Origin of the sequence: Campylobacter sp. FOBRC14 (assembly GCF_000287855.1) — a bacterium.
In the GTDB taxonomy this organism is placed as follows: Bacteria; Campylobacterota; Campylobacteria; order Campylobacterales; family Campylobacteraceae; genus Campylobacter_A; species Campylobacter_A curvus.
On sequence record NZ_ALJJ01000016.1, the window covers coordinates 1 to 57,671 of the forward strand.

58 protein-coding genes and 1 pseudogene (1 of these 59 running past the window's edge) are annotated in these 57,671 nt (G+C 45.5%); 18 read left to right on the plus strand and 41 right to left on the minus strand.

Features of this window, described 5'->3' with window-relative positions; all coding sequences use genetic code 11:
* Positions 1-666, minus strand: a pseudogene (locus tag HMPREF1139_RS07330) (ATP-binding cassette domain-containing protein); the annotation flags it as partial.
* A 168-nt stretch (positions 667-834) separates the two neighbouring features.
* Between HMPREF1139_RS07330 and HMPREF1139_RS07335 the strand changes: the two are divergent.
* The 14 genes from HMPREF1139_RS07335 to HMPREF1139_RS07400 all read left to right on the plus strand — a co-directional run bounded on the left by HMPREF1139_RS07335 (position 835) and on the right by HMPREF1139_RS07400 (position 13,078).
* Complete coding sequence (locus HMPREF1139_RS07335; RefSeq protein WP_009650870.1) at positions 835-1,119, plus strand: NADH-quinone oxidoreductase subunit I; 285 nt, start codon at positions 835-837, stop codon at positions 1,117-1,119.
* A 97-nt stretch (positions 1,120-1,216) separates the two neighbouring features.
* Positions 1,217-1,630, plus strand: coding sequence for a nucleoside-diphosphate kinase (ndk, locus tag HMPREF1139_RS07340; RefSeq protein WP_009650810.1), 414 nt, complete (start codon positions 1,217-1,219; stop codon positions 1,628-1,630).
* A 13-nt stretch (positions 1,631-1,643) separates the two neighbouring features.
* The gene (locus HMPREF1139_RS07345; RefSeq protein WP_009650890.1) at positions 1,644-2,000 is read left to right on the plus strand and encodes a hypothetical protein; all 357 of its coding nucleotides are present in this window, start codon (positions 1,644-1,646) and stop codon (positions 1,998-2,000) included.
* Positions 2,001-2,012: 12 nt separating this feature from the next.
* Entirely contained in the window at positions 2,013-2,159 is a 147-nt protein-coding gene (gene rpmF, locus HMPREF1139_RS07350; protein ID WP_002942540.1) for a 50S ribosomal protein L32, read from the plus strand.
* 3 nt (positions 2,160-2,162) lie between these two features.
* Complete coding sequence (gene plsX / locus HMPREF1139_RS07355; RefSeq protein ID WP_034966348.1) at positions 2,163-3,152, plus strand: phosphate acyltransferase PlsX; 990 nt, start codon at positions 2,163-2,165, stop codon at positions 3,150-3,152.
* A gap of 3 nt (positions 3,153-3,155) precedes the next feature.
* Positions 3,156-4,160: a beta-ketoacyl-ACP synthase III gene (locus HMPREF1139_RS07360; protein ID WP_009650960.1), complete on the plus strand. Its 1,005-nt coding sequence runs from the start codon at positions 3,156-3,158 to the stop codon at positions 4,158-4,160.
* Between the two features lie 348 nt (positions 4,161-4,508).
* The gene (locus HMPREF1139_RS07365) at positions 4,509-5,108 is read left to right on the plus strand and encodes a peroxiredoxin (protein WP_009650849.1); all 600 of its coding nucleotides are present in this window, start codon (positions 4,509-4,511) and stop codon (positions 5,106-5,108) included.
* A gap of 107 nt (positions 5,109-5,215) precedes the next feature.
* Positions 5,216-6,298 (plus strand): PilZ domain-containing protein, encoded by a 1,083-nt coding sequence (locus HMPREF1139_RS07370; protein ID WP_009650967.1) that lies wholly within the window; start codon positions 5,216-5,218, stop codon positions 6,296-6,298.
* A gap of 9 nt (positions 6,299-6,307) precedes the next feature.
* Positions 6,308-8,602 (plus strand): ATP-binding protein, encoded by a 2,295-nt coding sequence (locus tag HMPREF1139_RS07375; RefSeq protein ID WP_009650915.1) that lies wholly within the window; start codon positions 6,308-6,310, stop codon positions 8,600-8,602.
* 62 nt (positions 8,603-8,664) lie between these two features.
* Entirely contained in the window at positions 8,665-9,279 is a 615-nt protein-coding gene (plsY, locus tag HMPREF1139_RS07380) for a glycerol-3-phosphate 1-O-acyltransferase PlsY (RefSeq protein WP_009650775.1), read from the plus strand.
* Entirely contained in the window at positions 9,276-9,602 is a 327-nt protein-coding gene (locus HMPREF1139_RS07385) for a dihydroneopterin aldolase (RefSeq protein WP_009650878.1), read from the plus strand. Before plsY ends, HMPREF1139_RS07385 begins: the two co-directional genes overlap by 4 nt.
* Positions 9,603-9,678: 76 nt before the next feature.
* Entirely contained in the window at positions 9,679-10,350 is a 672-nt protein-coding gene (gene hsrA, locus HMPREF1139_RS07390) for a homeostatic response regulator transcription factor HsrA (protein WP_009650782.1), read from the plus strand.
* Between the two features lie 38 nt (positions 10,351-10,388).
* Positions 10,389-11,621 (plus strand): HAMP domain-containing sensor histidine kinase, encoded by a 1,233-nt coding sequence (locus HMPREF1139_RS07395; RefSeq protein WP_050998745.1) that lies wholly within the window; start codon positions 10,389-10,391, stop codon positions 11,619-11,621.
* An 8-nt stretch (positions 11,622-11,629) separates the two neighbouring features.
* Positions 11,630-13,078, plus strand: coding sequence for a Ppx/GppA phosphatase family protein (locus tag HMPREF1139_RS07400; RefSeq protein WP_009650801.1), 1,449 nt, complete (start codon positions 11,630-11,632; stop codon positions 13,076-13,078).
* 26 nt (positions 13,079-13,104) lie between these two features.
* On the opposite strand, the gene HMPREF1139_RS07405 is transcribed toward HMPREF1139_RS07400, so the two are convergent.
* The 8 genes from HMPREF1139_RS07405 to HMPREF1139_RS07445 all read right to left on the minus strand — a co-directional run bounded on the left by HMPREF1139_RS07405 (position 13,105) and on the right by HMPREF1139_RS07445 (position 20,484).
* Entirely contained in the window at positions 13,105-13,974 is an 870-nt protein-coding gene (locus tag HMPREF1139_RS07405; RefSeq protein ID WP_009650786.1) for a hypothetical protein, read from the minus strand.
* On the minus strand, positions 13,971-14,288 hold the full coding sequence (gene fliN / locus HMPREF1139_RS07410; protein ID WP_009650886.1) for a flagellar motor switch protein FliN: 318 nt from the start codon (positions 14,286-14,288) through the stop codon (positions 13,971-13,973). Before fliN ends, HMPREF1139_RS07405 begins: the two co-directional genes overlap by 4 nt.
* A complete protein-coding gene (locus HMPREF1139_RS07415) occupies positions 14,285-14,704 on the minus strand; it encodes a chemotaxis protein CheX (RefSeq protein ID WP_009650834.1) in 420 nt (139 codons plus the stop codon). The genes fliN and HMPREF1139_RS07415 overlap by 4 nt, the downstream gene beginning before the upstream one ends.
* A 77-nt stretch (positions 14,705-14,781) precedes the next feature.
* On the minus strand, positions 14,782-15,531 hold the full coding sequence (gene trpA / locus HMPREF1139_RS07420; RefSeq protein WP_009650963.1) for a tryptophan synthase subunit alpha: 750 nt from the start codon (positions 15,529-15,531) through the stop codon (positions 14,782-14,784).
* Positions 15,524-16,705 carry a tryptophan synthase subunit beta gene (trpB, locus tag HMPREF1139_RS07425; RefSeq protein WP_009650904.1) on the minus strand — a complete coding sequence of 394 codons (1,182 nt, stop codon included), beginning with the start codon at positions 16,703-16,705 and terminating at the stop codon, positions 15,524-15,526. The genes trpA and trpB overlap by 8 nt, the downstream gene beginning before the upstream one ends.
* A gap of 183 nt (positions 16,706-16,888) precedes the next feature.
* Positions 16,889-17,503 carry a phosphoribosylanthranilate isomerase gene (locus tag HMPREF1139_RS07435; RefSeq protein WP_009650894.1) on the minus strand — a complete coding sequence of 205 codons (615 nt, stop codon included), beginning with the start codon at positions 17,501-17,503 and terminating at the stop codon, positions 16,889-16,891.
* Between the two features lie 2 nt (positions 17,504-17,505).
* Positions 17,506-19,113, minus strand: coding sequence for an anthranilate phosphoribosyltransferase (gene trpD, locus HMPREF1139_RS07440; RefSeq protein ID WP_009650926.1), 1,608 nt, complete (start codon positions 19,111-19,113; stop codon positions 17,506-17,508).
* 81 nt (positions 19,114-19,194) lie between these two features.
* Positions 19,195-20,484, minus strand: a complete 1,290-nt coding sequence (locus HMPREF1139_RS07445; RefSeq protein ID WP_009650867.1) for an anthranilate synthase component I family protein — start codon at positions 20,482-20,484, stop codon at positions 19,195-19,197.
* A gap of 133 nt (positions 20,485-20,617) precedes the next feature.
* On the opposite strand from HMPREF1139_RS07445, the gene HMPREF1139_RS07450 reads away from it, so the two are divergent.
* Positions 20,618-21,358: a sulfite exporter TauE/SafE family protein gene (locus HMPREF1139_RS07450; protein WP_009650941.1), complete on the plus strand. Its 741-nt coding sequence runs from the start codon at positions 20,618-20,620 to the stop codon at positions 21,356-21,358.
* A gap of 14 nt (positions 21,359-21,372) precedes the next feature.
* On the opposite strand, the gene dsbI is transcribed toward HMPREF1139_RS07450, so the two are convergent.
* Both dsbI and dba read right to left on the minus strand, forming a co-directional pair.
* Positions 21,373-22,887, minus strand: a complete 1,515-nt coding sequence (dsbI, locus tag HMPREF1139_RS07455; RefSeq protein ID WP_009650805.1) for a disulfide bond formation protein DsbI — start codon at positions 22,885-22,887, stop codon at positions 21,373-21,375.
* A 9-nt stretch (positions 22,888-22,896) separates the two neighbouring features.
* Positions 22,897-23,064, minus strand: a complete 168-nt coding sequence (dba, locus tag HMPREF1139_RS07460; protein WP_009650864.1) for a disulfide bond formation protein Dba — start codon at positions 23,062-23,064, stop codon at positions 22,897-22,899.
* A 318-nt stretch (positions 23,065-23,382) separates the two neighbouring features.
* On the opposite strand from dba, the gene HMPREF1139_RS11750 reads away from it, so the two are divergent.
* The gene (locus HMPREF1139_RS11750) at positions 23,383-23,544 is read left to right on the plus strand and encodes a hypothetical protein (RefSeq protein WP_009650815.1); all 162 of its coding nucleotides are present in this window, start codon (positions 23,383-23,385) and stop codon (positions 23,542-23,544) included.
* Between the two features lie 109 nt (positions 23,545-23,653).
* Here HMPREF1139_RS11750 and HMPREF1139_RS07465 read toward each other — a convergent pair whose 3' ends face one another.
* The 28 genes from HMPREF1139_RS07465 to HMPREF1139_RS07600 all read right to left on the minus strand — a co-directional run bounded on the left by HMPREF1139_RS07465 (position 23,654) and on the right by HMPREF1139_RS07600 (position 52,999).
* Positions 23,654-25,180, minus strand: a complete 1,527-nt coding sequence (locus tag HMPREF1139_RS07465; RefSeq protein ID WP_009650826.1) for a class I SAM-dependent methyltransferase — start codon at positions 25,178-25,180, stop codon at positions 23,654-23,656.
* Positions 25,177-26,277 carry a DNA adenine methylase gene (locus HMPREF1139_RS07470; protein ID WP_009650798.1) on the minus strand — a complete coding sequence of 367 codons (1,101 nt, stop codon included), beginning with the start codon at positions 26,275-26,277 and terminating at the stop codon, positions 25,177-25,179. The genes HMPREF1139_RS07465 and HMPREF1139_RS07470 overlap by 4 nt, the downstream gene beginning before the upstream one ends.
* A gap of 1 nt (position 26,278) precedes the next feature.
* Positions 26,279-27,358, minus strand: coding sequence for a phosphoserine transaminase (gene serC, locus HMPREF1139_RS07475; RefSeq protein WP_009650830.1), 1,080 nt, complete (start codon positions 27,356-27,358; stop codon positions 26,279-26,281).
* Positions 27,359-27,369: 11 nt separating this feature from the next.
* Positions 27,370-28,533, minus strand: a complete 1,164-nt coding sequence (gene xseA, locus HMPREF1139_RS07480; protein WP_009650816.1) for an exodeoxyribonuclease VII large subunit — start codon at positions 28,531-28,533, stop codon at positions 27,370-27,372.
* 34 nt (positions 28,534-28,567) lie between these two features.
* Positions 28,568-29,311 (minus strand): bifunctional demethylmenaquinone methyltransferase/2-methoxy-6-polyprenyl-1,4-benzoquinol methylase UbiE, encoded by a 744-nt coding sequence (ubiE, locus tag HMPREF1139_RS07485; protein ID WP_009650863.1) that lies wholly within the window; start codon positions 29,309-29,311, stop codon positions 28,568-28,570.
* Between the two features lie 15 nt (positions 29,312-29,326).
* Positions 29,327-30,742 (minus strand): CYTH and CHAD domain-containing protein, encoded by a 1,416-nt coding sequence (locus HMPREF1139_RS07490; protein WP_232209612.1) that lies wholly within the window; start codon positions 30,740-30,742, stop codon positions 29,327-29,329.
* A 219-nt stretch (positions 30,743-30,961) separates the two neighbouring features.
* Positions 30,962-31,372 (minus strand): Fur family transcriptional regulator, encoded by a 411-nt coding sequence (locus HMPREF1139_RS07495; RefSeq protein ID WP_034966351.1) that lies wholly within the window; start codon positions 31,370-31,372, stop codon positions 30,962-30,964.
* Between the two features lie 65 nt (positions 31,373-31,437).
* Entirely contained in the window at positions 31,438-33,267 is a 1,830-nt protein-coding gene (gene dxs, locus HMPREF1139_RS07500) for a 1-deoxy-D-xylulose-5-phosphate synthase (protein ID WP_009650799.1), read from the minus strand.
* A complete protein-coding gene (gene fliH, locus HMPREF1139_RS07505; RefSeq protein WP_009650874.1) occupies positions 33,267-34,094 on the minus strand; it encodes a flagellar assembly protein FliH in 828 nt (275 codons plus the stop codon). Before fliH ends, dxs begins: the two co-directional genes overlap by 1 nt.
* Positions 34,091-35,122 (minus strand): flagellar motor switch protein FliG, encoded by a 1,032-nt coding sequence (fliG, locus tag HMPREF1139_RS07510; protein ID WP_009650944.1) that lies wholly within the window; start codon positions 35,120-35,122, stop codon positions 34,091-34,093. The genes fliH and fliG overlap by 4 nt, the downstream gene beginning before the upstream one ends.
* Positions 35,122-36,825 (minus strand): flagellar basal-body MS-ring/collar protein FliF, encoded by a 1,704-nt coding sequence (gene fliF / locus HMPREF1139_RS07515; RefSeq protein ID WP_009650868.1) that lies wholly within the window; start codon positions 36,823-36,825, stop codon positions 35,122-35,124. The genes fliG and fliF overlap by 1 nt, the downstream gene beginning before the upstream one ends.
* A gap of 4 nt (positions 36,826-36,829) precedes the next feature.
* The gene (gene hisC, locus HMPREF1139_RS07520) at positions 36,830-37,927 is read right to left on the minus strand and encodes a histidinol-phosphate transaminase (RefSeq protein WP_009650783.1); all 1,098 of its coding nucleotides are present in this window, start codon (positions 37,925-37,927) and stop codon (positions 36,830-36,832) included.
* Entirely contained in the window at positions 37,927-39,006 is a 1,080-nt protein-coding gene (pheA, locus tag HMPREF1139_RS07525; protein WP_009650891.1) for a prephenate dehydratase, read from the minus strand. The genes hisC and pheA overlap by 1 nt, the downstream gene beginning before the upstream one ends.
* A gap of 8 nt (positions 39,007-39,014) precedes the next feature.
* Positions 39,015-40,214 (minus strand): diaminopimelate decarboxylase, encoded by a 1,200-nt coding sequence (lysA, locus tag HMPREF1139_RS07530; protein ID WP_009650951.1) that lies wholly within the window; start codon positions 40,212-40,214, stop codon positions 39,015-39,017.
* Between the two features lie 56 nt (positions 40,215-40,270).
* Entirely contained in the window at positions 40,271-41,341 is a 1,071-nt protein-coding gene (locus HMPREF1139_RS07535; protein WP_009650809.1) for an LptF/LptG family permease, read from the minus strand.
* Positions 41,338-41,883 (minus strand): aminoacyl-tRNA hydrolase, encoded by a 546-nt coding sequence (pth, locus tag HMPREF1139_RS07540; RefSeq protein WP_009650877.1) that lies wholly within the window; start codon positions 41,881-41,883, stop codon positions 41,338-41,340. The genes HMPREF1139_RS07535 and pth overlap by 4 nt, the downstream gene beginning before the upstream one ends.
* A gap of 10 nt (positions 41,884-41,893) precedes the next feature.
* Positions 41,894-42,430 (minus strand): 50S ribosomal protein L25/general stress protein Ctc, encoded by a 537-nt coding sequence (locus tag HMPREF1139_RS07545; protein ID WP_009650836.1) that lies wholly within the window; start codon positions 42,428-42,430, stop codon positions 41,894-41,896.
* Positions 42,431-42,495: 65 nt separating this feature from the next.
* Positions 42,496-43,704 carry a type IV pilus twitching motility protein PilT gene (locus HMPREF1139_RS07550; RefSeq protein ID WP_009650929.1) on the minus strand — a complete coding sequence of 403 codons (1,209 nt, stop codon included), beginning with the start codon at positions 43,702-43,704 and terminating at the stop codon, positions 42,496-42,498.
* Entirely contained in the window at positions 43,701-44,699 is a 999-nt protein-coding gene (locus HMPREF1139_RS07555) for a transaldolase (RefSeq protein ID WP_009650796.1), read from the minus strand. The genes HMPREF1139_RS07550 and HMPREF1139_RS07555 overlap by 4 nt, the downstream gene beginning before the upstream one ends.
* 4 nt (positions 44,700-44,703) lie before the next feature.
* Positions 44,704-45,330 (minus strand): phosphoserine phosphatase SerB, encoded by a 627-nt coding sequence (serB, locus tag HMPREF1139_RS07560; protein WP_009650866.1) that lies wholly within the window; start codon positions 45,328-45,330, stop codon positions 44,704-44,706.
* Between the two features lie 9 nt (positions 45,331-45,339).
* Positions 45,340-45,837, minus strand: coding sequence for a chemotaxis protein CheW (locus HMPREF1139_RS07565; protein WP_009650897.1), 498 nt, complete (start codon positions 45,835-45,837; stop codon positions 45,340-45,342).
* 9 nt (positions 45,838-45,846) lie between these two features.
* Positions 45,847-48,204 (minus strand): hybrid sensor histidine kinase/response regulator, encoded by a 2,358-nt coding sequence (locus HMPREF1139_RS07570; RefSeq protein WP_009650824.1) that lies wholly within the window; start codon positions 48,202-48,204, stop codon positions 45,847-45,849.
* 9 nt (positions 48,205-48,213) lie between these two features.
* A complete protein-coding gene (locus tag HMPREF1139_RS07575) occupies positions 48,214-49,167 on the minus strand; it encodes a chemotaxis protein (RefSeq protein ID WP_009650808.1) in 954 nt (317 codons plus the stop codon).
* The gene (locus HMPREF1139_RS07580) at positions 49,167-49,928 is read right to left on the minus strand and encodes a UDP-2,3-diacylglucosamine diphosphatase (RefSeq protein ID WP_009650958.1); all 762 of its coding nucleotides are present in this window, start codon (positions 49,926-49,928) and stop codon (positions 49,167-49,169) included. The genes HMPREF1139_RS07575 and HMPREF1139_RS07580 overlap by 1 nt, the downstream gene beginning before the upstream one ends.
* An 8-nt stretch (positions 49,929-49,936) precedes the next feature.
* Positions 49,937-50,947 carry an N-acetyl-gamma-glutamyl-phosphate reductase gene (gene argC / locus HMPREF1139_RS07585; protein ID WP_009650927.1) on the minus strand — a complete coding sequence of 337 codons (1,011 nt, stop codon included), beginning with the start codon at positions 50,945-50,947 and terminating at the stop codon, positions 49,937-49,939.
* Position 50,948: 1 nt separating this feature from the next.
* Positions 50,949-51,437, minus strand: coding sequence for a transcription elongation factor GreA (gene greA / locus HMPREF1139_RS07590; RefSeq protein WP_009650940.1), 489 nt, complete (start codon positions 51,435-51,437; stop codon positions 50,949-50,951).
* A gap of 3 nt (positions 51,438-51,440) precedes the next feature.
* Entirely contained in the window at positions 51,441-52,484 is a 1,044-nt protein-coding gene (lpxB, locus tag HMPREF1139_RS07595) for a lipid-A-disaccharide synthase (protein ID WP_009650905.1), read from the minus strand.
* Positions 52,484-52,999 (minus strand): thioredoxin family protein, encoded by a 516-nt coding sequence (locus HMPREF1139_RS07600; protein WP_009650777.1) that lies wholly within the window; start codon positions 52,997-52,999, stop codon positions 52,484-52,486. Before HMPREF1139_RS07600 ends, lpxB begins: the two co-directional genes overlap by 1 nt.
* A 371-nt stretch (positions 53,000-53,370) precedes the next feature.
* On the opposite strand from HMPREF1139_RS07600, the gene surE reads away from it, so the two are divergent.
* Complete coding sequence (gene surE, locus HMPREF1139_RS07605) at positions 53,371-54,141, plus strand: 5'/3'-nucleotidase SurE (protein ID WP_009650911.1); 771 nt, start codon at positions 53,371-53,373, stop codon at positions 54,139-54,141.
* Entirely contained in the window at positions 54,138-54,797 is a 660-nt protein-coding gene (locus HMPREF1139_RS07610; protein WP_009650788.1) for a tRNA threonylcarbamoyladenosine dehydratase, read from the plus strand. The genes surE and HMPREF1139_RS07610 overlap by 4 nt, the downstream gene beginning before the upstream one ends.
* Before the next feature lie 23 nt (positions 54,798-54,820).
* Here HMPREF1139_RS07610 and HMPREF1139_RS07615 read toward each other — a convergent pair whose 3' ends face one another.
* Complete coding sequence (locus HMPREF1139_RS07615) at positions 54,821-56,377, minus strand: flavocytochrome c (protein WP_009650884.1); 1,557 nt, start codon at positions 56,375-56,377, stop codon at positions 54,821-54,823.
* 209 nt (positions 56,378-56,586) lie between these two features.
* Positions 56,587-57,671, minus strand: partial view of a flavocytochrome c gene (locus tag HMPREF1139_RS07620; RefSeq protein ID WP_009650854.1) — the 3' portion only. Its footprint extends 442 nt past the window's final position; the window shows 1,085 of its 1,527 coding nt (coding positions 443-1,527); its start codon lies off the right edge, out of view; it ends in the stop codon at positions 56,587-56,589.

Genomic DNA, 57,671 nt, shown 5'->3' on the forward strand with positions numbered 1-57,671 from the left:
CACGTCTTGGGCGAGGCGGGCGGAGTTTTCGGGGCTGACCTCTAAGCGGTCAATGACGACTTTGATCGTGTGCTTTTTGGTCTTGCTTAGCTCGATCTCTTCATCAAGCCGTACCATGACGCCATCGATCTGCGCGCGCACGAAGCCTTTATTTCTTAAATTTTCGATTAGATCCGCCCACGTGCCCTTTTTCTCTCGCACGAGCGGGGCGTAGAGCACGACCTTTGCGCCAGCTGGGAGTTTTGAAATTTGCGCGATGATGTCGGCTGCGCTCATTTTGGAGATCGGTTTGCCGCATTTGTGGCAGTGCTGGATGCCTACGCGTGCGTAGAGCAGGCGCAGATAATCGTAAATTTCAGTTATCGTGCCAACTGTCGAGCGTGGATTTTTAGACGTCGTTTTTTGATCTATGGCGATTGCTGGCGTTAGACCCTCGATCTTATCGACATCGGGCTTTCCGACGCGGTCGAGAAACTGCCGTGCGTAGCTGCTTAGGCTCTCGATATATCTGCGCTGCCCCTCGGCATAAAGCGTATCAAAGGCAAGCGTGCTCTTGCCGCTACCGCTAAGCCCCGTGAAAACCACGAGCTTATTTTTTGGAATTTGCAAATTTATATTTTTTAGATTGTGCTCACGCGCACCCGTTATCTTAATAATGTCATTCATTTTTAGCCTTTTTGATATGCAAAATTTAATTTTTGCAATCTTTGATTTTAGCCAAAAAGGTGTAAAATTTTCATAAATTTAAGAGCTAAAATTTTATATTAAGAAGGTACATTTATATCATTTTCAGCTTTTTTTGATATTCTACGCAAAATTTTCAAAGGAGAAACCATGTCAGTAAAGATCACAGACATTTGCATAAGCTGCGGCTCTTGCATAGACGAATGTCCAGTAGAAGCTATCGTTGATGATAGCGACAACCCAACAGGAGAGGATACATACTACGTGTATGCAAACAAATGCGTAGAGTGCGTCGGCTATAACGATGAACCGGCCTGTGCCTCAGCCTGTCCGACCGACGGCTGCATCGTATGGGACAGCGTAGTAGCGGGACAACCATCTCGTGAACAAATCAGCGCAGACCAACGCTTAGGCACGACAGCCGTCATTGCTTAAAATTTTAGGCTCAAGTTTTGGGCCTATTTGATTTTTAAACTTTTTTTGATATAATTGCCAACTTCATTAAAAACACTTTAACGTTAAGGGAAATTTTATGCAAAGAACACTTTCTATCATCAAACCTGATGCCGTTAAGAAAAATGTCGTCGGAAAAATCATAGATAGATTTGAAAGCAACGGGCTAAGGATCGCTGCTGCAAAGAAAGTAAAACTAAGCAAATGCGATGCAAAAGCGTTTTACGCCGTTCATAGCGAGAGACCGTTTTTCAACGATTTAGTCGAGTTCATGACGAGCGGACCAGTCGTGGTCATGGTGCTTGAGGGCGAAAATGCAGTAGCTAAAAACCGCGAGCTAATGGGCGCGACAAATCCTAAAGAAGCTGCCGCTGGCACTATCAGAGCGGACTTTGCAGAGAGTATCGACGCAAATGCAGTCCATGGAAGCGATAGCCTAGAAAACGCTATAAACGAGATAAATTTTTTCTTTGCAGCAAGAGAAATTTGCTGATTAGGGCCAAATTTTGAAAATAGCGTTTGCGAAAGTCGCAAATAAAAATATTGATTTTGAATTAAAAGATAAAAATTTAAATTTTAGTGGAATTTTAAAGAGGCTTGATCCCAAGCTTGTCGAATGCCTCGGCAAAATGAAAGGTGAAATTTCATATATCTGCGATAGATGTGGATGCGAAATGACGCTACCAGTCGATCAAGACGTCAAGCTTATTTTAAGCGAGGGTATTTATGTCGATAAAGAGAACGAACTTAGCGATACGATGGAATTTTTTGACGGAGATATCGATTTAAACGAAGTTTTTAAAAGTGAATTAGAAGCTTTTAAGAGCGATTATTTTTATTGTGAAAATTGTAGAAATTTATAAAAGGAGAACAAAATGGCAGTACCAAAGCGAAGAGTGAGTCATTCTCGTGCAGCAAAACGCAGAACGCACTACAAAGTTACACTTCCAGTGCCCGTAAAAGATAAAGACGGCTCATGGAAAATGCCTCATCGCATAAACAAAACAACCGGTGAATATTAAAAAATGATTCGCATTGCTATTGACGCTATGGGTGGGGACTTCGGCCCCGAGCCTATAATCGCGGGCGTGGTAGAAGCGCTAAAAGATACTAAATTTTCGGCCGTCCTCGTCGGAGATAGCAATGCCATAAAGCCGCTCATACCTGAAATGTATCTAAAAAATATCGCTTTTTTAGAAGCGGCCGAAGTCATTTCTATGGCTGAGGGTGCTACGGACGCTTTAAAACGTAAAGAAAGCAGCATCTATAAAGCAATAGAGCTTTTGAAAAACAAAGAGGTCGACGCAGTAGTTTCTGCCGGACATAGCGGCGCAACGATGAGCCTAGCTACACTAAGGGTAGGCAGACTAAAAAATGTCGCACGTCCTGCGATAGCTACCTTGATGCCAAATTCTAAAGAGTCCACGACCCTTGTTCTTGATGTCGGGGCGAATGTGGATTGTAGGAGCGAGCATCTATTCCAGTTTGCAGTGATGGGCGAAGCCTATGCTAAAGAAATTTTAAATCGCAAACTCCCTCGCGTAGGTCTTTTGTCAAACGGCGAAGAGGCCTGCAAAGGCAACGAAGTGAGTAAAGAGGCTTTCGAGCTTGTCTCAAGGCTTGACAGCTTCGTAGGCAATGCCGAAGGAAATCAAGTCTTTGACGGAAGCGTAGATGTCATAGTCTGCGACGGATTTATAGGCAACATCCTTTTAAAAACTAGCGAGGGCGTAGCCGATGCGATAGGCAAGATCATCAAAAAACAAGTCAAAAAATCGCCTCTTGCGATCGCTGGCTCAGTTTTGATGAAAAAGGTCTTTAGAACACTGAAAAAACAAGTCAGCTACGATGAATACGGCGGCGCACCACTACTTGGCATAAACGGCTGTGTCATCATAAGTCACGGCAAAAGTAACTCCAAAGCCATAAAAAATGCGATATTCCAAGCGATAAATTTTGCGAATTCAAACATCAATAAAGTTATCGAAGAAGAACTCTCGCATTTTGCAAGATAAAATATGCTAAAAGCTTCGCTGATATCCATAGCTTCATACGTTCCTGAAAAAATTTTAACGAATTTCGATCTTGAAAAGATGGTCGACACAAGTGATGAATGGATCGTAAAACGCACAGGTATAAAAGAGCGCTATATCGCAGAAGGCGAGATAACGAGCGATCTTGGTACCAAAGCCGCCAAACTAGCCATAAAACGGGCAGGATTAGAAAAGTCCCAAATAGATGCGATCATCTGTGCTACGATGTCACCGGATCATCTTTGTATGCCGTCCACCGCTTGTAAGATCGCCGCAAATTTAGGCCTGGACTACGGCATAACGGCATTTGACATAAGTGCGGCTTGCACGGGGTTCATCTATCTTTTACAGCTTGCAAATTCATTGATTAAAAGCGGAGCGAAAAAAAATGTTTTGATCGTGGGAGCCGAGAAGCTTAGCTCGGTAGTCGATTACACCGATAGAAGCACCTGCATACTTTTTGGAGACGGTGCCGGTGCGGCGATCATCAGCGCAAGTGATGAAAACGAGATAATCGATATCCACACCGCAAGCGACGGGACACAGTCGCATCTTTTGATAACTCCTGGCTGTGGCAGTGCATATCCGGCCAGCGATGAAACGCTGGCAAAAAGGCTAAATTTCATACATATGTCCGGCAACGAGGTCTTTAAGATCGCCGTTCAAACGCTGACAAAAAGCGTCATCGAAATTTTAGAACGAAACAATATGACAAGCCGCGATATAGACTTTTTCGTGCCTCATCAGGCAAATATCCGTATCATCGAAGCAGTCAAACAACGCCTTGATTTTAAAGACGAGCAGTGCGTATTGACGATAGCAAAATATGGCAACACGAGCTCCGCATCGATACCGATGGCGATAAACGACGCCTATGAAAGCGGCCGCATCAAAAACGGCTCGACCTTACTGCTTGACGCCTTTGGAGGCGGTTTCACTTGGGGCTCGGCTATACTAAAATTTGGCGGCAAAAATTTCTATCAAATTTGAAATTTAGCTAAAATATAAAACCTCACCAAATCCGGTCATCAAAATTTCAAAACAAACTAGGATTATCTAAAATTTTAGGTTCTGTTACAATAAATCATTGATACTTGCTTCGCAAACCCTGCTCGCTCCGCAAAGCGCCGAACATATAGCACGATTTACGCGGTCAGCTACCGCTTCCCTGTAAATCGGCGGCGATAGCGTCGCTTCACAAGGTTTGGCTTCGCTTTTGAAAGCTGAAAATCAATGAAATATTTTAATAGAGCAAAATTTTATAATATTTTTATCTTATTTTAAAGTTTTAGCGATATAATTTTGCAATTAATAAATTTTATTATAAGGAGAACAGAAATGTTAGTAACAAAAAAAGCACCTGATTTCACAGCTGCGGCAGTTTTAGGCAACAATCAAATCGTAAATGATTTCAACCTATATAAAAATATCGGCGAGAAGGGCGCAGTCGTATTTTTCTACCCGATGGACTTTACCTTCGTTTGCCCAAGCGAGATCATCGCGTTTGACAAAAGATATGACGAATTTAAGGCTCGCGGTATCGAGGTAATCGGCGTTTCATGCGACAATCAATTCTCACACTTTGCGTGGAAAGAAACTCCGGTAAATAAAGGCGGCATCGGCAAAGTGCGCTTCCCGATAGTTGCCGATATGACAAAGTCTATCGCTCGCGGCTTTGACGTGCTTCTTGAGGATGCCGGCGTCGCGCTTCGCGGCTCATTTTTACTAGACAAAGACGGCACTGTCCGCCACGCAGTCATCAACGACCTTCCGCTAGGTAGAAACATCGACGAGATGATCCGTATGGTCGATACGATGCTATTTACGAACGAGCACGGCGAGGTTTGCCCTGCAGGCTGGCACAAAGGTGATGAGGGCATGAAGCCAAGCACCGAGGGCGTAGCCGACTATCTTTCACACAACGAAAACAAACTTTAATCAAAAAGGCGGAGCTCTCCGCCTTTTAAACCAAAATTCACCAAATAAATCTTTAATATAAATTTCAATATGATACCATTTCATGAATAATCGATTTGGAGAAATTTATGGAATTCAAAGGACGACAAGAGCTTGCTACAAGCTGCACGGAGATCATCTCAAATTTTAAAAGCGACTTTATAAATGACGGCGTGATTTTTTGCAAAAGGGCGAATTTAGACGTTTCAAACGGGCAACTAAAAGCAGTACTTGAAAATATATTCGACTCGCTTTTACTGCAAGATCCAAACGCACAGTCGCTTCATAAAGGGCTCGAAAATGCGGTCAAAGGGGAGCTGGAGCGTAGCGATCTTTTAAATTTCATATTTTTAAATTTGATCTTAAAATTTAACGACAATCATCAAAACCCCGCACACCTAAGCTACTTCATCTACGCCGTAGAGCGTCTAACAGACACCCTAAATCACGCCTCACCAAAGGATGAAACGAGCGACGTAGTGATGGGGCAGACAAATTCATTTTTATTTGAAGATCCTATAAACACATTTTCGCGGATGAAAACAGCCAAGGCAAAGCCTGAATTTCTAAATTTATACGACGGAGTCAATATAAAACACGAGGCGCAAATTTTAGATGTGCAAGAAGACAGCGTCGTCTTTGGCGTCGATATCATGCAAATTTTAGCCATGAAGCAAGAGGGCAACGGCTTCATACTGCCAAACGAGTATTTCCCCAAGCATCTAAAATCGGACATCTCGGACTTTAGCATAGCAGATAAAAGTGTGACGCTTTCAAATTTCTCCCGCATATCCAAAATGAACGCGAATCTGCGAAAATTCCAACGCGTCCATCCGAATAAATTTACAAAGGTCCTGTTAAAAAACGATAGAGCCGAGCTTCACGGCAACCTCTACGATATCTCGGACGGCGGACTTAGCGTGCTTAGCTCCGAGTCGGCGGACTTCAAAGACGGCGAAGATATAGAGGCGTTTTTCGAGCTTATGATACCTCAAACTGCGCCGCAAAATGTCCATCTGAAGCTACGCCTCATCACCGAGCTGGCATACAAAGGCTACATAAGATACTGCATGCAAATAATCGGCGAGAGTCAAATAGTGCAGGAATTTACGAGCGCACGCGTCCAAGAGACGCTAGACGAGCTACGAGCGCGCATCAGCCTCTATCAATAAGGACGCCAAATGAAAAGCATACAAGAAAATTTAAAGCTCTTTTACATCGGTCTAAAAGACGAAGAGCCGTTTTTTTATAAAAACAAAGACCTCACGACTCACGCAGCCATCATCGGTATGACCGGCAGCGGTAAGACCGGGCTTGGCATCACTTTACTAGAAGAGGCCTGCATAGACAACATCCCCTCCATCATCATCGATCCTAAGGGAGATATGACGAATTTAGCCCTCACCTTCCCTGATATGAGTGCTGATGATTTTCGGCCTTATATAGATGAGAACGAGGCGGCAAATAAGGGACTAAGCGTAGATGAGTGCGCCAAAAAAGAGAGTGAAATTTGGAGCGAGGGCATAGAGGCGAGCTATCAAAATTTAGAACGCGTGAAGCTTTTAAAAGACAGCGTCGATCTCACCATCTATACACCAAAAAGCTCCGCCGGTGTGGGCGTAGCCTTGCTTAGCGACTTTGCCCGCCCAAATTTAAGCGACGAGGAGAGCTTTAGCAACTATATAAATTCGCTCGCCGCTTCGGTGCTGTCTTTGATCGGCATAAACGACGAAGATATGAGCTCAAAAGAGCAGCTTTTAGTAGCTAGCATATTTGATGCGAAATTTAAAGAGGGTCGCGACGTCACGCTAGAGGAGCTCATCGGCTTCATCGCTAATCCTCCGTTTAAAAAGATCGGTGTATTTGACGTAGATACGTTTTATCCCGGCGATCAGCGCATAAAGCTTGCAATGAAGATAAACACGCTCATAGCAAGCCCTAGTTTCAAGGGCTGGAGCGAGGGCGTGAAGCTTGATATCTCAAAGATGTTCTTTGATGAAAACGGTAAGGCAAAATGCAATATCTTCACCATCTCGCACCTAAGCGACAGCGAGCGGATGTTTTTCGTGACGCTTCTTTTAAACGAGATCATCGCCTGGATGCGAACGACAGAGGGTACGGGCTCGCTAAGAGCGATCCTTTACATGGATGAAATTTTCGGCTTTTTCCCGCCAAATGGCAATCCGCCGTCCAAAACGCCGATGCTAACGCTCTTAAAACAAGCTCGCGCTTTTGGCATAGGCTGCGTTTTGAGCACTCAAAACCCGGTCGATCTTGACTACAAAGGCCTTAGCAACATCGGCACATGGTTCATCGGTAGGCTCCAAACCGCACAGGACAAGGCTCGCGTGATAGACGGCCTTACCGGCATCTCAGGCTCAGCGGCGAACAAGACGCAGCTTGAAAATATGATCTCAAATTTAGCCAAGCGAAGCTTTTTGCTCAAAAACATCAACGAAGACGGTCTAAACATCATCAGCACGCGCTGGGCGTTGAGCTATCTAAAAGGCCCTTTAAGCCGCGAGCAAATTTCAAATTTGATGCGAGATAAAAAAGACGGCCTGCAAGCCATAAAAGCTAAAAAAGCAGATCTAAAAAGCGCGCCAAAGCCGATACTATCAAACGAGATCGAGCAAATTTACAGCGCCCAGGCAAGCGAAATTTTGACTCCGAATTTACTGGCAACCGCCAAAGTGCGCTTTTACGACACAAAAAAAGGCATCGATGCGGTGAAGCAAATTTCATATCTTTACGCACTGGACGAAAATGACAAGAGCGCGGACTGGACGCAAGCTAGCGAAGATACCGAGCTAAATTTAAGGACTGACGCCAAGGAGGACGCCAGCTATGAAATTTTGCCTGGCTTTGTAGCAAACGCTAAAAATTTCAACGATATAAAACGCGATTTTAAGGAATTCGTATTTAGAAATTATAAACTTGAAATTTTCGAGGCGATGGGCATCAGCTCAAAACCGACAGAGGATAAAGAGCAGTTTTTCGTGCGTCTACAAGATCGCTGCAATGAAATTTTGGAGGAAAAAACTGCTGAGCTTACGGCAAAATTTGAAAAAGAAAAGGCCAAGCTCGAAGAAAAGCTGAACAAAGCCCTAGCCAAGCTTGATAAAGAGCAAAAAGATATGACCGCAAGCGGGCTGAATGCGGCGATAAATATCGGCGCTAGCATCATAGGTGCGCTTTTTGGCAACAAACTGCTTTCACGCTCGAATGCCACCAAGATCGCCTCGAGCGCAAGGAGCGCCAACCGCGTGCTAAAAGAGCGAAGCGACGTGAAGCTCAGCGAGCAAAGCGTAAATGAGATAAACGCGCAAATAGACGAGCTGGCAGGCTCTTTTGAGCAGCAAGCGCAGGCACTAAAAGAGGCTAACGACATCAAAAATATCACGCTAAACGAGGTGCAAATTTCACCCAAAAAGAGCGATATTTATGACGAAAAAGTCGTGCTTTTGTGGAGATGATTTATAAAAACGTCAGTGAAATTTTACTATCATCACGATTTTTAAACGCATAAAGGTAAAAAATGAATGAAAATTTGATGCTTTATTTGATAGCTTATTTGCTCGGCGGAGTGCCGTTTGGGCTGATATTTGGTAAAATTTTCGCCAAAGTGGATATAACTACCGAGGGTAGCGGCAGTATCGGCGCGACGAACGTTTTGCGCGTATTAAAACAGCACGATCCAAAACTCGCCAAAAAAATAGCCATCTTGACTGTCGTTTTTGACGTCCTAAAGGGCGTAGCGCCTATCTTGATCGCTCGCGCTTTCGATGTGAGTCAAAGCGTGCTTTGGGGCATGGCGGTGCTTAGTGTAGTCGGGCACTGCTTTTCGCCATTTTTGAAATTCGAAGGAGGCAAAGGTGTAGCGACGGGTGCTGGCGTCATAGCCTGCTTTTTGCCTCTCGAGATCGCGATAGCCCTTCTGGCGTGGTTTTTGATCGGTAAAATTTTAAAGATAAGCTCCCTGGCCTCACTTGGCGCACTTGCGGCGCTCATCATCACTAGCTTCATCTTGTATCCTGAGATGAACGGCATTCATAGCCATGCACCGCTTTTGATCATCGCATTTTTGGTAGTTTATAAGCACCTGCCAAACATCAAGCGTCTACTAAGCGGGACGGAACAAAAAGTGATATGAGCCAAAAAATCACGACGCTCATCAAAGATCATGAGTTTGAAACGATCATCGGGATGATTGACTTTGAGCGCATCACGCCTCAAAAAGTGCGTATGAACGCTAGTTTTTGCAGTAGCGGATTCATCGACTATGTCAGCGTGATAGAATTTATAGAAAAATTTTATAACGAGCGAAAATTTAAAAGTGTCGAAGAGTCGCTTGAAGCTACTTCAAAGGCTTTAAAAGAAAATTTTAAGGATCTGATTTCCTTAAATTTAGAAATTTTAAAAATCGAAATCCTGAAAAATGCGACGGTCGGTGCGAAAATAGAATCCGTTTATTAAAAATTTATTAAAGTATCTTGAAGTCCTGCTTAATTTATGATATAATCCCCTACAAATTTTAGTTTAAGGAAAAAAAATGCGTATCTTGATAGTAGAAGACGAAGTGACGCTAAACAAGACGATTGCAGAAGGACTGCAAGAATTCGGCTACCAGACGGATAGCTCGGAGAATTTCAAGGATGCCGAATACTACATCGGCATAAGAAATTACGATCTGGTTTTGACAGACTGGATGCTCCCAGACGGCGACGGAGTCGATCTCATAAATGTCATAAAACATAAATCTCCACGCACATCAGTAGTCGTGATCTCTGCAAAAGACGACAAAGACAGCGAGATAAAAGCGCTTCGCGCCGGAGCTGACGACTACATTAGAAAACCGTTTGACTTTGATGTTTTGGTAGCGCGCCTAGAGGCAAGACTACGATTTGGCGGCACTAACATAATAAAAATCGACGATCTTATAATCAACCCTGACGAGGAAAAGATCACGTATCTTGGCCGTGACATCGAGCTAAAAGGCAAGCCGTTCGAGGTCTTGACACACCTTGCTCGCCACTCCGATCAGATCGTCTCTAAAGAGCAACTCCTTGACGCCATCTGGGAAGAGCCTGAGCTAGTCACTCCAAACGTGATCGAAGTAGCGATCAATCAAATCCGCCAAAAAATGGACAAACCGCTAAATATCTCAACTATCGAAACAGTAAGAAGACGCGGATATAGATTTTGCTTTCCCAAAAAAGCTTAAGAAATAGATTTATACTGCAATTAGCCTCCGCATCGATGATGCTGATTGCAGTTATTTCAGTAATGTTATATTACTACATCAGGGTCACCGTCTTTGAGACGGTCATCCAAGAACTCAGCCACGAAGCTAACCAAATAATAACCAACCCTCAAAAATACAATCCTTTAAATTTGCAAAATTTCATCATACAAGAGCCAAATCAAACCGAAACCTTAGTGCAAATAAAGCAAGGTCAGCTTACTCAGAAAAAGCCCTATTTCTCGCTATTTCAAAATGGAGAGCAAAGCTTTACCACGCTAGCGGTTCCATACATCAACGATGATTCTTATATGATACTTAAAAAAGAGACGACATTGCAAAGCAAGATCGTCGAGCAAATTTTCGTAGACATCATCATCGTAAATGCCACGGCGATACTGCTCGTGCTTTTTTACGCACTGTTTTTATCAAGGATGCTGCTACTACCTATAAGGACGCTGTCTGCGAAGCTGACAAAGCTTGACGAGAAATTTTTAAAAGAGATAGACATCAAAAGTCTGCCTGATGAATTTTATCCGCTTGGCAACAGCATAAATAAGCTCATTTCGCGTATCCAAACGTTCGTAGAGTATCAAAAAGAGCTTTTTGTCGGCGTCGCGCACGAGCTGAAAACGCCACTTGCCGTCATGAAGACCAAAAACGAAGTGACTCTCATAAAAACAAGAGAGAGCGAAAAATATATCGAAGCGCTAAGATCGAACAACGAAGCGATAAACAATATGAACAGCATGATAAGCTCGGTGCTAGAGATCGGACGTCAGGAGGGAGCGCAGTTTGAAGAGCCCGTAAATACAGACATCATCGGCTTTTTAAACAAGCTTGGCAACAACTTTCAAATTTTGGCTCGTGCAGAGGAAAAGAACATCATCATGTCCCTGCAGCCTGAAATTTTGAACATGAAGATCCAAACCACGCTACTCACTCACGTCATACAAAATTTCGTCCAAAACGCTATAAAATTTTCACCCAAAGACTCAAATATCACTATCCTTTCAAGGACCGAGAAAAACAGCTTCATCATCGAGGTCATCGACGAAGGCATCGGCATAGACGAGAGCAAAGATCTTTTTGCGCCGTTTAAGAGATTTGGCGATAAAGGCGGAGCCGGACTCGGGCTATTTCTAGCAAAGGGGGCGGCGCAAGCTCTTGGCGGTAGCGTCGCTATCAAAAACCGCAAAGACGGCAAAAGCGGCGCAGTCTCTACCCTCACGCTACCTATAAAAATCAACTAGGAAATTTCATGGCAAAACGCACCGCTGTAATAGATCTAGGCTCAAATTCCATGCGAATGGCGATATTTGAGCGCACCTCTCGCTGGGCGTTTTTCATACTGGGCGAATACAAAATGCGCGTGCGCCTAGGCGAAGGCGGCTATGATAGCAGCAACGAAATATCCGAAAAATCGATGCAAAAGGCATATGAGGCGCTGGCGGAATTTAAAAATATCGCAAAAAGCTACAAATGCACCAAAATTTTATGCGTCGGCACCTCAGCACTTAGAGACGCACCAAATTCCACCGAGTTCATCTCGATGATACGTAAAAAACTGGGCATCGGCATAAGGGTCATCGACGGCAAAGCCGAGGCCACTTACGGAGCGATCGCAGCCAAAAATCTGCTATGTCCCCTAGACGAGGGCGTCACGATAGATATCGGCGGCGGCTCGACCGAGCTAGCTCGCATAAGCGGTGGCAAAATCGTCGATACCATATCGCTTGACGTGGGCACGGTGCGTGTAAAGGAGCTATTTTTTGACAGTAAAAATACCGCCAAACTGCCAAACTTCCTGGCGCAAATCACGGCAAAAATACCTACAAATTTCAAATGCCAAAATTTGATAGCCATCGGCGGAAGCCTAAGAGCCATATCGGGCGCCATAATGAGCGGCTCAGGCTATCCGTTAGCGACGCTTCACGGCTTTTGTTATAAACTTAGCGAGCAAAAAAATTTCATCCAAAGCATCGCCGATTCGAGTGTCTTGGAGCTTAATAAATTTCCAATCAAAAAGGACAGATACGATACGATACGCGAAGGAGCGCATATATTTTTAGCGATTAGTGGCGCACTTGAGGCTAAGAACATCTACACGAGCGGCGTTGGCGTGAGAGAGGGTGTATTTTTGAGCGACTTCTTGCGCCCTAGCATGAAATTCCCGCAAAATTTCAACCCGAGCGTAAAAAGCCTGCAAGATCGCTTTATGCTCACGGACAACAAAGCCGTCACAAGGTACGCAAAAGAGATATTTTTGTCCCTAAGCAAGATCCACAAGCTAAAAGACGAGCATCTAAACGCATTGCTAGTGGCCTCAAAGCTTTACAATGTCGGGCAAGATATAGGATTTTACGGGGATCACAAAAACTCGGCATACATCATCCTAAATGGCTTAAATTTCGGGTTTTCACACGAGCAAAAGGCACTGATCGCAGCGATCATCGGCACTAACGGCAAAAAGATCATTTATGAATTCGAGCGATATAAAAATTTACTCCCAAAACCAGAATGCATAAGATGGTTAAGCTTCATGCTCTCGCTCGCAAAAGCGCTTAATATAAACTGCGCGGCGGCTAAGCTCGGGTTTGAATTTACCGGCCATACGCTTAAAATTTATGGAGCTAAAAATCTAGCGATGGCTAAAGATGAGATAAAAAAGATAGCAAAGCCTGAAATTTTCGCGATCTCGTTTATTTAAATTCAACAAGGTCTAATTAGCGGCGCCTAGTTCATACTCATTTTATCTTTGTAGTTGTTGAGGCTGTTTTGACGCTCTTGTAAAAATGCGCCCAGTTTCTTTTTATTTTCCTCGAAAAACGCCGTGAAGTCCTGCTCGTTTTGTATCTTGTCCTCACCAAAGCTATCAAGCATCACGTTTGAGCTACCTACGAGCACCAAATAGCGCCTATTTTCGTAGCTTAGAAGCATGAGTTTGTTCACGCGATCGAGCGGTTTTTCATAGATTACGTTTACGTCGTTGTTTTGATTTTTTAGTAGCCAGTTTATAGATTTCGTACTGTTTGGCTCGCTACTTTTTGCATTTGCAAAGCCGCTAAATTCGCTCTTGCTGACCATGATCTTTTTAAATATGAACAAAAATATCAAAAGCGCTAGCAAAACGCCAAGCACGATGAAATATCTCGCATCGACGATAGGTTCGGGCTCGCTTTGCAGTGCTTGAGTCGGCGGCTCGATCTTTGCGCTGGCTTGTGGCATATTTGCAACCTGAGAGGCGGTATTTTTAGGGCTTACTCGTATGCGAAGCCCAAATCCATCGGTCGTTTTAGAGGCGTTTACGATGATAGCATCTTGAGATTTTAGGTTTATGATCAGTGAATTTTGCTTTGGTTCGATGTCTAGCTCTTGAACGATTTTAGAATTTATATTCTTATTGACGCTTTGTTCGTAGCTTAGAGAATTTAAGATGAGCGAAGTCGTGTTCTTCTCGCGTTTTTGAAAGATATTGCCCTCATAAGGTGCGTCAAAACTAAGCATTATATCTACGCGGTCCGTACGCTCATAGATGTTATAGGTAAGCAAATTTGAGGCAAATATCGGTAGCATCACGCTCAAAAATAATAAAATAAATCTCATAAAAGCTCTTTTTTAAAGTATTGTATGACTGATTTGGAGTCTAAAATTTCATTGATCCTTATGGCTAAATTTTTCTCATAAACCATTACTTCGCCCTTGCCGAAAATTCTGTTGTTTATATAAAGTTCGACACTCTCGCCAGCCGGTTTTTCAAGATCGATGACCGAGCCCGCTTCAAATTTCAAAAGCTCGTTTATGCTGATCGTGGTCGTACCAAGCTCAGCTATGAAATCAACGCTGATATCCATCAGCTCGTCGTAGCTCTTGAAAAGTCCCAGCTGCTCTAAAGTCTCTATCGCGTCGTCTTCGTTCATGCTCTGTTATAGCCTATTTGAAATGTTCGATTTTTCATTTTATACACAAATTTTTCTTCAAGTTTGATGCGAAATACATCGACTTCGCCTAAAAATTCCGGCGTCCCAAGCTTATACGCATTGTTTTCACGCTCGTTTAGCAGGTTTTTGGCCTTGCCGATGATTTGATTTGCTATCTCCTTGCAAAGATCGTCCAAATCGCCTCCGTCGATATCGCTATGACCAAAAAACGCCTCCATGAAAAGCTTTAGCGTATCTTTTTTGAAAAACAGATAAAAGTGGTATTCGCTTTTGCCCTTATAAACTGGTATGCTAGCACCATAGACCCCTTTACCGATGCTCGCACCGCTTTTTACCTCAAACCCCAAAGTGTCCGTGCAAAGATACCTAGTCGCGGCATCTATAACCTCTTTCATGTCCTTCCTTAAAATCCAAAATTAGCTTTTATTATACTTTGCATTTACTAAATTCGCTCTAAAATTTATAAACGTTTTCAAAAAAGCTTTTCTATCTGGCTCATTAGCTCGTCTCCGCTAAATTTAGCCGTGAGCTTTACGATCTGCGTGCCGATGATCGCACCATCGGCGTAGGATTTGACTAAATTTGCGTCTTGCGCATTTTTCACGCCAAAGCCCACAGCCACGGGCAGATCGCTTTTTTGCTTTAAGCTAGCGACTAGGCTTTTTAGTCGCTCTTCGCTCGCTCTTTGCGACCCGCTCACACCGATAGCTCCCAGCGCGTAGATGAAGCCTGAGCCCACGCTTAAAATTTTATCCGCTCTGCCGGCTGACGTCACGCTGATGAGCGGGATGAGATCAAGCTTAAATTTATCGCACAGCGAGCGCACCTCCTCGCACTCTTCAAAGGGCAGATCGGGGATGATAAAGCCACTGATGCCGACCTCACCGGAACGCTTGATAAATTTCTCCACCCCGTAAGCAAATACGATGTTGTAATACACCAAAAAAACGATCGGCTTTTTCACGTCCGCCTTGACCTCGTCTAAAATTTCAAAGATCGTGTCGGTATTCACGCCCTTTGCCGCGGTCTCAAAGCTAGCCTGGGCGATGAGCTTGCCGTCTGCTAGCGGGTCGGAGTATGGTATGCCAAGCTCGAGTAAATCAAGCGAGCTGGCGTCTAAATTTAACAAAAACTCTTTCGTGTGCTCTAAGCTTGGATAGCCAGCGACGATGTAACCGATGTTTGCCTTTTTGCCCTCAAATGCGCGCGCGATCTTATCCATAAATTTTTCCTTTCTCGTAGCTCATCACGGTGTTCATGTCCTTGTCGCCTCTGCCGGAGACATTTACGACGATCGTTTTTTTGCCGCTTAGCGTAGGGCAGAGTTTCGCTAGATACGCCAGCGCGTGCGAGCTCTCGATCGCCGGGATGATGCCCTCTAAGCGGCTAGTAAGCTTCAAAGCCTCGATACACTCGTCATCCGTCACGCCCTCATAATGCGCCCTTTTGATGTCGTGCAGGTGCGAGTGCTCCGGGCCGACACCCGGGTAGTCAAGCCCCGCCGAGATACTATGCACGGGGGCGATCATGCCGTAGCTATCCTGCAAGACGATGGTTTTCATACCGTGGATGATGCCCTCGCGCCCCTTTGTGAGTGTGGCCGCGTGATATGGCGTGTCCGCCCCCAGCCCCGCCGCCTCGACGCCGATCAAATTTACGTCCGTATCGTCCAAAAACGCGCTGAAAATGCCTATCGCGTTACTGCCCCCGCCCACGCAGGCGACGATATAGTCGGGCTTTACGCCAAATTCAGCCAGCTGCTCTTTGGTCTCGCGCCCGATGACACTTTGCAGATCGCGCACGATCTTTGGATACGGGTGCGGGCCGACCGCCGAGCCGATGATGTAAAATGCGCTTTCTATCTCATTTACCCACGCCTGAATTGCCGCCGTGGTCGCTTCTTTGAGCGTTTTTAGCCCCTCTTCGATACTGATGACATTTGCGCCAAGCAGCTGCATCCTAAACGCATTTAACTGCTGACGCGCCACATCGGTTGCGCCCATATACACGTCGCACTCTAAGCCCAAAAGTGCCGCCGCAGTCGCGCTCGCCACGCCGTGCTGCCCCGCACCGGTCTCAGCCAGCACCTTTTTTTTGCCCATTTTTTGAGCTAGCAGGGCTTGTCCCAGCGCGTTATTTATCTTGTGCGCGCCCGTGTGGTTTAGATCCTCGCGCTTTAAGTAAATTTCATGCCCGTAGTGCGCGCTTAGGCGTTTGGCGTGATATAGCGGGCTTGGGCGACCGACATAGTGCTTTAAAAGATCGTCCAGCTCCGCCTTAAACTCGCTCGTTTTGGCGATCTTTTCATACGCCTCTTCCAGCTCGTTTAACGCAAACATCACGGTTTCGGGTACGAACTGCCCGCCAAATTTTCCAAAATATGCTTTTTTATTCACTTTTTGTCCTTTTTAAATTTGTGTCTTTTAAATGCTTCGCAAATCTTATTTGCTCCGCAAGACGCCGAACATATAGCACGATTTTTGCGGTCAGTCTTACGACTTCCCTAAAAATCGGCGGCGATAGCGTCGCTTCATAAGATTTGACTACGCACAGCACGATATTTAACTGCTTGCAAAACATTATTTTTCAGAATTATTTATCAACCCCAAAATTCTCTCTATCTTACTTGGAATTTTCATCAAATTTTCATCCTCCACGCGGGAGTTTACATCTAAAATTTTAGGCTTAAATTTTATCGCTTTGAGCACGTTATCTTCGCCGATACCGCCAGCCAGCGCGAAACTAAACGGCTTTACGCCCCTTAAAATTTCCCAATTAAATTTGACTCCGTTTCCGCCTAAATTTTCGCCTTTGCAGTCAAATAGCGGCAGGTCATAATACCTAAAATCCGGCTTTGGCAGCTCATCTTTCACGCTAAACACCCGCCAAATTTGCATGCCCATATCCTTTAAATTCTCGTGCAAATTTCCGCTTGGCTCGTCATAAATTTGCGCCGCGTCAAGCCCTGCAAATTCGCAAATTTCCATTATCTCGCACTCGCTTTGCCCGGCAAAGACCCCGACGCAAAGCTTGCCATTTTCGTGCGCTATGTGCGCTATCTCGCGAGCCGTTTTCATACCCACTTGGCGCGGGCTTTTTGCAAAGATGACGCCTAGGAAATCGACCGCCAAAGCCGCCACGCTTGCCGCCTCGCTAGCCGCTTTTATCCCGCAAATTTTAATAAGCGGTCTCAAATTTAGCCCCCGATATACTCTTGAAAATAGCGATAAATTTTACCGCTTTTTATCGCGTCCATGATGAGTGGCTTCGCGTCGTTTGGCGTTTTGACGGCATCTGCGGTGTAGAGCGCAAACATCGCATTTAGCAGCACGATGTCAAATTTCGCTCCGCTTTCCTCGCCTTTTAATATCCGCACTAAAATTTCGGCGTTTTCTTCTGGCGAGCCACCCTCGATGTCGCCGTGAAATGCGCGCTTGAAGCCAAACTGCTCGGGTGTGATCTTATACTCCAAAATTTTGCCGTCCTTCACCTCGTGTATCAGCGTCTCGTCGCACAGCGTGATCTCGTCCATCCCGTCCATGCCATGCACGACGAGCGCATGCTGTCTGCCAAGTCGCAGCAAGGTCTGCGCCATCAGCTCATTGACCTCTTCTAAGTAGTTGCCGGCAAGCTGATATTTCAGTCCTAAATTTGGATTTAGAAGAGGCCCTAGCATATTAAAGACAGTGCCGATTTTTAGGCGTTCGCGTACCTCTTTGACCTCGGCTGTGATCTTGTGAAAAAGCGGCGCGTGAAAAAACGTCAGCCCCTTTTCGCGTAGCCTTGCGCGGTTTTCCTCGATGCTGCCCGTGATCGGCACGTTTAAAATTTTCAGCACATCGCTACTGCCGCTTTGGCTCGTGATCGCCTTGTTTCCGTGCTTTGCGACCTTCACGCCAAGGGCTGCTGCGATGAAGGCGACAGTCGTTGAGATGTTTATCGTTTTTAGCTTATCCCCGCCTGTGCCCACGATGTCGAAGATGTCGCCGCGATCCACGTAAGTCGTCGAGTATTTTAGGATATTTTGCACGAAAGCTGCGAGACTATCGGCGTAGAGGCTCTTTTCGCTAATGAGCACCAAAAGTCCCGCCAGCTGCACGATGTCGCACTCTTTGTCGTTTATCGCGCGGCAAATCACCTCGTAATCGCTACTTTCAAGCGGGAAGCCCTTTTGCAGCTTCGTCATAAACGGCGATAAATTCGCCGTTCGCGGCTCTTTTGGTGCAGGTTTTTCCTCTGCGCTTTTTAAATTTATGAAATTTTCGATGATCTTTTTGCCGTATTGCGTGAAGTAGCTCTCGGGGTGAAACTGGATGCCAAAAACGGGTCGGCTGACCTCGCGAAGTGCCATCACTACGCCATCATCGCTCATCGCAAGCGGTTTTAAATTTGACGGCAGCTCATCCACGTAAAGCGAGTGGTAGCGCATGACTTCAAATTTAGTCGGCAAGCCCGAAAACAAGGGCTCTGCCTCGCTTACCTCGATCATTGAGGTTTTGCCGTGATAGGGCTTTTCTAGCCGCTTTATCGCAGCCCCCGCCACGAGTCCGATCGCCTGATGTCCTAGACAAATGCCTAAAATAGGCACGTCAAGGTCGCTTTTTAAAATTTCAAGGCAAACGCCGCTATCCTTTGGGTGCTTTGGTCCCGGGCTTAAAATTATCTTGCTAGGGCGCATTTTGCGGATCTCTTCGAGCGTGATCTTGTCGTTTCGCACGCTTAATACCTCTTCGTTTGTCAGCTCGCGCACGTATTGCTCGACGTTAAAGACGAAGCTGTCGTAGTTGTCGATAAGTAATATCAAAATTTCTCCTTTTGGCTCATACCGACTAACGATACTTCGCCTTTAAATCATTTTTATTATTTTTAACCTCTCGCATTCGCGCTAAAATTTATCTTGATCTACGATCTCGCTCGCATTATTTTTAAACACATTTACCACGCTCGCACGTTTATGGCAAATTTCGGCGTATTCGCGCTCGCTTTGCGAGTCATACACGATACCTGCGCCAGCCCCTACGAACACGTCGCTATTACCGTCAGCACGCGGCACAAAGATCGCACTTCTAATCAAGATCGCCATTTGCACGTCGCCGTTAAAATGCAAAAACCCGATACCTCCGCCGTAGATATTTCTAGCGCCGGTTTCCAGCTCGCTTATGATCTGCATGGCGCGGATTTTGGGCGTCCCGCTAAGCGTACCGGCAGGAAATACGCTCCTTATCACGTCAAACGCGTCAAGCTCCTGCTTTTTCACGCCATAAACCTCGCTTGCGATGTGCATCACGCTCTCGTAATACTGAATATGCATAGGATTTTTCACGATCACGCTTTTTGCATTTGAGACGCGTCCGATATCGTTGCGGGCGAGGTCGATGAGCATTTTATGCTCGGCGAGCTCCTTTTCGTCGTTTATCAGCTCATTTTTTAGCCTCTCATCATCGTTAGCATCGACGCCGCGAGGTCTTGTGCCCGCGATCGGCGCTACGAAAATTTGAGAATTTCTCATCTCGAAAACAAGCTCGGGAGACGAGCCCACGACATCACCGTAAGGTGTAGGAAAATGAAACATATAAGGGCTCGGGTTTGCCACGCTTAGCTTTTTATAAAATTCAAAACTATCCATATCAGTGAGGATATGTAGCTGTTTGCCAAGCACGACTTGAAATATATCGCCGCTTTTTAGATACTCTTTTGCAATGCCTACGATGCTTTCAAAGTGTTTCTTTTCTGCCTCCAGATCGGTTTTTATCTTAAATTTGCTCTGCTTTTTTGGCGTATCGACCGGCTTTAAAGCGAGCAAAAAGTCATAATACCTCGCCGTGTCACCATAAAACGTATAAATTTTACTCATTTTATCAAAGTGCAAATACGCCTTTGCATCGGCATATATGAATCTTGGAAATTCATACAAAGGCGGCTTTTGCTCGCCTATCTCCTCAAAATATCTCACGCCCTCATAGGCAAATACGCCAAAAAGTCCGCCAAAGGGAGCGATATTTTTGTTACGATTCGTGTCAAAATATCCTCTAAGCCCCTCTAGATCGGTATCATCTGCATCTATATACTCACAGTCGATGCCGACGATAGTTTGTGTCTTATCCTCCGCCAGATAGCTATTTTTAAATCTCCGCCTTATCGCCTCGTAATAAAACAGCGGTTCGTATAAAAGCATGTCCGTCCTAAATTTTGATTTTGCCTATTATAGGCAAAAAAGCCTTTAAATTTTAAAAATTTTTGCCTTGCCTGCGATTTTTACACAAGTTTCAAACTCGTTTCGCTAAAATTTAGTATTTAAAGGATATATCATGCTCTTAGTCGGTCTGCTTGTCGTTGGCGTAATGGTTGGATTTATGTCGGGATTTTTTGGTATCGGAGGCGGAACGGTCGTAGTTCCCGTGATGATACTTTTTGGATACGATATCAAATACGCTATTGGTGTCAGTATCATGCAAATGATCTTTAGCTCGGTCTTTGGTTCGTTTGTGAATTTTAAAAGCAAGATGCTAGACATCAAACCCGCTTTAATTTTGGGCTTTGGCGGCTTTTGCGGCGCTCTTACTAGCGGCTTTATCGTGAGCTACTTCTCATCTAAATTTTTGCTTGGCGTTTTGATCCTCGTTCAGATCATAAATTTAATCAAGCTTTTTAAAACCCCTGCCGAGCCCGTAGGAGAAGCAAACGGATCTAAAATTTTACTATTTTTAGTGGGGCTTGTCGTCGGTGCGGTCGCTATAAGCGTTGGCATCGGCGGATCTGTTTTAGTTATACCCATACTCATCAGCTTTTTAAACTACGACATAAAAAGAGCGGTCGGTACGGGGCTATTTTTCGTCGTATTTTCTTCGACGGCAGGATTTTTAAGTCTAGCTGCACATGAGCTGGTACATTATGACGTAGGTATAATGCTAGGGCTTGGTTCGCTGATAGGAGTTTATTTTGGTGTCAAGACCTCGCATAAAATCAGCAAAACCGCACAAAAACGCTGGATGGTCGCACTTATCTCGACCATCCTTATGATAACCGTCAGAAAATTTTTGCTAAGTTAAGCTCGCAAATTCGCTTATTCAAGCTCGAAAAGCATATTTTTGCCGTCCTGATAGGAGAGGATATTTATCTTGCCATCCTTGAAAAATAGGCTTCTGGCGTTTGTTATCTCGCTTGGGTAGGCCACCGCTGCTACGATCTCTTCGCTTTTTGGATCGATCGTTACGATGACGTTGTGATTTTTGCTAAGCGCGTAAAGTAGCCCGCCCTCAAAGCTCATCGACGTCACGTATAGCTCGCCAAGGCTTTTTCCCTCTTTTAGATTCGCTTTTGGTGTGAATTCGCCCGATAGCGTGCGATCGTCAAGCGAAATTTTTGAGATCACGAATTTGTTTTTGTCTTTGTTGTTCGGGACGGTCGCGGTGTAGAAATACTTGCCGTCGGTCGCGATGCTGGCGATGTGATTAAATTTAGCCCGAACGGTATCTATCCTAGTTCGTCCAAGCCCCTTGCCTTGCCCTTCAAATTTATCCGCACCCTTTACGAAGTCCGCGTATTGCAGCGTCTCGTCGGCGTTAGGGTTTTTCGCAAATCTAAGAAGCGTTTTATTCGAGCCCATGAGGATAAATTTATCGTTCATAAAAGGGATCACGCCGACGATAGGATCGATCGTAGCCGAAAAATACGGGTCGATCTCGAGCTCGTCTTTTACTTTGAAATTTTCATCCGTGAAAAATACCTGCCATTTCGAGCTTGCGACGAATTCGCCGTTGATGAGAGCGAGCGAATTTAACGGCTTGTCGATGCCGATCTCATTTTTAGAGACGATAGTTAGGCTCTTGTCCGTGTTTAGCGGAGCGTTTTTAGGATCGTTATCAAATTTGACTCCCAGCTCCGCGCTAGCAGGTGCGAAAGCATAATCGGGCGCTTTGACGTCTCTTTTACCTAAAAATGAGATATTTTTCCAGTGATTTTTGTATCCCTCGTCACTCCAAATGATGTATTTCGAATCCAAAGTAAAGCGCACCGGATCGCCTTGTCCGTAGTATGGTGGCACACCCGTGCTGACGAATGCCTGAAACACATTTGAAGCGATGATTAGCGTCGCTATTACAAACGCGCAAAGCGAGGCTTTTGTAAATCTTCTAAATTTTTCGCCGTCCAGCTCCTCGTCAAAGGCGCTAAATTTAGGTGCAAAGAAAAATATCACGCCAAGCAGTAGCACGACCGCCCAAAATACGACCTCCGCCCAAAAATACGTGTGTATGCCAAAAACGGCGAGCCCGAAGCCCTGATCAAGATCGCGCATGGCGTGTATGCCGTAGTGCGCGAAGGACTGCCACAGCCCAAAGCCCGCCATTATAAGGATCATGGCGAGGTATCTTGCTTTCATGCCGTAGCGCACGATGAAAAGCGCCATCACGCCGATAAATATCATCGCCTCGCGCTGTCCCCAGCAAAGGGTGCAAGGGCTATCTTTTAGCACGTAGCCAAAATATAAATTCGCGATACCCACCGGCAAAAGGATGATCAAAAAGCCCGCCAAGCACATAAGCGCGTAGAAAAATTTCGCTTTTTTTATCTCATTCATGACCGCTCCTTACAGATTTATCGTCGTTAGCAGATTGCCCGACTTGTGCCCGATATATAGATATATCATAAAAAGCCACGAAACGACCACCAAACCAAAAGCGAATTTTTCTTTTTCCGGTTTTTTAATGACGATTATCATCGCTATTAAAACCAACAAAAGCTGCAAAAATTCCATCTTTTCTCCTTGAATTAATTTTTTATATTAAAGTCTAATTTTAATCATGTAACCTTAAAAATTAATTATAAAAAATAAATGTATTTTAAAATACAAGGCCTTCTTTTATAAAATATCGCTATCTAAATGAGCGCTTTGCAAATCTTAATTCACTCCACAAAATAACGACGCTATCGCCACTGATTTTTTACTTTGCTACAAGCAAAGGAGGCGATAATCCGGCTGTCTGCCTTATTTACAGCTTTACAAATTGCAGTTGCAAGCAAAGCGCATCAAAGCAAGAAACATAACGAGCTTAGCCTCTTGTAGGGATACTGTTTGCAAATTTCCTACTGTTACAAGCTTGCAAACGACTACCGGTTTACACCACAAACGCTATTTGAGTCTTTGATCGCAGTCGCTCCCGAGCGAGTAAAATTTGCGAAATTTTGCTTTGTTATACCTGCAAATGCAATCATAGAGTTTATGAACACGAAGTAAAAAATCGACGTGTGATTTTTGCTTGCGTAAGCAAACCGCTACTTATCTTATTTTGCCATGCAAAAAACAGCGACAAATCGACGATTCTTAAAAATAGGACCAAAAATTATCAGACAAAGACGTTAGCCAACTTTTCAAAAAAATATGCGTTTTCAAGCTTGGTTTGTATATTTTTGACGTAATCTTTTAAATTTCGCTCCTTGCCCTCAAACGGATCAAAATCGCAATTTTTGATCAATATATCAGCTAATTTTAAGATATCCTCAAATGAATTCTCGCCGTTAAATTTAAGTGCGATCCTTGCCTCAAGTCCGGTAAGTCCGACCCTTAAATTTAGCCCGTCAGCTAGCAATATCACAGGCTCATCAGTGTTTGCAAAATAGCTAAGATAGCCCGCCACGCAAGGCCTTAGCCTGCTCTTACCGTCCTGGTATCTCACGCTTTTTAGGGCGTTTGCAGAGATTTTTACATTTTGAGTCGCAAAGACCTCCATGAGCTGCATGAACGTAGTCTGAGCGTCTTGACCCGTGCATTGCAGCAGATCGTCTAAATTTAGACTATCAGGATATGCGTCAGCCAGAGCCTTTTGCACTTCGTTTGCAGGATCGCTTAAATTCAGCGCGAAATTTAGCCCGCTAAGCTCTTTCATACCAAGCTCGATATCAAGATCATCACTGCCGTTAAGGCACTCTTTATGTATCACTAGGCTTTTTCTAAACGAGCGGTTGAGCAAAAAGTCATTCATCTGCTCCTTTTGTATGCGGCTTGGATAGTTTCTGGCGATGTGTGCGTCAAAGCGGTAGATGCCAAGCACGCTTCTAAATATATCATCAAGCGAGCAGTCAAGTAGATAGTAAAGGCCGTTTTGCTCGAGCCTTTTGGCAAATTTATAAAAATATATCGGATCGTTGCAGATCTCTAAAAAATCATGCAAAACATAATAATCATTACCTTTTTTCATGATATTTTGCAAGAAATTTAGCTGCGTAGCCAGCAGCTGAGTGCTGTCGCGATAAACCTTATCTGTAGCGCTTTGAGCGTTAAATTTCAGATAATCTTGCAAGAAATCGAGCTCTCGTTTTGAAATTTCAAGCTTTTTTGCCCCACTTGCTTGAGAATCACTAGCAAAGAGCATGAAATCGCGCAAAACATCGAGGCTCTTCCAGCCTGGATAGATGTTATAAGAGATATAGGCCACACCGTTTGCGGACAGCAGTAGCTTCACCGAGCGCAAAAGCGCCTCTTTGACGCTATCATCTACCCAGCTATAAACGCCGTGAGCGATGATGTAGTCAAATTTCCCAAGCCTTTTCGCCTCGTTTTCATCAAGTTTTAAGATATCAAGCTCTATGAGGCTGAAATTTCCTATTCCCATATCTTTGGCGATTTTGTTTCCTGTGCTTACTTGAGTGCTTGAGATATCGATGCCAACGACATCGGCGCGCTCATTGTGAACGGCAAAGGGTAGGATGTTGCCACCATACGAGCAGCCAAACTCAAGTACTCTGGCCTCCTCAGGGGCGGGCGGATTTAGCCCAAGAAACCGGGCTATCGCGTGTATCCTAACAGGCGAACAATCGCTAAAAGCGGCCGAGAAATACGGCACTTCGTCATAATATTCTTTTACGTCGCTCATTTTGATCCGATCTTTTTTAAAATATATAAAAATTCCGTCACGTGCAGGCTTCTGCTGCCTAAATTCCTACTGCCGCGAAAAGCGTTGTATCTTTGCTCCAAGACCTTGAGCTCGCCGAATTTCGTGAGGTTTCGCTCGAAGCTCTCGCGCTCGATGAAGCCCTCGGAGTTAAACGAAATGATGATGAATTTCGCCTTTAGCTTGCCCACAAGCTCGAAAAAGCTCTGCTCGGCGACGGATTTTTTATTATACACGGACTTGTTCCAGCCCTTTGCGATGCCAGATACCCTTGAGATGCTCTGCGGGCGTTCATTTTTTGCTATCAAATTCAGCATAAAATAATTCGAACTGTAAGGATGCTGATTGTAAGGAGGATCGAGATACACGACGTCCATTTGCTCTAGCTCGCCCGCCAGGTCGTTCGCGTCTTTTTGACAGACTGCAAAGGGCACGTTAGATTTTGAAAATATCGGCATCGGCAAAGATATGCGCCCCATTATGCGCCCCAGTGCGTTTTTGCCCTCGCCGCCAAACTGTCCGATACCGCTTTTGTTTTTATAAAAGCCCTTAAAAACGCCGCTCGTGTTCGCCTTGGTGCTCGCCTCGTATAAGAGCGGAGCGATGAAAAAGTGCCTGATCGCTTCTGGTAAATTTTCTATCTGTGCCCTTGCGGTGTCGATATAAAGGGCGTTTTCTTTGGTGTAAAAGACCCTGTCCTCGCGCCTTATGTCGTCTTGATCTTTTGGCGCGTAAAGCTCGCTTACAAAGCCGCTTTGCGGATTTGATCTTATATTTTCAAGCAAAATTTCATGCCATCTGCCAAGCTCTTTTAGCTTCCTGGCGCTTACGTTTGCGAGGTAGCACTCGTTTGTTATCTTGGAGTAAAGCTCAAGATCGTTAGCTACCAAAAAGCTAGAGTGGCGCTTTAAAAACCTAGCCACGATGCCAGAGCCCGAAAACAGGTCCACGCACCTTAGCTTATCGCGGCCAAGCTCATCTTTTGCGCGCTTGAGGCCTTGCCCGATGAAGCCAAGCAGCGCGCGTTTGTTGCCAAGATACGTGAGGATTTGCTTGCTTAGATACTCCTGATTTTCCATTTCAGCCGTTTTTTCTAGCAAATTCTTTCATGAATTGCACTAAAATTTTGACGTTTTCTTCGCTCACGGCGTTGTAAATAGACGCGCGGATACCGCCAAGATGACGGTGTCCTTTAAGGCCTAGCATGCCCGCCTCTTCGGCCTGAGCGACAAATTTTGGCTCGAGCTCGCAGGAGGCGGCGATATTAAAGCTCACGTTCATGTCAGAGCGACTATCGAGCCTTGCGTGTCCTTTGTAAAAGCCGCCTGAGCTATCGATGGTATCGTAAATGAGCGCCGCTTTTTTGGCATTTTTCTTTTGTATCTGACTTAGCCCGCCTTGATCAAGTAGCCACTGCATCGTTAAATTTAGCAGATATATCCCGAATGTCGGAGGCGTGTTGTAAAGCGATTTGGCCTCGGCGTGCGTTTTGTAGCGTAAAAATATCGGCACGTTCGGGCTGCTCGTGCGATCTATCAGATCTTTTCTTATTATCACGATGGTGACTCCGCTAGGACCGGCGTTTTTCTGCGCTCCGCCGTAAAGCAGGCCGATGTTTGAAAAATCAAGCGGTCTAGCGAAAAAATCGCTCGAAGCGTCGATGACTAGGGGAGATTTGGTCTTTGGCAAGGCCTTATACTGCGTGCCGTAGATGGTGTTGTTGCTACAAATGTAGGCAAAATCGGCATCATCGCTAAATTTCACCTCGGGGATCATGGCGAAATTCTCGCTCTCGCTGCTTGCCACTATGCTTGGGCTGATGCCTAGAGTCTGCGCCTCTTTTATGGCTTTATTCGTCCAAACGCCCGTGTTTGCATATTCGGCCTTGCCGCCTTGATAGAGGTTCATCGGTATCATCGAAAACTGCAGATGCGCTCCGCCTTGTAAAAATAAAATCTCATACTCTTCGCCGATGCCGTAAAGTGCGCGGATCTTATCCATCGCTCCAAAATGCACCTCTTCAAAAATTTTGCTCCTGTGGCTTATCTCCATTATAGAAAAGCCCTTGTTTTGGTAGTTCGTAAGCTCGCTTTGCGCGTGCTTTAGCACCTCTAAAGGCAGCGCGCTAGGTCCTGCGCTAAAGTTTATTTTCCTATTCATATTCACTCCTTTTATAAAATTTTAGCCGTTTTATGCGTGCTTTGAGATATCAGCCACACCTCATCACCCGCTTTTAACGCCTCAAGTGTTACGTTTTTGCCGTCCATCCTTACCTCAATGAGATCTTTTGTGCTTTCAAAGAAGATTTCGCGCATCTCATAGGCTTTTTCAAGTGATTTTAGATCAGAGCCCAGCTTTAAAATTTTGCTTGAAATGAGGCTGTTTAGCACCGTTTGCTTGTTTTCTATCTCGCTAAATTTTAGCTTTATGCGCGCCTTGATAGCGTTTGTGGAGAATTTCGAGGCTAAAATTTCAAGACGGCTTTTTTTATTTGCGAGTTTAAGGCCGATAGCGCCTCTAAGCTCGTCTTCGAGCTTATCGATATACTGCAAAAAGGCCTCGCTATCAGGCAAGATGTCAAGTATCGCAGCACTTGGCGTTAGGGCTCTGCGGTCAGCCACGAAGTCGCTTATGACGTAGTCTATCTCGTGTCCTATGGCGCTTACGACGGGCGTGGCGGCGTCATATATGGCTCTAGCCAGCCCCTCGTCGTTAAAGCACCACAGATCCTCTCTACTGCCTCCGCCGCGCGCTAAGACTATCACGTCGGCTCCGCTAAGATCGGCCTTTTTAAGCGCTCTAATAAGCGAGCTCGGCGCATTTTCGCCCTGTGTGAGCGCATCGAAGATCAAAATTTTACTGAGCTTCCAGCGCGTCGAGACAACTTTTAGCATGTCTTGTAGCGCTGCGGACGTAGAGGAGGTCACCAGCGCGATACGCTTTGGCAAGCGAGGGATAGGCTTTTTATGGCTTATTTCAAAAAGCCCCTCGCGCTCCAAACGCTCCTTTAACTGCCTAAAAGCAAGCTCGAGCTCGCCCTCGCCGTCAGGACGCAACGTCGTAGCTACGAGCTGATACGAGCCGCTTGGCGTATAGAGCGAGACCTTGCCGTAGATCACGACCTTCATCGCGTCTGCCACGTCAAATTTTAGCTTCGCGTTATTCATCCTATACATCACCGCCGAAACGGCCGCTTTTTCGTCCTTTAGCGTGAAATACCAATGCCCCGAGCTATGCTTCGTAAGGCGCGAAATTTCGCCCTTTACCTCGACATAGTCAAATGTCGTCTCAAGCAGGCTTTTTGCCTGTTCGTTAAGCTCGCTGACACTTAGCATGAAACGACCTTTGAGGCTAAATTTTCGCGTATTATCATCGCGCACTCTTGTTCGTATCTAGCGACGCCTCGCACACCTTTTTAGCGATAAAAAGCGTCGAGATATCCATGCTAAAGCCCTTGCAAAGCTGCATCTCAAAGCCGGCCTCCTCGAGCTCCTCGCAAAAGCTTTTGGCGTCCAGGAAATTTTCTATCGAGCTTGGCAGATAGAGGTAGGCCTCTTTGTTTTTTGAGATCGCACCGCCTATGCGAGGCAAAATTTTGCTTAGATAAAAGTCTCTTAGGCTGGTGATCAGCCCTTTTTTCGAGCGTTTGGTAAATTCTAAGACCACGACATATCCGCCCATTTTCAAAATGCGGTTAAATTCCGCTAATGCCGCCTTTCGCTCGACGACGTTTCGTATGCCGTAGCTGATGCTTAAAATTTCGCCAAATCCGCTCTCTAGCCCGGTCTCATCCGCGTAAGCCTCGATAAATTTAAAATTTGGGAATTTTTCTTTGGCTTTGCTCAGCATGCCGCTTGATGGATCTACGCCCACGAGCTCATCGATCTTTACGCCAAATTCCGCGGATATCTGCGACCAAAGCCCCATCATGTCTCCCGTGCCGCAAGCAACGTCGATGATGTTTATATTTTTATTTCTAAAAATGCTTAGCATATATCTACACGCGTATTTTCGCCAGCTGACGTCTATGCCAAGGCTCAAGACGCGGTTTGCGATGTCGTAAGTAGGTGCGATCTGGTTGAACATATCGACGATTTTTTCTTGTTTTTGCATAAGTTTTTATGACCTTTAAATATAATAAATTTTTAAATTTCGTGAAATTTTGCGAGTTTGACGGATAAATTTTACCCGTTTTTTCAAGATCTCCTCGCGCAGTTTATAGATTTGCTTGTAAATTTTGTTTTGGATCTTGCTTGAGGGCTCACTTTGAGGGATCTTGTCCAAGATCTCAAGCCAAACGTCGCGGTCTTGAAGCTCGCCAAAGAGCTCCTGCATGAGCTTTAGGCGGTTTTGATATTTTTTAAATCCCACTATCTCAAAAACGCCCGAAAAGCTCTCCAAAACGTATCTGAGGCGCTTAAAGTCGATGCGGATCTTATGAAAATTTTCGTTCACGCTCTCATCGCTGAGCGCCCAAATTTTACGCTCTATGCTCACTAGCTGCGACCTTATACGATAAGCGGCAAGCCTTGCTAAAGCCGCATTTGCGAGCTTTGCTTTATAAAAGTCGCTCTCCTCGGCTAAAAATAGCTCCCACTCTCTTAAAAAATCAGTATTTGACTCGTCGTTTAGGTGCTTTTTGACGTTTTCATGCTCGACATCTCTTGCCTTTGAGACGAGATAAACGAGCTCGTCCGCATTTTTTTGTGTCTTTAAAAATTCCAAAAACACATCAAGGTCACGCTTTTTGTTGGTGGAGTTGGCTAAAATTTTAAATTTCTCACTAAAAAAGCCGCTCACTCTCTCGTCAAAAACCCCTTCAAAGCTTTTTAGCAAGGAGCGAGTTTTCCTCAAATTCACGCGAAGCTGATGAAGCGCCTCATCATCGCCGCCTTTTAGATATCCGCTTTTGTGATCCTCGATGATTTTTGAAATTTTAAAAAACAATACTCGCAGTGCATCGGCGGCTTTGATATTTGGCATGAAATTTAGCTCTATATCGTGCTCTTTTATCACTCTAAATGCGGCATTTGCGTCAAAATTTTCCGCTGCGTTGCCGTGAAGGGCTATATACTTGTTTTTATATCTTTGATCGCAGGTAACGTCGGCCTCAATGAAATTTCGCAGGAATTTCGGTAGGTTGAAATAAACCGCCTCGGCTTCGTCTTTAAACTCGACCTCAAGCGTGCAAAGCCCCTCTTGCGCACCTTTGAAAACGTCGATATTGCAAGGGTTGTTGTTTAGTTTAAAAAGATAGCGGTCTTTGTAGATAGGTGCACCGATGTGGCTTTTAAAGGCGTTTTTAAACTCTTTTTTATCGCACTCGCACTCGTTTTCCTCGCGAACAAGGTCTTTGCCGATCTTGATCGTTTTGATGAATTTCGCGTCTTCGCTTCGGTAGCGGACCTCTTCGTTATCGGTGATTTTCGTATAAAACTGAAGTATTTCGAGGCGTTTAAAGCTAACGCTCTCGGCGCTTAAAAATTCAAGGATCTGCGAATTTTTAAGCAAAAATTTGCGCTCTATCTCCAAACCCACAGCCATCTCCTGAAATTTTTATATCGGCTCTTTTTCAATAGGTATTGATTTTTTAAAATTTTAAACATTCTAGCAAAGTCAAATCTTACGAAACGACGCTATCGCCGCCGATTTTTCACTTCGCTATCGCTCGTGAAGCAAATAAGATTTGCAAAGCGCTTATTTTAAATCATCAATGCTTTGTTAAAAAGGCTTGTATATTTTATCAGGTTGTGGCTTAAATTGCTATCCGCAGTGTTTGCAACTTTTAACGCTGGCTACCACGTTTAAACGATCTATTATGTTGCCTAGCTTTCGCTCCAGCGCCTCTTGATATCTGCCAAGCTCGGCATCCTCGTAGCTAAGATCCTCTACATGCCCGCAAGTCTCGCAAACTACGTGGATATGAGGATATTCGTAGATATCGTATCGCGGTTTTTGATTGACGATATTTACCTCGACGACGAGACCTTCGTCCTTTAGTGTATTTAAATTTTTATACACAGTCGCCAAGGAAACGGACGGATTTTCTTTTAAAATTTCGTCATAAAGCTCGTCGATCGTGGGATGCATGTGACGATCTAAGATCCTAAGGACGCTTAGACGCTGCGGTGTGACTTTTAGCCCGGACTGTTTCAATAATGATACGTATTGCATAAATTTTCCTTTTTTTAGGCAAATATTAGCAAATTTAACTTTAAACGTTACTTTATTAATTAATATTAATTATCGTCTAGTAATTTTTGGGCTATTTGTTCGGCGCTTATGCCTAAATTTCGCTCAACATCGGCGGTGCTGCCATGCGGGATGAAAGCGTCATCATATTCAAAGCTTTTCACGCTGACGTCTAAAATTTTGTTCTCTTGCAAAAATGCACTCAAAATTTCACCGATGCCACCCCTTTTAGCGCTATCGCTGATGATATACCATTTTTTGCATTTATCCGCCAGCTCCAGCAAAAGCTCGCTATCAAGCGGCTTTGCAAATACAAGATCAATAAGCGTCGCATCGATGTTAGGGCTTATTAAATTTCGCACTGTATTTGCCTTGCCGACGCCGTTTCCATAGCCGATAAGCGCCACTTCGCCGCGACCCTTGGCTAAAATTTCGCCCTTGCCAAGCCTTAGATCTTTAGCCTCGAACTCATCTGTCAAGATAAATGCCCCTCTGGGATATCTAAATGCGCTTACGCCCTTGTAAGCGTAGGCGAATTCCATCGCCATTTTCATGCTCCGCTCGCACCTTGGCGCGAACATCACTACATTTGGTATGGCGTTAAAAAAACTTATGTCAAAAGCTCCTTGGTGTGTCTCGCCGTCCTCGCCTACGATACCTGCACGGTCCATCGCAAAGGTCATATTCGAGTTCATTATACAAGCATCATGTATGAGCTGGTCGTAAGCACGCTGCATAAATGTCGAGTAGATCGCGACAAACGGCTTAAAGCCCTCCTTAGCCATCGCAGCCATCGATGTCACGGCGTGCTGCTCGGCGATAGCCACATCCCAAAAGCGATCGGGGAATTTTTCTATGAGTGCATCCATGCCCGTACCTGTAGGCATCGCAGCCGTCACTCCTACGATATCCTCGTGCTCGCCCGCCATTTTAAGTAAATGCTCGCTAAAGATGGCAGTGGCTGATTTGTTGCTTTGTTTTTTGATAAATTCGCCGCTTTTTAGATCAAACGGCCCGACCCCATGCCAATTGGCATAATATCCTTCAGCAAATTCGTATCCCTTGCCCTTTAAGGTCTGCACATGCACGATGACTGGCTTTTTCATCGATCTTGCAGTCTCAAACGTGCTGATAAGCGAGCCAAGATCGTGCCCGTCCACCGGACCTATATACTCAAGCCCCAGCTCCTCAAAAAACATCCCAGGCGTGATGAGGCGTATGCCCTCCTCCATCCTACGCGCCATATATGCGGCGGAGTCGGGCATATAGCTTAGAAATTTCTCGACACGGCCTTTAAATTTTTGATAAAACTGCCCCGCCATCATTTGGCTTAGGTATTTGCTGAGCGCTCCAATAGGCTTTGAGATGCTCATCTCGTTGTCGTTTAGGATTATCACGCACGGATATTTGCGGTCTCCAAGCTCGTTTAGCGCCTCGTAAGCCATGCCTCCGCTAAGGGAGCCGTCTCCTATGACTGCTACCGGCAGGCGCTGCTCGTGCTTTAAATTTATCGCCTTTGCCGCTCCGACAGCCAGAGAGATCGAGGTCGAGCTATGGCCTGCGATGAAATAGTCGAATTTGCTCTCGCTTGGCTTCGTGTAGCCGCTTATGCCGCCAAATTTACGAAGGTTTTCAAAGCTTTCCCAGCGGTCAGTTAAGAGCTTATGCGCGTAGCTTTGATGGCTCACGTCAAATATAAAAGGATCGTTTTTCGCGTCAAAAACATAGTGCATAGCCACGATGATCTCGACTGCACCGATGTTTGAGCTAAGATGCCCGCCGTTTTTACTAACAGTGGTCAGAATTTTATCCCTGAGCTTATGACAAAGCTCCTCAAGGCCACTTAAATCCAAATTTTTAACGTTCAAATCCGTCATCACTCACCAACTAAACTCTTGAGCTTTTCCAACCTCGTCTCTATCGTAGCGTCGATATTTCCGCCTTCGCTGATGATGACTACGCCGCCTTTGCTTATAGCATCGTCCGGACTTATTTTTATGTGATCGTTTTTTGCAAACTGAGCCGTGAGATACTCGCTATCGCTGGGATTTACCTTGATCTGGATATTTTTCGCATCGCCTAGATCGCGCACGAGCGAGCTTGCCAAGGTGTGAGCTATCACGCTTGAATTTGCCGAAATTTCCTTTGATATGACCTCTTTTGCGATATTTATCGCAGTCCCGCCAAGCTCATCCTCGCTCTTTTTTAAAAATTCGTCAAATTTATCGTATTGATCGCTGAGTTTTTGCACGGACGAGCTAAAACGAGCCTCCAGCTCTTTTACCTGCGCTTCGTAAGCTTCATTGGCCTGTGCCAGGCCCTCGTTTTTACCGTCCTCTTTCGCGCGTGCGACTTCGGCTTCGAGGCGTTTATTGAATTCACTCTCTTGATTTTCGATCTGCATTTGAAGCTTGATGATGTTGCCGCTTAGCTCGTCGGTCTTTTTTAGCAGCTCCTCTACGAAATTCGAGTCAAATCCGCCGTGATTTTGGCTTTGGGGCTGCGAGCTTGGCATTTGATTTTGTAAATTCGGTGAAATTTTAGGCTCTTGCTTGATGTTTTCATGCTGGATATCTTCGCCATTTTCATCGCTTTTTTGCGTTGAAATTTGCTCGGCTCTTTGATCGCTTCCAAGCACCTTGAACCTATAGTTTTCTATAAAATGTGCCGACGAATTCTCACCGTTTATGACGCTGCTTTTCATTCTATCATCTCATCTGCTTCGCCGACTTGGAAGACTCCTTGATCGGCTAGAGTTTGGACGGTCTCGACAATGCGGCGCTGCGCCTCCTCGACATCTTTTACGCGAACGGCACCGAGGTATTGCATCTCCTCGTTAAAGGCTTCGGCGGCGCGCTGAGACATATTGCTTAAAAATTTCTCTTTTATAGCGTCGCTTGAGCCCTTAAATGCAACCATGAGATCCTTTTTATCGACATTTTTGAGTATCTCTCTGATAGCGGTTGCGTTGAGGTTGATGATATCTTCAAATGTAAACATGAGCTCTTTGATCGTCGTAGCGAGCTTATCATCAGCCGCTTCGATGCGCTCGATAGTCGTTTTGCTGGCCTTTTGACCGAGTCGGTTGAGCACTTCCGCCACCGCTCTTGGACCGCCGACCTCGACCTTGTAGGAGGTGAGGCTCTCGAGCTTGCCTTCGAGCACGGTAGAGACGCGCTTGATGACTGAAGGGCTGATGTCGCCTAGATTTGCCATCCTGATGATCACCTCGCCTCTAAGCTCGTCTGAAAAATAGCTAAGCGTCTCGGCCGCACTAGTCGCGTCCATGTGGGCTAGGATGAGCGCGATCGTCTGCGGGTGCTCTTTGACGATGAAATCGGCTAGCTGCTGAGGCTTTATCTTGCCAAGATAGCCAAAGCTTTTGGTGTTTTCCATGCTTTTGGCAAGCTTGTCTAAAATTTTCTGTGCAGCCTCCGGACCAAACGTACGGTATAAAATTTCCTTTGCATATTCCAAACCGCCGCTTCTCATGTATTGATTTGACTGCATGAGGGCGTAAAATTCCTCTAAAACGGCAGCGGCTACTTGCTTATCTATATTTCTGGCAGTCGCTATATAGCCTGAAATTTCAGTGATGACATCGACATCCATATGCGAAAAGATAAGGCTCGTAGCCTCCTCTCCGAGCTGTATGAGCAAAATAGCGATCTTTTCCGGCATCGAAAGGTCGTCATATACGATTTTTTGCTGATCGGTTAGTTTTATAGACATCAAATTTCCTTACGCAGATTAAAATCGTTATCGTTCTTGACCATCTCTTGAAGCAAATTAGCTATCTCCTCGCTACGTTCAAGTATGACCGTTTTCATCTTTTCAAGCAGCACGTCATATCGCAGCTCGTCCTCATTAAAGTCGCCGCTAAGGCCAAGCTGCTCCTCGACCTTCTTGCGAGCGGCCTTAAATTTCTCGAGTGTATCCTCGGCGTCGATCTCGATCTCTTCAAGCTCGTCTTGAGGTAGCGGCTCGTCCTCGTCCTTTGCCTCTTCAAGCATTTTTTGCATGAACGGTACGATGACCTTTTTGTAAAAGATATAAAGCAGCAACGCGGCAAAAATGTATTTTAACAGCGGCACGAACGGCAGGATATAGTTATGCATAAAGCCGTCCATCCTCTGGCTGGTGCTTACGTCCTTAGCCAGTTTGAACTCAAAATTATCAAGCGTGACCTCATCGCCGCGCTGCGCGCTATAACCGATGGCTTGCTTGATGAGGTTTGTTATGGAGTCTTTTTGCGCTTGCGTTAGAGCGACGTATTCGATATCGCCGGTCGGGTTGCCAGCTTCGTCTTTTTTAGGCTGATAAAGCCCGTCCACGACTACGGCCGCGCTTACTCTAACGATACTTGCAAACTGGCCTTTGATGTTGGTTATCTTCTTTGAAATTTCATAATTAGTCTGCTGCGAGCTTTTGTTGTATTGCTCTTTTATATTGCTGTCGCTCAGCCCTTGCACCGGACCGATGTTGCTTACTGCACCGGGCACGCCTTGGATCTCGTTTGGTGCGCTGCCTTGGCGCTTTTCTTCGATATTGCTCTCGCTTCTTACGACATTGTTAGGATCGTATGTCTCGCTTTGGCTATCTTTTTTGTCAAAATCAAAGTCGATATTCACCTTGGCTACGACGCGGTCAGTCCCACCCACGATAGGGGCTAGGACGTTTATGATCTTTTGCTCGTAGTTGGTTTCAAATTCTCTTTTATAGCGGATCTGCTGAGCTATCATATCGCTGTCAAATTCGCCGTCCTCCTCGCCAAGTGCGACGCCGTCTTGATTGACAATCTTGACATTTTCGGTGTTTAGGTTAGTGACTGCGGCGGCTACGAGGTTTTTGATACCAAAAATTTGCTTGGCGCTAAGGCTCACACCGGGCTTTAGCTCGACCACGATAGAAGCGGTCGGAGGCGACTGACGCTCGGTGAATACGCTCTCTTTTGGTATAGCGATACGAACGGTCGCTTTTTGAATAGAGGATAAGCTCTCGATAGTGCGTGCCAACTCACCTTCAAGTGCACGCTGAAATTTCACGCGCTGCTCGGCGTCTGTAGAGCCAAATTCTTGTTTGTCGAAAATTTCAAAGCCGATCTTGCTCTCTTTTGGGATACCCAGAGTGGCAACGGCGATGCGCTCTTTATAAACATCACCCGTAGGCACTAATATCGTGCCCTCGTTGGCAAGCTTGTAGCTGACGCTGTCTTTGTTTAGCTGATCGATGATAAGAGCCGAGTCGTTAGGACTGATATTTTCAAACAAAACGCTATAACCAGCGTATGTATCGCCCTTCATATCCTTATAGATGCTCAAAAACACCAAAAATCCGACGACAACGACGATAGAGCCCGCCGCGACTATCTTTTGCCTTAGCGAAAGCTTTTGATAAATCTGACTGATTTGATGAAGTAATGCCTTAAAATCCATATCTTCACTTTAAATTTTGCTTTAATTCTTCAAAAACCCTATCGTTTTGCCACGACTGACCGATCGTGATACGAAACGCATTTAGTTTATAGCTTTTTAAATCCCTCAAAATTATACCCTTTTTTAGCATGTTTTGAGAAATTTCGCTCGCGCTTTGTTTGTCAAATTTAAACGTTATGAAATTCGTATAGCTTGGGATGAACTCTATATCGGCTTCGCGTGCAAAGGCCTCGTAGCGCGCCATTTGCTTGAGATTGTTTTCAAGCGTTTTAGTGACGAATTCCTCATCTTTTAGCGCTTCGATCGCAGCCTTTAGGCTAAGGGTCGTGATATTAAAAGGCGCTCTAAGCTTGCCAAGCTCGCTTATGATGCTCTCCTTGGCGATGCCGTATCCTACGCGCATGCCGCCAAGCCCGTAAGCCTTTGAAAACGTTCCGAGGTAGATCACGTTTTTAAATTTTAAAATTTCACTTGGCTCGATGCCTTTTCTAGCGTCTTTGAATTTTGCGAATTCATTATACGCGCAGTCAAGCACGACAAGCACGTCCTCATCGATACACTTTAAAAACTCATACACCTCTTTTGTATCCAGACACTCGCCAAGAGGGTTGTTTGGCAGGCATAAAAATATTACCGAAATTTCATCTTTATGCGCCTCGTAAATTTCTAAAAATTCAGCCAGATCATGCTCTTGCGACCTCGTGCGGTAAATTTTAGCGCCCACTTGCTTGGCGTAAATTTCATACATCGCAAAGGTCACGCCAGCCATCAAGACGGCGCTTTTGGGGTTTGCCTTGGCGTGCAGGCAAAATTCTATTATCTGGTCGCTTCCCGAGCCGATTATTATATTTTTAGCGCCCACGCCAAATTTAGCCCCAAGCGCCTCTTTTAGCTCGAAATAGCTGTCATCAGGATACAAAAACGCGTTTGAGGCTGCGCTTTTTATCGCCTCTACTACGTGCGGGCTGGTACCAAAAGGGTTTTCGTTGCTGGCAAGCTTGATCACGTCTTTGGCCTCTATGCCAAATTCTCTAACGACAAGCTCGATAGGCTTGCCCGCCTCGTAATTCACAAGTCCGGCTAAATTTTCATTAAATTTCATCACTCATCTCCGTTTAGATAACTTCCAAGCCAAGTCACTTCAGCACCGCACTCTTTTATCGCCTCAAAGGCGTTTCGCACCCTCTCGTCATCGATATGTCCCTCAAAATCCAGATAAAACACGGACTTGAACTCTCGCTGCTTGATAGGGCGAGACTCAAGCTTTGTTATGTTTATGTTTTCGTTTTTGAAAATTTGCAGCAGATCCACGAGACTGCCCGGCTTATGATCGGTCTTTGCCAGGATCGAGGTCTTTGAGTTTTCGCTCCTTGCGTTTTTAAAGTCGCTTAGGATGAAAAACCGCGTCCTGTTGGCCATATTATCCTCGATCGTCTCGTAAAGGATAGGCACGTTGTGAATTTTAGCCGCGATCTTAGAGCATATCGCAGCCGAATCAGCCTGCATAGAGGCTAAATGCGCCGCCTCGGCGGTAGATCTGGCAGGGACGAATTCTATATCAGAAAGCATATGATCGTCTAAAAATTTACGGCATTGATTGTAGCCTTGAGGATGCGAATATATGCGCTTTATATCCTTTAAATTTTCACTGATGCTAACGAAGCTATGGTGGATATCGAGGTAAAGCTCGGCGACTATCTTGATGCCTTCAAATTTCCTCAGACAATCAAGCGTAGTGCCTACTGCGCCTTCGGTGTTGTTCTCGATCGGCACGACGCCGTATTTGGCTTCTTTTTGCACGAGCTTCGTAAATACAGCCTCGATAGTAGCCAGCGGCAGATACGAGCTCATCGCACCAAATCTACTCTCCGCGGCCTGATGCGTATATGTGCCCTCCGGCCCCAAGTAGGCTATCTTTTGAGGCGATTCTAGGTTTCTGCTGACGGCAAAAATTTCGAGATAGATGGCCTCGATGGCGGCTTTATTAAGCGAGCCGTCCTTGCTCTCGTTTACGAGGCGGCTTATGATGGCTCGCTCGCGCTCAGGCCTATAAATAGGCGCACCACTGGTTTGTTTTAGCTTGCCTATCTTTTTGACGAATTCCATTCTTTCATTTAGCTTCGTCAAGATAAGATCGTCGATCACGTCAATTTGCTTTCGCAAGTCGTTAAGCTCTTGCATTTTCGCCCTTATATGAATTCTTTTTCAAGCGCGATTATATCCTCGAAATTTTCGCGCTTTCTAATCAGCCTGTGAGCTTTGTCCTGCACCGCGACTTCGGCTGCGCGTGCACGAGAGTTGTAGTTTGAACTCATGCTAAATCCGTAAGCTCCGGCACTTTTTATAACGATGATATCGCCGCTCTCGCAAGCGGGCAAATTTAAATTTTTAGCGAAAAAATCGCCGCTCTCGCAGATAGGTCCGACCACGTCGCAAGCCCCCGCACTAGTGTTTTTACCCACGACGCTTATACCATGATAGGCGCCGTATAGGCTTGGACGTATGAGATCGTTCATCGCTCCGTCTACGATGATGAAGCGCTTTTGTTTGTTGAATTTCTCATATAAAACGCTAGTTAGGAAATATCCGGCGTTTCCCACGATGAAGCGTCCTGGCTCGCAGACTATCGTAACGTCCTGGCCGCCAAGCTTGGCTAAGATCCCTTGTGCGTAGTCGTATAGGCTGATGTCGGTCTCGTTTTGATAGATGATGCCTATACCGCCACCCACATCAAAGAATTTTATATCTATCTCAAGCGCTTTTAGCTCGCGCATAAGCTCACTCACGATGCCTGCAGCCTCGATGATAGGCTCGATATTTGTTAGCTGCGAGCCGATGTGAAAATGCACTCCCACGGGCTCGAGAGCGGCGGAATTTTTTGCATGGATATACATTTTTTTCGCGGTGCTTATATCGACGCCAAATTTATTTTCATTTAGTCCTGTCGAGATATAAGGATGAGTTTTGGCGTCTACGTCAGGATTTACGCGGATACTTATACGAGCCTTTAAATTTAGCTTTTTTGTGATATCTTCGAGGCGATACATCTCGGCCTCGCTCTCTAAATTTATCATCAAGATATCGCTTTTTAGCGCTTCTTCTAGCTCATCGTCGCGTTTACCTACACCGCTTAGGATAATCTGATATTTTTTAGCTCCGGCTAAGAGCGCTCGCCTGACCTCGCCGATACTGACACAATCAAATCCCGCCCCAAGAGATGCTAAGAGCTTTAAAACGCTTAAATTCGAATTTGCCTTAACGGCATAGCAGATCAGGGATTTTCTAGCTGAAAATGCGTCTTTTAGCATATTGTAGCGGTTTGTTATGTAGTCGAAATCATAAACGTAAAGCGGGGTGCCATATTCGCGAGCGAGCTCATTAAAATCCATAAAAACAGCCTTTGTTAAAATGGCTTGATTTTACAAAAAAAATGCCAAAATTTGGCTTAACGATGGGTTTTTAAGAGATATATGCCGTATGCAAAAAGCAAAATCACAGGCAAAACGATGCCAAATTCAGGCAAGATGACCGAGCTTTGCGCAAATCTGGTCAAAACGAACAAGACCCCCCAGATCACGAGCGTGATGACGACAAAGATGAAGCTAGCGAACGCGAGGTTGAAAAATCGTCCGGTCATAGGCAGATGATAGTAAAGTACGAGTATCAAAAACGGCGCGAAAAACGGCGCGATAGCAAGGCTGTAAAAGGCTGATTTTACGCTATCAAGCTCGACGCCCTCGTTTTTAAACGTAAAGATAAAATCAAGCGTATCTGGTATGCTAAATCTTGCGCCGTCAGCGGCGTTCGCGCTTTCGATGCTTTTTGGCTTAAAGCCGCTAAGCGCGTCGAGCTCGTCAAAATTTTGCACGCTAAGCCCTTTCTGCCCTAGACGCAGATCCTTTGGAAGCAGAGTTTGATTCACATCTTGCAGCTGCCAGTGGTTATTTTTAAATTTAGCCCCGTCCGCAAAAGTGGTCGATAAAAGATCGGTGCCGTTTATGTCAAATATCCTGACGTCTTTTGCATTTTTTTGCGAGGCGCTGAGCTCTTTTATGTATATGAATTTGCCCTCAAATTTCAAAAAAGAGTCCGTCGTGCTCTTTGAAAAGCTCGTATTCTTGGCGATACTTTTTTGATAATCATAAGCGTATGCAAACGGCGTGCAGTTTAGCCCGACATACAAAAACGTGACGGCAAGGGCGATGAAAAATGGCGGCAAGATGAGCCCGTTTTTACTGACCCCCAGCGCATAAAAGCTCACGAGCTCGTTTGATCGCACCATGTTTATATGTGAGATGATGAGGGCGAACACAAGCGAGATAGGCATGACGTAAGATACTGCAGAAAGTAATGTGAGGCCTACGTAAAGTAGCTGAAGGTTGGCGGAATTTGGCAGGTCTTTTAAATTTGTCAAAAGATCAATGCCTACGTAAAAGAGCTCGAGCGCGAAAAATACTATCAAAAACGACTTTAGATAGACCCAGCCAACGTATCTTGCGTAGAGGTTTAGCTTCACAAAACGCCCTTTTTGATAGTAAATTTTTGAGCTACGCTTTCGATATCGCTTTTTATGAGCTCATTTACAGCTTGTGTGCCGTACTCTAAAATTTCAGCCAAATGCTCTTTTTCCTCAGGGCTAAATTCGCCAAGCACGAAATTTGCTGCATTGCCGCTTCGTCCGATGCCGATACGAACGCGCTCGTAGTCGTTTCCTATTAAAGTATCGATGGATCTTATACCGTTGTGCCCGCCACTACTACCACCCTTTTTAAATTTCATCGCACCAAAAGGCAGATCCAGATCGTCATGTATAACGATAATGCGCTCGGGTTTATAAAAATCATTCACGGCTTTGACGCTATTGCCACTTAAATTCATAAAAGTAGTCGGCTTTAGCAGGAGTAAATTTGAATATTTAAAAAGCTCGCCTTGAAATTTAGAGGAGCTAACATCGGTGAAATTTGAATTTTTAAGCGCATCTATAAGCATGAAGCCTATATTATGGCGTGTGTTTTCGTATTTTGAGGTGGGATTTCCCAATCCCACTATAAGCGTCATCTAAGCCCTTTTACTTAGCTTTTATGACCCCAAGAACAGCGACACGATCGGCATCTACTATGCTGACGCCGGCAGGTGCTGTTATATCGCGAACCAAAATAGTATCGTCAACATCAAGCTTGCTGACATCTATGTCGAATGAATTTGGTAAATTTTCAGCAGTGCATTTTACGCAAAGCCTTCTTTTTGACTGGATCAAAACACCCTTATTTTTAAGGCCGACAGGCGTACCGATAGGATTTACAGGGATCATATATTTTGATAAAACGCCAGGAAGCGCCACTTTTAGATCGACGTGTTTAAGGTCATTTGTGACGACGTCTCTTTGATAATCAACGATGACGACGTTATAAACTTTGCCGCCAACCTTTACGTCAAACGCAAGGGTCTCTTTCTTGCGAGCCTCTTTTATAAAGTCGTTGACTTTAAAAGCCGCTGCAACATTCTCTAACCCCTTACCGTAAATGTTCGCGATTAGATAACCATCTCTTCTCAAAGCCTTTGCAGACTTCTTACCGATACTCTCTCTAACGATACCTTCTAACATCGTTGTCCTTTCGTAAAAAATAGAGGCTGATTGTAGCTAAAACTTTATAAATTTCAGATAAAGCTTCAATCTATCTCTTTTAGCGCGATCACGTCTCTTTGTATGCTTTTGGCAAACGGATTTTTGCTATTTTGAGCCTGAGCGCTCTCTTCTCTGGCTAAATTCACATTTTTGATCTTGATCTCAAGATCGCTTCGTTTCGTAGCCTTTTCCAAAGCCTCCGCAGCACTGATAGTGTCGCTTTCGTAAAGCTCCAATAAATGCTGATCGAAAGTTTGCATGCCGTAAGTGTTCTTACTCTCTGCGATCGCCGTATAGATATCATCGCTCTTGCCTTCGGTGATGATCTCTTTTATGCGGGCGTTGTTTATGAGCACCTCAACTGCAGGGCGTCTAGTGTTATTCGTGGTTCGCACCAAACGCTGAGAGATGATAGCGTCTAAAACAGAAGCCAGCATCACCTTTACACGGTGCTGATCGCTCTTACCAAACATGCTAACTATCCTATTCACGCTCTCTTTAGCATCTAGCGTATGTAACGTAGAGAGCACGAGGTGTCCGGTCTCAGCCGCATGCATCGCAGTCTCTATCGTCTCAAGATCACGCATCTCGCCTACTAATATGATATCAGGATCCTCTCTTAACGAGGCTCGCAGGGCGTCTGAGAAATTTAGCGCGTCTTGCCCGATGGAGCGCTGATTGATTATGCTTTGCTCGTCGTTGTAGACGTATTCTATCGGATCTTCTATCGTGATTATGTGGCGCTTTTGGGTCTTGTTTATGCGATTTATCATGCTGGCAAGCGTCGTTGTCTTGCCGCTTCCGGTAGGCCCTGTGACTAAGATGATGCCTCTGTTTGCGTTATCGCAAATTTTTTCTATCACCCTTGGAAGGTGTAGCTCTTTAATCTGTGGAATTCTAGCCGGGATGACCCTAAAAACCGCCGAGACTCCGTCCATCTGAAAAAACATATTCGCACGAAAACGGTAGTTTTCATTTAGCTTGTAGGTAAAATCGACGTTCCTGTTTGCCACCAGGTCTTTAAAATTTGTCCTAAGCAGCTCCTTTGCAAGCGTCAGGCCGTCCTCTTTACTCAAAATTTCATCGCTCATCGTGACGATCTCACCGTTAAACCGCCCGCGTATGAAGCTACCGGACTTAACGTGCAGATCGCTACCTCCATTGTCTATGAGGCGCTGCAAATATACATTTAGCTTATCACGGAGCTTGAAGTCAAGCTCGTTTATATTGATCTCAGCAGGTTGCGCGTTCATTGCAGTGTTTTCATGATATCGTCAAATGCTGTGACAAACTGCTTTAGCCCGTCGTTTAAAAGCTCTTTATAAACCGCGTTCATATCGATACCGGTATTTTTTACCACTTCAAAAAAGCTTGCGATATTTTCTTTACCGGGAGCTTCTTTAGGGGTGGCTTTTTCTTTTATAAATTCTCTTATGGTATCGATCGGAGTGGTATTTATGCAGTTTTTATACATCAGCTCTCTTACGTAGTGATCGGCTCTTAGCGTACCGCCCTTTACTCCGGTGCTTGCAAAAAGCGTCCTTACGTTATTTAGGGCTCTATCCTCGATGATACGATAGATATTTGCCGCGTTCATTATGCCTATTTGTGCTGTAGGAAGGCTGTTTTGAGCCATTTTTTCATCAAGGAGCCTATCAAAGCGACTAACGAACACGCTTATCAAGCCTTTTGGCAAGGTCGTGCCAATAAAGCGTTTTTCATAAATTTTAGTACCCGCTTCAAAGGCGTCAAGACAAGATTTAGCCTGCTCTGGTGAGAAAACAAGCGTCGCATTCACGCTTATGCCTCTAGCTATCAGCGCGCTCATCGCCTCAAAGCCCTCTTTGGTGGCTGGGATTTTTATCATCACGTTTGGCATGCTTATCAGACTATAAAGCCTCACGCCCTCTTCTATCGTGCCTGTCGTATCGCCGCTTAAATTCGGATCGACCTCGATACTGACAAAGCCGTCGTCATCGTCGGCAAAATTTTTAAGTAGCCTGCAAGCTGCCATTTTTATATCTTGCGTGGCTAAAATTTCATACATATCCTTAGGATGACGCTTGCCACTTGTGAGGATGACGTCTTTATACGCTTTAGAGGTCGAAAAGACCGCTTTAAATATAGCCGGGTTGCTGGTCGCACCGTTTATGACGCCGTTTGCAAGTAGTCTCAAAAACTCGCCGTCAATAAATTCTCGTTCGATAAAATCGCACCAAAGCGAAAATTTCACATCTTTGTCATACATATCTTTACCTTACAAATTTTAAAATTTCTCGTAAATCTTTTACATCGACGCAGTGAGTCGCGGCTCTTTTTAAAATTTCTTTCGCACAAAAGGCTATTTTCAGGTCTGAGCGCTCAAACATAGAGATATCGTTCGCACCGTCTCCGACACACATCGTCTCACTCGGGCTAAAATTTAGTAAATTTTGCACGCGTTTTAGCATATCGCCCTTTGAGCTGCCAAACATCATCTCGCCCCCGACAAGGCCGCTTAGGACGCCATCTTTATGGTGCAAGATATTTGCAAAGCTCTCGTCAAAGCCTAGCTTTTTTTGCATCGCATCCGTAGCTAAATGAAAACCGCCGCTAAAAATAACGACTCTGATATTTTTGCTTTTTAGCTCGGCTATAAGCTGCGCCGCTCCGTTCATCGGCGGTAAATTTTCGCAAATTTCACGTGCCATGGCAAGGGGCATGCCTTTTAAAAAAGAGACTCGTTCACTCAAGCTCTCGAAAAAATCAAGCTCGCCCGCCATCGCTCTTTTGGTTATCTTTGATACCTCATCACCCACACCGTAAGCGCCGGCGAGACTATCTATCGTCTCACCGTCCATTATCGTCGAGTCAAAGTCAAAGACGCAAAGCTTTATCAAAATTTAGCCCTAAAAATCACGCTTTAAAAGGCTTTCTACTTTCAAGATAGTAAGGATATTTTGATCGCGCTTACCGATGCCGTATATCATGCCTTTATCTTTTACTAAGGTTTCTGGTGGCGGATCGATCCTGTTTCTGTTTATCCTGATGGCCTCCGTTAGGCGGTCTATCACAAAGCCCGCGATGTTGTCCTCGTCTTTCATCACGATATATCGCGTGCTGGCACTTTGCTTCGTGACATTCAGCGAAAAGCGTTTACGCAGATCTATAAGAGGGATGACGTTTCCGCGTAAGTTGAATACGCCAAGAACGTAATCAGGCACGCTAGGAACGCGTGTAAATTCTATGGGTTTTATTATCTCCTGGATATTTAAGATCGGTATAGCATACTCTTCTTCACCTACGACAAAGCCTACGAGCTGAACTATATCATCGCTGTTTTTCGTCTCGGGGCCGCTTATTTGCTCCTTTTGCTTACTTAGAACTTGGCTTAATTTATCATTCATAGCTCACCTCTAACCTAATTTTATATTTTTTCTAACGACATTTTCAAGATACTCGGCCGAATAAGGTTTGGTTATATACTCGGTCATGCCTACCTCTACGCCGCGAAGCCTATCCGTCTTTGACGTCCTTGAAGTAACGGCTATTAGTGGCAACGTGCGGTATTTTGAATACTTGCGAATTTCACCTGCTAGCGTGTAGCCGTCCATCCTTGGCATCTCGATGTCTATGAGCACCGCATCGAAAGCATGCTCGCCGGATTTTATGATGTTAAGCGCCTCGACGCCGTTTGTCGCCTCGACTACGGTCACTCCGGTCGGCTCTAGAGCCTTTTGCATGATACTTCTATCCATTTTTGAGTCATCTACGATGAGCACTTTGTAATCGCTCGGTTTTTCTTTGACCTTTGACGCCTCGTCCATCTCAGCTCTGATATTTACTTTGATATCCTTAGCCATCTCCATCATAGCGCCAACGTCGATGATGAGAGTGACTCGTCCGTCGCCTCTGATCGTAGCGCCCGCTATGCCGGGGATGTTTTGTAGATAATCTCCCATCGACTTGATTACGATCTCTTCTTGACCTACGAGCGTATCTACGATGATACCAAGTTTAGCCTCGGCGACACCGATGATGACGACATAGGTTTGATCCCCGCCGTCAAAGACCTTGCTAACGCCAAATACATCTGAAAGGCGCACGAGCGAAAGCACCTCGTCTCGCAAGCGAAGGACGTTTTTACCGTCGATCGTATAGATATCATCGATCGGCACACGAACCGTCTCAAGCACACTAGCAAGCGGGATAGCGTAAAATTCTTCCTGAGTTCCCACGAGCAATGACTGTATGATCGCGAGCGTGAGAGGAATTTTAAGCTTCATCACCGTGCCTTTACCGACCTCGCTCTCGATATCGATGATTCCGTTTAGTTTTTCGATATTAGTCTTGACGACGTCCATACCTACGCCGCGTCCAGAAACGTTCGTGACCTTGGCTGCCGTAGAAAAGCCCGGCTTAAATATGAGTCCAAACGCCTCTTTCTCACTCATCGCATCGGCTTCACGCTCGGTGATGATGCCTTTTTCGATAGATTTTGCTTTGAGCATATCAGCGTCAAGTCCTTTACCGTCATCGACGATCTCGACTACGATATGGTTGCCCTCGTTATAGGCTTTTAGCTGAACTGTGCCCTTCTCGCTCTTTCCGGCGGCTTTTCTAGTCTCAGGATCTTCGATGCCGTGATCGCATGAATTTCTGATGATATGCACCAGCGGATCGCCGATCTCTTCGACGATAGACTTGTCAAGCTCGGTCTCTTCACCTGAAATTTCAAGGTCGATCTGCTTGCCAAGCTCGCGGCTAAGATCCCTTATCATACGCGGGAATTTATTAAACACCTTGGCGATCGGAAGCATCCTGGTCTTCATGACCGCAAGCTGGATGTCGGTAGTCACGAGGCTTAGGCTGGAGACCACTTGGTTTAGCTCCTCTAAGAATTTCTCGCCCTCGTAGCGCTCCTCGACATCATCATAAATTTTAAGCAGCCTGTTTTTACCAAGGACCAGCTCGCCGATGAGATTCATCAAGTGATCGAGGCGTTTGACCTCGACGCGGATGGTTTGCTCTTGAGCTATCGCACCGCCGCTGACTGCAGGCACTTTTTTATCGGCGTCTTTTTCTTTTGACGCAGGTGCGGCCTTAGGTGCTGGCGCAGGAGTCGGTTTTGGCGCTGCGCTTTCTGCGGTAGCCGCAGGTTTTGCGCCTCCTGCTTTAGATGCGCGGCGTGCTTGATCCTCGGCCTTTCTGACTTTTAAAAGACGCTCTATCTCGGCCTCGACCTCATCGTCGCTAAGCTTTGAGAGATCAGCATCGTCGATATCGTGATGCTCTTCAGTCGTCGCTTGAGCCGGCTCCTCAGGTGCCGGCGCTGGCTCGGACGGCGTGACAGGAGCGCTAGGCTCGGCAGCAGACGGTGCTTCGCCCTCTGAAATTTGCGTCAAACGGGCGCATATATTTTTGATATCTATGCCGGCATCAGTGTCGTTACCATGATCTCGGATACTATGTAACAATCCCTTCATCATATCGACAGACTCAAGCACCACGTCCATGACATCAGGCGTCATCTTGAGCTCTTCTTTTCTAGCTTTGTTGAGCACGTCCTCCATATGGTGTGTAAGCTCGGTCAAAACGTCGAAATTCAAGAACGATGAGCTACCTTTTACCGTGTGAGCCACGCGGAAAATTCTATTTAAAAGCTCGAGGTCTTCAGGGTTGGCCTCAAGCTCGACGAGATCGTGATCTATCTGCTCAATAAGTTCGAAAGCTTCTATCAAGAAGTCTTCCATTATTTCTTTCATATCATCCATGTTTCACCTCTATTTCGCAGATTTGGAGTGTGCTTCTATGACTTTGAGCACCTCTTGATAAAATACGCTTGCATCAAATTTAGTAAGATATGCCGCACCGCCGGCCTCTTTGCTCTTCATCTCGCTAAATTCGTTACTTAGCGACGAGTTAAAGACGATCGGGATATCTTTGAACCTCTCATCGTCTTTAACGTTTGCGGCAAAGCGATATCCGTCCATTTGCGGCATCTCGATATCGCTTAGTATGACGCGAAGCTCTTGCGAGATATTTTCGCCAAATCTTTGATAAAGCTCATCCAAGCGCTCCAAGCCCTCGACTCCGTTTTTAGCCTCGACTACGGTCAGCCCCATCTTTTCAAGCGCGTCTTTTACGAGCTTTCTAGCTGTTGAGCTGTCATCTAGCACGAGCGCTATGCCTTTTATCTTTTTGTCCTCGTCTATCTCGACATCGATCTTTGGAGAGTAAATTCCAAGCTCCTCGACGATGCTCTCAAGATCGAGTATCAGCAGCACTTCGTCGTTTTCTATACGAGTGACGCCTGTTATCTTGCCTTTATCGAGTGCGCCGGCTCCGGCTGCGAAATTTGCAGGCTCGATATCGCCCCAGTTGATCCTGCGGATCCTTTTTGCCTCGTGCACGATAAAGCCGATCAAAATTCCGCTGAATTCCGCGATTATCACGCGAGGTTTTATCACGACGCCCTCGGTAGGCTCGGTTATATTCATCCATCTAGCCAGGTTTATAACCGGTATCACGACTCCGCGCAGATCGAAGATCCCCTCGATATACTCCGGAACGCCCGGAAGCTCAGTGAGATTTGGCATCTTGATGATCTCGCGCACCTTTGCGACATTGACACCGTATATTCCCTCATATACTTTGTTATCAGTCTTTTTAAAGATACGAAAATCGACAAGTTCCATCTCGTTTGAGCCCGTTTTCAATACGCTGTCTCCAAACATCAATGTCCTTTCAAACTCTTTCGAGCAAATTGAATTTTTTCATTGGCGTATTCTACTACAAAAAAACTTCGGTCGCATGCAAAAGCAGGTAAATTTATATAAAATTTATTGTTAATGTTAAAAATTTTGCCTTGGTGATAGTGTCCTTCTATCACGATACGAGCCTCGTAATGGCGCATCTTTGGCGCTATGAAGCCCGAAAAATTTGAAATTTCATAGTCAAGCTTTTTAAATTTAAGCTTGGTTAAAATAGCATTTGAAATTTTAAATTTACATATCCTATCGATGAAATTCATGATTTTCAAAAACCATCTTAGCCTCAAAAACAGCAGCGCATATTTGGTTATGGGCGGCAAAAAGATATCTCCATGCGCGATAGCGACGCTATTTTCATCTTGTGTCTTGAAATTTGCCGGCTGCTTTTGGATAGGGAAAATTTCCACGTTTTTAAAGATAGGTGCGAGGCCAAAGTCGTGATTGCCCTCGATGTAAAACACCTGGATCTTTTGCGCGATCTTATTTATAAGCGCGATATGCTCGGCGTAAATTTTGACCGTATTGTCCGCATAGCCGCAAAGAAAGTCAAACATATCGCCCATCAAAAAAAGCTGCGAAGCGATGATGCACCCCTCATCGACCGCGCGCAAAAACTCTAAAAAGCCGTCCCGCCCTGCACCTAAATTTTCATGAGCGTCCGCGATGAATACCGCGCCCTCTTTTATGCAATGCTCGCTTTGTGAATTTTGCTTTTTTGCGTCCAAATACGCCCCTAACAAAACTGGCTGATCATAGGAAGCGCCAAATTTTCATCAAGCCCGCACATCAAATTCGCATTTGCGATCGCTTGCGAGCTGGCGCCTCTTAGTAGATTATCGATGGCTGAATTTATGAAAATTTTGCCCTCGTGAGCAAAGGCTGTGATATCGCAAAAATGCGTTCCCGCCACGTTTTTTATCTGCACGGCTTCGTCTCTTACGCGGATAAATCGCTCATTTTTGTAAAATTCTCTCAGCACCTCAAGCGGCTTGATGTCTTTAACGAGCCTTGCATACGCGCTTACTAGCATGCCTCTAGTGATAGGCAAGAGATGTGGCACGAAAAGCGTGCTGATATCGCTTCCAGCGGCGTTTGAGAGATGAAATTTTATCTCGTCGGCGTGCCTGTGGTTTATCGGATTATAAGCGTTCGCGTTTTCATTGACGCTCACAAAATGGCTGCTCGCGCTTAGTTTTTTACCGGCTCCGCTCACGCCGCTTTTTGCGTCTATCACGACGCCAAAATCAAGATCTATGAATTTTAAAAACGGCAACACCGCCAGTATCGAAGCGGTCGGGTAGCAGCCCGGGTTTGCGACCAGGTTTGCGCCCTTTATACGCTCGCGGTTTAGCTCCACCAGCCCGTAAACGGCGCGGGCTAAATTCTGCACGTCCAAATGCTCGCAGTAGTTTTTCTCGTAAAGCTCGCGGCTAAGACGATAATCCGCCGATAAATCGACTACCTTCACGCCAAGGCTCAAAAGCTGCTTGGCGTATCTCATCGCCTCTTGATGAGGCAGGGCTAAAAACACCACCTCGCAGCGCTTGGCGGCCTCTTTTGCGTCGGCTCTATGCACGTCAAGGTCCAAAACGCCCCTTAACGACGGGAAAATTTCATCTATTTTAGCTTCGCTGCTGGCAGCTAGATAGCTCATCTTGAAATTTGGATGGGCTAAAAGCAGCCTGATAAGCTCAAAGCCCGTATAGCCGCTGACTCCGATTATACCGACGTTGATAGCTCGCATCTTAGTCTCCGAAATTTATAGGCTTGTAGCAAACTTCCACGACCTCTACATCGCTCCTGCCGTTTGGTAAATTTAGCGCGACCTCATCACCCTCGGCCTTGCCTAAAAGCTGTCTGGCAAGGGGCGAATTTATCGAGATCAGCCCGCGATCAAGGTTGCTTTCAGAGATGCCTACGATCGTGTAAGTATGCTCTATCTCGGTCTCTACGTCCATTATCGTCACGCTCGAGCCAAAGCGCACGCGATCATGCTCGTAGCTGCTTGGGTCGATGACTTCGGCATTTGCTAGCAGGGTGCTAAGCTCGGCTATACGCGTATCTATGAAGGCTTGTTTTTCTTTTGCCGCGTGATACTCGGCGTTTTCTTTCAGATCGCCGTGGCTTCTGGCGATATCTATCTCTATCACGATCTGCGGGCGCTGCACCTGGCGCAGGTCCTTTAGCTCGGCTTCTATCTTTTCATATCCGTAAATCGTCATCGGTTCGTTCATTTTTCACTCCAAATTTTGATTTTTTAAAATTTTGACCACGTTTTTGGCACTGCCATGGCCTAGATACGCCCTCAGCTCCTCGCAGCCGATTAAAAATTTCGCCCTGTCGCAACGCTCATAGGCACTCAGTAAATTCCGTGCGGTCGCGTCCTCTTGGATAAATTCCTCGTGCAAGGCGGGCTTTTGCATAAAGTCAAACATGATGTTGGCAAGCCCGGCATGCTTTACCTTTACAAATCTCCTCGCGATAAAAACGTCGATAGCCTTGGCTTTATAGGCCAAAACAAAAGGTGTGCCGATAAGCGCGGCCTCAAGCGTGGCCGTCCCAGAGCAGATAAAAGCAAAGTCGCTTTCAATAAGCGCGCTTGGTGTATCGCTAACGACCTCGAACTCGCTCACGTCGCCATAAAGCTCGTCTATCTTTCCTAGCAAAAAAGGCGGCACGACGAGTAGCTTTTTAGCGTCGATATCTCTTGCCAGCTCTTTGTAAATAGGCATCAGCCGCGTGATCTCGGACTTTCTTGAGCCGGGCAAAAACGCGACCTTGCCGCTTCGCTCAAGCGCCGTTTTTCTCACCTTTATCTCATCAAGCAGCGGATGCCCCACGTATGTTGCGCGGTCGTAAAATTTCGCATCAAACGGCAAGATCGAAGCCAAATGATCGCAATACCTCTGCACGACCGCTACGCGTTTAGGCTTCCACGCCCAAACCTGCGGCAAGATGTAGTATGTGATCGGCGTTTTTATGCAGGCTTCCTTTATCGCGCGCGCTAGAGGCAGGTTAAAGGCTGGGCTGTCTATCAGCAGCACCGCATCGACCTCTTTGGCAAACTCTTTCATTTGCTTCATCGCGCGTTTGGCTTTAAAGATGAGAGGCAAAATCTCGACAAAGCCCATCGCCGAAAACTCGCTGCTTTTCATATATGGCGAGCCTAAATTTTCGCTGAAGATACCGACTAGCTCGTAAGGCTCGTCGAAATTTGCAAGTATCTCTTTGAGGTGTAAATTTGCCGAGGGCTCAAGGGCGCAAACTAAAATTTTTCTCATCAAAGATCCTCGCTTGAGCTCACCTTGACGCCCATTTGAGCGAGTATATCGAGCAGATCCTCTTGTTTTAGCTCGCCCTCGTGGATGGTGTAAAGATGCTTTGAGGGGTCGTTTTTAGCGTAGATCTTTTGTAAATTTAAAGAACGCTCCAAAATTTCACTAGGCTCAAACGCCGAGCCGTCGGCATTTATAAAAATTTGCGTAGGGATAAATTTGACGGGTAAATTTTTTGCCAGCCCCGGTCTCTTGCCGATGTCAGCAAAATGCAGTATCGCCTTGCCCTGAAGCGCTTTGTTCAGTCGCTCTAAAGTGGGTCTCATCTTTACGCAATACTCGCAATCATCAGCGCCAAAGTCCAAGATAGCGGGCATTTTTTTGGATTTTATGTATTTCATATCCACGCTCGTGATATCAAGCGGGATAGCGTTTCTATCGTAGTTCATCGTGCTTTTCTCGCCGCCACAGCCACAAAAAACGACCGCACAAAAAAGCAAAATTTTAAAAATTTTAAACATAAAGCTCTCCGTTATATTTCACGAGATTATACGCAAATTTTCTTTAAATTCTAAAGGCTCTTTTATAATAAATCATTGACACTCGCTTCGTAAACCCTGCTCGCTCCACAAGGCACCGAACATATAGCACGATTTTTTACTTCGTGCTTTGCACTCGCAACTGCAAGCAGAACGCGTTCAGCCTATGGCTTCTCTGAAAATCGGCGGTGATAGCGTCGCTTCACAAGATTTGACTTCGCTTCGAACGCTGAAAATCAATGAAATATTGTAGCAGAAGCATTCTAAAAATCAGCTCTAGCTACGTTTTTGCTTTGTTTTACCCAGACCTAACAAAAGCTGTGCTAAAATCCCCAAAAATTTAAAGGCGGAATTTGAAAGAAATTTTAATCACAAACGACGATGGCTTCGAGGCTAAGGGGCTTCACGAGCTTGCCGATGCACTAAGGCAGATCCCTGACGTAAACGTGACGATAGTCGCTCCAAGCTCCGAAAAATCAGCCTGCGCTCACTCTCTCACACTCACAAAGCCACTTCGCTTCATCAAGATCGACGACAACTTTTTCAAGCTTGACGACGCTACGCCCAGCGACTGCGTCTATCTGGCACTCCACGCACTCTATCAAAAAAAGCCCGATCTCGTGATCTCGGGCATAAATCACGGCGCAAATTTAGGCGAGGACATCACCTATTCGGGCACTTGCGGAGCGGCGATGGAGGGCGTTTTACAGGGCATAAAGAGCATCGCTTTCTCGCAATTTTATAAAAACAACTCCATCGAAGAGCTTGGCTTTTCTTTAGCTTGCCAGATCGTGAAATTTATCGTTCCGCGCGTACTGGAGGGTGAAATTTGCCTGCCGCAAAGGCAGTTTTTAAACGTCAATATCCCGGCCGTGGCGGCCAGAGACTTCAAAGGATACAAGGTAGCGCCTGCCGGTCGTCGCTGCTACGCCACTCACGCGACGCTAAATCGCAACCCGCGCGGAGTCGAGTATTACTGGCTGGGCAACGCCGCACTTGACTACGAAGAGGGGCAGATAAGCGACATCAGCGTGATAAACGACGGCTTTGCCAGCCTCACGCCTATACAGCTTGACATGACGGCGCATGCGAGCCTGGAAAATTTAAAAAAGAGCTTTCAATGAACGAGACTATCGATAGATACACACGCGTGCGCTGGCTATTTGGCGATGAAAATTTTGACAGACTAAAACGCGCAAAGGTGCTAGTTTGCGGTGTAGGCGGCGTGGGCGGTATGTGCCTGGATGCGCTTGCTAGAAGCGGCGTGGGCGAGATAACGGCGATCGATAAAGACGTATTTGACATAACAAATCAAAATCGTCAAATTTATAGCGAGGCCGTAGGTGCGGTCAAGGTCGGCGAATTTGCAAAAAGATATGAGTGCGTGCGTGCCGTAAAAGAGCTGATGACGCCTGAATTCATAGCAAAATTCAGCTTTGATGAATTTGACGTAATCATCGATGCGATCGATGATATGAGTGCAAAGATCGCGCTGGCAAACGCCGTAGATACGTCAAAATTCATAGCCTCGATGGGCGGGGCTAAGAGGATCGATCCTGCCAAGATCAAGGTCGCTAGCGTGTGGAAGACCTCGGTCGATCCGCTCGCCAGGAAATACCGCTACGAGCTTAAAAGATCGGGCTTTAAGGGGGATTTTGAGGTGGTATTTTCGACCGAAATGCCGCTTTGTAAGCCGCTTGGCAGCTTCATGGGCGTGACTGCGTGCTTCGGGCTAAATTTAGCCAGCCTTGCGGTGAGGAAAATTTTAAATTTGGCTTGAGACCGGCCCAAGCCAAACTAAATTTAGATATTCTCCCCTGCGACCATGCCAAACACCATACAATCAGCCATACTCATCGTGCCAAGCCTGCTAGCTCCGTGCACGCCGCCGGTGATCTCGCCCGCCGCGTAAAGCCCCGCGATCGGCTCTTGCGTAGTTGCCGAGATGACCTGCGCCTTGGTGTTTATCTCCACGCCGCCCATGCAGTATAGAATTTTTGGCGTGCTTAGGCTGGCGTAAAACGGCGGTTTTGAAACATCGATGCCCTGCACGTCATCTTTTTTAAGCGGCTTGCCAAATTCCGGATCTTTGCCCGCTTTTACGTATTCGTTGAAGTCCTTGACGGTCTTTAAAAACGGCTCGACCGGGATGTTGTAGGCTTTGGCGAGCTCTTCGAGCGTGTCAAATTTCTTTATCGAGCCCGCCTCTACGCCTTTTGAGGTATAGGCGGGGCTGTTTATATCGACTGCGGCTTGATCGCAGATGTTTACGGGATAGTTGTCGTTTTTCTCGCTTTCTGCCATTACTTTAAATATCGCGTCGCATTTGATCTTGCGCCCTGCGTGCTCGTTCATGAAGCGCTTGCCTGTTTTCGCATCGACGCTTAGTCCATAGTCGTTGCTGCAGTGGTTCGTAAAGAGTGCCGATGTACCAAAGCCCTTTTCTGTCGGGTTGGTGTAGGGATTTAGCTGTATCCAGCTAAGCTGCAAGGGATTTGCACCAAGCTTCATAGCGGCTATGAGCGCTCCTGCGGTGGCTCCGGGCTGGCTCACGGTGTCGATGTTTGTCTTTAGATAAGGCACTTGCTGCGCGCGAAACCACTTATCCGAGCTGTATCCGCCGGCGGCTAAAATGACGCCCTTTTTCGCACCGAAGCGCTTTACATCGCCGCTTTTGTTTTCCTTATCGTCACTTGCCGCGTTATTTTCGAATTTATAGTTTTCCCTCGCGACAATGCCTACGACACGGCCGCTGTCATCCACGATGAAATCGTCAAATTTCGTTCGCTTTTTCACGGTCGCGTTCGCGTTTTCTTCTATCAGCTTGTGCATCGGCTGGATGTAGCCCGAGCCGCTGGAGTTTTTGGCCTGCACGGCGCGCTTTAGCGAGTGACCGCTGGAGGAGATCACCTTGCCCGAAAATTCGACGCCGATACTTTTTAGGTATTCAAAAGCGTCGTTGGCGCGCTCATAAATCACGCCCAGCAAATCGACATGGTTTAAATTTAGCCCGTCTTTTAGGCAGTCGGCGATGAAGACCTCTTTGCTATCCTTTATGCCTGCGGCTTTTTGAAATTCGCTGTTTGGCACGCACATATTTCCAGCGTTGATGACGGAATTTCCGCCTGCACGCCCCATTTTCTCGACCATCAGCACTTTTAAGCCGCGCTTTAAAGCCTGAAGCGTCGCCATCGAACCTGCAAAGCCCGAGCCTATGACGATGACATCGTATTCTTCGTCGAATTTCACGTCCTTTGCACTCTGCATCGCTCCGGCCTGCACGCTGCCAAGTGCTAGCGCACCGGCACCTACGAGGCTCATCTTTAGCACATCACGCCTTGAAACATCGCTTCGTTTCATAATCCGCTCCTTATGAGAAAATTTGTATCAAATTTAAAGCTAAGTCTAGCACTCAAATGTTAAAAACGGTTTAAATTTATCGCGTATAAAAAAGACAAAAAGCTTTCGCGTATCGAGAAAGAATTTTTAGATATCGCCCTGCAAAAGGGATGATCAGTATGTTTTATTGTTTGGACGGTTAATTATCAAGAGGCGATTTACGCCTCTTGTTATATATTTTCTCCAGCTATCATACCAAAGGCTAGGCAGCTTAGCGTGCCGATATTTCCGAGTCTGCTAAGTCCCCAAACTCCACCTGTGACTTCACCAGCTGCATAAAGACCATCTATAGGTTTATTATCAAAACCTAGAACTTGAGCTTTTTCATTGATCGTTAGCCCGCCCATCGTGCTGTGAAGCTTAGGAGTGCCGCGCATAGCGTAAAATGGCGGCTTGGTTATCGTAATACCTTTTGTTATCTCTATTGGTTTTTTAAAGTCATCATCTTTGCCGCTTTTTACAAAACTATTATACCTCTCAACCTCATTCAAAAATGGCTGAACTTCAATCTTATAATTTTTCGCCAAAGCTTCAAGCGTATCGAATTTCTTTACGATACCACTTTGCATAGTTCTTTCTAAAACGCCATCTTTTAGCATAGCTGCACCATCACTATCCATTATGTGTATAGGATAATTTTCATCGCTACCTATCACATTAAACATCGCTTCGCTAACGATCCTTCTTGAGGCAAGCTCATTTACATATCGCTTGCCCGTTTTTGCATTTACCGACATACCATAAGTAAAGCAACCCGAAGCAAACGGGCTTCCTATGCCATTACCTTTTTCATCGGGACATTTTACATGGCTATATAAAATTTGACCTACCAAAATCGGCATAGCTCCCAACTTAAACCCTTCTATCATCGCTCCTGCGCTAGATCCCGGGTGATTTGTGCTATCGGTAGTCGGCACTATCGCAGGATTTTGAACTTGCCTAAAAATTTTATCATTTGAAAATCCACCACTTGCTAGGATAACACCGTTTTTTACTTTTATAAATTTCTTGTCTCCTTCTAAATTTTGCGTATCGTCGTGGAAAAGTTTGGCATCGAATTTATAATTTTCTCTTATGGCTACGCCTATGATCTTGCCACTTTCATCGATAATAAATTTATCAAATTTAGTTCTGGTTCTTATCTGTGCGTTTGGCATATCTTTTATGACATTTGCAAAAGGCTGTATGATACCAGAACCACTTTCATTTTCGGTATGATACGACCTTGCCACACTATGTCCTCCCGCAAAATAAA

Bases quoted from the DNA above. Each gene is read 5' to 3' on its own strand.
- pheA (WP_009650891.1), bottom strand. From the start codon at position 39,006: ATGCAAGAGCTTAACGACTTGCGAAAGCAAATTGACGTGATCGACGAT.
- HMPREF1139_RS07335 (WP_009650870.1), top strand. From the start codon at position 835: ATGTCAGTAAAGATCACAGACATTTGCATAAGCTGCGGCTCTTGCATA.
- HMPREF1139_RS07575 (WP_009650808.1), bottom strand. From the start codon at position 49,167: ATGTTTGGAGACAGCGTATTGAAAACGGGCTCAAACGAGATGGAACTT.
- trpA (WP_009650963.1), bottom strand. From the start codon at position 15,531: ATGGATAAGATCGCGCGCGCATTTGAGGGCAAAAAGGCAAACATCGGT.
- HMPREF1139_RS07415 (WP_009650834.1), bottom strand. From the start codon at position 14,704: ATGAAAGAGGTTATAGATGCCGCGACTAGGTATCTTTGCACGGACACT.
- fliF (WP_009650868.1), bottom strand. From the start codon at position 36,825: ATGGATTTTAAGGCATTACTTCATCAAATCAGTCAGATTTATCAAAAG.
- HMPREF1139_RS07600 (WP_009650777.1), bottom strand. From the start codon at position 52,999: ATGTTTAAAATTTTTAAAATTTTGCTTTTTTGTGCGGTCGTTTTTTGT.
- dxs (WP_009650799.1), bottom strand. From the start codon at position 33,267: ATGACGGATTTGAACGTTAAAAATTTGGATTTAAGTGGCCTTGAGGAG.
- HMPREF1139_RS07365 (WP_009650849.1), top strand. From the start codon at position 4,509: ATGTTAGTAACAAAAAAAGCACCTGATTTCACAGCTGCGGCAGTTTTA.
- plsX (WP_034966348.1), top strand. From the start codon at position 2,163: ATGATTCGCATTGCTATTGACGCTATGGGTGGGGACTTCGGCCCCGAG.
- HMPREF1139_RS07570 (WP_009650824.1), bottom strand. From the start codon at position 48,204: ATGGATGATATGAAAGAAATAATGGAAGACTTCTTGATAGAAGCTTTC.
- HMPREF1139_RS07405 (WP_009650786.1), bottom strand. From the start codon at position 13,974: ATGAGATTTATTTTATTATTTTTGAGCGTGATGCTACCGATATTTGCC.
- HMPREF1139_RS07490 (WP_232209612.1), bottom strand. From the start codon at position 30,742: ATGGCTGTGGGTTTGGAGATAGAGCGCAAATTTTTGCTTAAAAATTCG.
- HMPREF1139_RS07450 (WP_009650941.1), top strand. From the start codon at position 20,618: ATGCTCTTAGTCGGTCTGCTTGTCGTTGGCGTAATGGTTGGATTTATG.
- HMPREF1139_RS07445 (WP_009650867.1), bottom strand. From the start codon at position 20,484: ATGCTTTTATACGAACCGCTGTTTTATTACGAGGCGATAAGGCGGAGA.
- HMPREF1139_RS07360 (WP_009650960.1), top strand. From the start codon at position 3,156: ATGCTAAAAGCTTCGCTGATATCCATAGCTTCATACGTTCCTGAAAAA.
- HMPREF1139_RS07565 (WP_009650897.1), bottom strand. From the start codon at position 45,837: ATGAATGATAAATTAAGCCAAGTTCTAAGTAAGCAAAAGGAGCAAATA.
- lpxB (WP_009650905.1), bottom strand. From the start codon at position 52,484: ATGAGAAAAATTTTAGTTTGCGCCCTTGAGCCCTCGGCAAATTTACAC.
- plsY (WP_009650775.1), top strand. From the start codon at position 8,665: ATGAATGAAAATTTGATGCTTTATTTGATAGCTTATTTGCTCGGCGGA.
- dsbI (WP_009650805.1), bottom strand. From the start codon at position 22,887: ATGAATGAGATAAAAAAAGCGAAATTTTTCTACGCGCTTATGTGCTTG.
- HMPREF1139_RS07550 (WP_009650929.1), bottom strand. From the start codon at position 43,704: ATGAACGCGCAACCTGCTGAGATCAATATAAACGAGCTTGACTTCAAG.
- HMPREF1139_RS07375 (WP_009650915.1), top strand. From the start codon at position 6,308: ATGAAAAGCATACAAGAAAATTTAAAGCTCTTTTACATCGGTCTAAAA.
- fliG (WP_009650944.1), bottom strand. From the start codon at position 35,122: ATGTCTATAAAACTAACCGATCAGCAAAAAATCGTATATGACGACCTT.
- greA (WP_009650940.1), bottom strand. From the start codon at position 51,437: ATGAACGAACCGATGACGATTTACGGATATGAAAAGATAGAAGCCGAG.
- HMPREF1139_RS07385 (WP_009650878.1), top strand. From the start codon at position 9,276: ATGAGCCAAAAAATCACGACGCTCATCAAAGATCATGAGTTTGAAACG.
- HMPREF1139_RS07465 (WP_009650826.1), bottom strand. From the start codon at position 25,180: ATGAGCGACGTAAAAGAATATTATGACGAAGTGCCGTATTTCTCGGCC.
- fliN (WP_009650886.1), bottom strand. From the start codon at position 14,288: ATGAACGAAGACGACGCGATAGAGACTTTAGAGCAGCTGGGACTTTTC.
- HMPREF1139_RS07470 (WP_009650798.1), bottom strand. From the start codon at position 26,277: ATGGAAAATCAGGAGTATCTAAGCAAGCAAATCCTCACGTATCTTGGC.
- lysA (WP_009650951.1), bottom strand. From the start codon at position 40,214: ATGGATTTTAATGAGCTCGCTCGCGAATATGGCACCCCGCTTTACGTT.
- pth (WP_009650877.1), bottom strand. From the start codon at position 41,883: ATGACGCTTATAGTGGGATTGGGAAATCCCACCTCAAAATACGAAAAC.
- HMPREF1139_RS07610 (WP_009650788.1), top strand. From the start codon at position 54,138: ATGAACGAGACTATCGATAGATACACACGCGTGCGCTGGCTATTTGGC.
- HMPREF1139_RS07495 (WP_034966351.1), bottom strand. From the start codon at position 31,372: ATGCAATACGTATCATTATTGAAACAGTCCGGGCTAAAAGTCACACCG.
- dba (WP_009650864.1), bottom strand. From the start codon at position 23,064: ATGGAATTTTTGCAGCTTTTGTTGGTTTTAATAGCGATGATAATCGTC.
- ubiE (WP_009650863.1), bottom strand. From the start codon at position 29,311: ATGCAAAAACAAGAAAAAATCGTCGATATGTTCAACCAGATCGCACCT.
- serC (WP_009650830.1), bottom strand. From the start codon at position 27,358: ATGAATAGGAAAATAAACTTTAGCGCAGGACCTAGCGCGCTGCCTTTA.
- argC (WP_009650927.1), bottom strand. From the start codon at position 50,947: ATGCGAGCTATCAACGTCGGTATAATCGGAGTCAGCGGCTATACGGGC.
- rpmF (WP_002942540.1), top strand. From the start codon at position 2,013: ATGGCAGTACCAAAGCGAAGAGTGAGTCATTCTCGTGCAGCAAAACGC.
- fliH (WP_009650874.1), bottom strand. From the start codon at position 34,094: ATGAAAAGCAGCGTCATAAACGGTGAGAATTCGTCGGCACATTTTATA.
- hisC (WP_009650783.1), bottom strand. From the start codon at position 37,927: ATGAAATTTAATGAAAATTTAGCCGGACTTGTGAATTACGAGGCGGGC.
- HMPREF1139_RS07615 (WP_009650884.1), bottom strand. From the start codon at position 56,377: ATGAAACGAAGCGATGTTTCAAGGCGTGATGTGCTAAAGATGAGCCTC.
- HMPREF1139_RS07555 (WP_009650796.1), bottom strand. From the start codon at position 44,699: ATGTATGACAAAGATGTGAAATTTTCGCTTTGGTGCGATTTTATCGAA.
- hsrA (WP_009650782.1), top strand. From the start codon at position 9,679: ATGCGTATCTTGATAGTAGAAGACGAAGTGACGCTAAACAAGACGATT.
- HMPREF1139_RS07370 (WP_009650967.1), top strand. From the start codon at position 5,216: ATGGAATTCAAAGGACGACAAGAGCTTGCTACAAGCTGCACGGAGATC.
- HMPREF1139_RS07400 (WP_009650801.1), top strand. From the start codon at position 11,630: ATGGCAAAACGCACCGCTGTAATAGATCTAGGCTCAAATTCCATGCGA.
- ndk (WP_009650810.1), top strand. From the start codon at position 1,217: ATGCAAAGAACACTTTCTATCATCAAACCTGATGCCGTTAAGAAAAAT.
- xseA (WP_009650816.1), bottom strand. From the start codon at position 28,533: ATGCTAAGTGTCAGCGAGCTTAACGAACAGGCAAAAAGCCTGCTTGAG.
- HMPREF1139_RS07545 (WP_009650836.1), bottom strand. From the start codon at position 42,430: ATGTTAGAAGGTATCGTTAGAGAGAGTATCGGTAAGAAGTCTGCAAAG.
- HMPREF1139_RS07395 (WP_050998745.1), top strand. From the start codon at position 10,389: ATGCTGATTGCAGTTATTTCAGTAATGTTATATTACTACATCAGGGTC.